The sequence below is a fragment of the Burkholderia aenigmatica genome (assembly GCF_048627025.1).
GTDB lineage: Bacteria > Pseudomonadota > Gammaproteobacteria > Burkholderiales > Burkholderiaceae > Burkholderia > Burkholderia aenigmatica.
The window spans coordinates 1,356,101-1,411,000 of record NZ_CP184468.1; the positions used below are offsets into that span (position 1 = coordinate 1,356,101).

55 protein-coding genes are annotated in these 54,900 nt (G+C 68.1%); 37 read left to right on the top strand and 18 right to left on the bottom strand.

What is annotated here, in order from left to right; genetic code table 11:
• Nucleotides 1-89: 89 nt before the first annotated feature.
• The 5 genes from ACN8ZM_RS06390 (at nucleotide 90) to ACN8ZM_RS06410 (ending at nucleotide 4,177) form a co-directional block, all read left to right on the top strand.
• Nucleotides 90-1,247 carry an iron-containing alcohol dehydrogenase gene (locus tag ACN8ZM_RS06390; RefSeq protein WP_043182170.1) on the top strand — a complete coding sequence of 386 codons (1,158 nt, stop codon included), beginning with the start codon at nucleotides 90-92 and terminating at the stop codon, nucleotides 1,245-1,247.
• A gap of 148 nt (nucleotides 1,248-1,395) precedes the next feature.
• Nucleotides 1,396-2,079 (top strand): type 1 glutamine amidotransferase domain-containing protein, encoded by a 684-nt coding sequence (locus ACN8ZM_RS06395; protein WP_089450210.1) that lies wholly within the window; start codon nucleotides 1,396-1,398, stop codon nucleotides 2,077-2,079.
• Between the two features lie 3 nt (nucleotides 2,080-2,082).
• Nucleotides 2,083-2,919, top strand: coding sequence for an NADPH-dependent oxidoreductase (locus tag ACN8ZM_RS06400; RefSeq protein WP_420210788.1), 837 nt, complete (start codon nucleotides 2,083-2,085; stop codon nucleotides 2,917-2,919).
• Between the two features lie 54 nt (nucleotides 2,920-2,973).
• A complete protein-coding gene (locus tag ACN8ZM_RS06405) occupies nucleotides 2,974-3,276 on the top strand; it encodes a putative quinol monooxygenase (RefSeq protein WP_420210789.1) in 303 nt (100 codons plus the stop codon).
• Nucleotides 3,277-3,718: 442 nt separating this feature from the next.
• Nucleotides 3,719-4,177 carry a hypothetical protein gene (locus tag ACN8ZM_RS06410; protein WP_420210790.1) on the top strand — a complete coding sequence of 153 codons (459 nt, stop codon included), beginning with the start codon at nucleotides 3,719-3,721 and terminating at the stop codon, nucleotides 4,175-4,177.
• Nucleotides 4,178-4,235: 58 nt separating this feature from the next.
• Here ACN8ZM_RS06410 and ACN8ZM_RS06415 read toward each other — a convergent pair whose 3' ends face one another.
• Entirely contained in the window at nucleotides 4,236-4,730 is a 495-nt protein-coding gene (locus tag ACN8ZM_RS06415; protein WP_420210791.1) for a DinB family protein, read from the bottom strand.
• 573 nt (nucleotides 4,731-5,303) lie between these two features.
• On the opposite strand from ACN8ZM_RS06415, the gene ACN8ZM_RS06420 reads away from it, so the two are divergent.
• Genes ACN8ZM_RS06420 through lpdA form a run of 4 tightly spaced genes read left to right on the top strand, consistent with a single transcriptional unit; the run spans nucleotide 5,304 to nucleotide 10,308 of the window.
• Complete coding sequence (locus ACN8ZM_RS06420) at nucleotides 5,304-6,536, top strand: 3-methyl-2-oxobutanoate dehydrogenase (2-methylpropanoyl-transferring) subunit alpha (RefSeq protein WP_043182179.1); 1,233 nt, start codon at nucleotides 5,304-5,306, stop codon at nucleotides 6,534-6,536.
• Between the two features lie 2 nt (nucleotides 6,537-6,538).
• On the top strand, nucleotides 6,539-7,579 hold the full coding sequence (locus tag ACN8ZM_RS06425) for an alpha-ketoacid dehydrogenase subunit beta (protein ID WP_043182180.1): 1,041 nt from the start codon (nucleotides 6,539-6,541) through the stop codon (nucleotides 7,577-7,579).
• Between the two features lies 1 nt (nucleotide 7,580).
• Nucleotides 7,581-8,909: a dihydrolipoamide acetyltransferase family protein gene (locus ACN8ZM_RS06430; RefSeq protein ID WP_420210792.1), complete on the top strand. Its 1,329-nt coding sequence runs from the start codon at nucleotides 7,581-7,583 to the stop codon at nucleotides 8,907-8,909.
• A 7-nt stretch (nucleotides 8,910-8,916) separates the two neighbouring features.
• A complete protein-coding gene (gene lpdA, locus ACN8ZM_RS06435; protein ID WP_043182183.1) occupies nucleotides 8,917-10,308 on the top strand; it encodes a dihydrolipoyl dehydrogenase in 1,392 nt (463 codons plus the stop codon).
• A 99-nt stretch (nucleotides 10,309-10,407) separates the two neighbouring features.
• Here lpdA and ACN8ZM_RS06440 read toward each other — a convergent pair whose 3' ends face one another.
• Nucleotides 10,408-11,382 (bottom strand): alpha/beta hydrolase, encoded by a 975-nt coding sequence (locus ACN8ZM_RS06440; RefSeq protein ID WP_420210793.1) that lies wholly within the window; start codon nucleotides 11,380-11,382, stop codon nucleotides 10,408-10,410.
• Nucleotides 11,383-11,628: 246 nt separating this feature from the next.
• Here ACN8ZM_RS06440 and ACN8ZM_RS06445 point away from each other — a divergent pair, with 246 nt between their 5' ends.
• On the top strand, nucleotides 11,629-12,654 hold the full coding sequence (locus ACN8ZM_RS06445) for an AraC family transcriptional regulator (protein WP_420210794.1): 1,026 nt from the start codon (nucleotides 11,629-11,631) through the stop codon (nucleotides 12,652-12,654).
• A 146-nt stretch (nucleotides 12,655-12,800) separates the two neighbouring features.
• Nucleotides 12,801-13,430 carry an NAD(P)H-binding protein gene (locus tag ACN8ZM_RS06450; RefSeq protein WP_043182189.1) on the top strand — a complete coding sequence of 210 codons (630 nt, stop codon included), beginning with the start codon at nucleotides 12,801-12,803 and terminating at the stop codon, nucleotides 13,428-13,430.
• A gap of 24 nt (nucleotides 13,431-13,454) precedes the next feature.
• On the opposite strand, the gene ACN8ZM_RS06455 is transcribed toward ACN8ZM_RS06450, so the two are convergent.
• On the bottom strand, nucleotides 13,455-14,372 hold the full coding sequence (locus ACN8ZM_RS06455; protein WP_420210795.1) for a LysR family transcriptional regulator: 918 nt from the start codon (nucleotides 14,370-14,372) through the stop codon (nucleotides 13,455-13,457).
• Nucleotides 14,373-14,499: 127 nt separating this feature from the next.
• Between ACN8ZM_RS06455 and speB the strand changes: the two genes are divergently transcribed.
• The 5 genes from speB (at nucleotide 14,500) to ACN8ZM_RS06480 (ending at nucleotide 19,697) form a co-directional block, all read left to right on the top strand.
• Nucleotides 14,500-15,468 carry an agmatinase gene (gene speB / locus ACN8ZM_RS06460; RefSeq protein WP_043182193.1) on the top strand — a complete coding sequence of 323 codons (969 nt, stop codon included), beginning with the start codon at nucleotides 14,500-14,502 and terminating at the stop codon, nucleotides 15,466-15,468.
• Nucleotides 15,461-15,925, top strand: a complete 465-nt coding sequence (locus ACN8ZM_RS06465; protein ID WP_420210796.1) for a GNAT family N-acetyltransferase — start codon at nucleotides 15,461-15,463, stop codon at nucleotides 15,923-15,925. The genes speB and ACN8ZM_RS06465 overlap by 8 nt, the downstream gene beginning before the upstream one ends.
• A gap of 129 nt (nucleotides 15,926-16,054) precedes the next feature.
• Entirely contained in the window at nucleotides 16,055-16,732 is a 678-nt protein-coding gene (locus ACN8ZM_RS06470; protein WP_420210797.1) for an SOS response-associated peptidase family protein, read from the top strand.
• Between the two features lie 303 nt (nucleotides 16,733-17,035).
• A complete protein-coding gene (locus tag ACN8ZM_RS06475) occupies nucleotides 17,036-18,466 on the top strand; it encodes a purine-cytosine permease family protein (protein ID WP_043182198.1) in 1,431 nt (476 codons plus the stop codon).
• Between the two features lie 160 nt (nucleotides 18,467-18,626).
• Complete coding sequence (locus ACN8ZM_RS06480) at nucleotides 18,627-19,697, top strand: porin (RefSeq protein ID WP_420210798.1); 1,071 nt, start codon at nucleotides 18,627-18,629, stop codon at nucleotides 19,695-19,697.
• Between the two features lie 58 nt (nucleotides 19,698-19,755).
• On the opposite strand, the gene ACN8ZM_RS06485 is transcribed toward ACN8ZM_RS06480, so the two are convergent.
• Entirely contained in the window at nucleotides 19,756-20,712 is a 957-nt protein-coding gene (locus tag ACN8ZM_RS06485) for a LysR family transcriptional regulator (protein WP_043182203.1), read from the bottom strand.
• 191 nt (nucleotides 20,713-20,903) lie between these two features.
• Here ACN8ZM_RS06485 and ACN8ZM_RS06490 point away from each other — a divergent pair, with 191 nt between their 5' ends.
• From ACN8ZM_RS06490 to ACN8ZM_RS06505, 4 genes are all read left to right on the top strand, one after another.
• On the top strand, nucleotides 20,904-22,214 hold the full coding sequence (locus ACN8ZM_RS06490) for an MFS transporter (protein ID WP_089450222.1): 1,311 nt from the start codon (nucleotides 20,904-20,906) through the stop codon (nucleotides 22,212-22,214).
• 31 nt (nucleotides 22,215-22,245) lie between these two features.
• Nucleotides 22,246-23,517, top strand: coding sequence for a Zn-dependent hydrolase (locus tag ACN8ZM_RS06495; protein ID WP_420210799.1), 1,272 nt, complete (start codon nucleotides 22,246-22,248; stop codon nucleotides 23,515-23,517).
• A gap of 49 nt (nucleotides 23,518-23,566) precedes the next feature.
• Nucleotides 23,567-24,589 carry a histone deacetylase family protein gene (locus ACN8ZM_RS06500; RefSeq protein ID WP_420210800.1) on the top strand — a complete coding sequence of 341 codons (1,023 nt, stop codon included), beginning with the start codon at nucleotides 23,567-23,569 and terminating at the stop codon, nucleotides 24,587-24,589.
• A gap of 104 nt (nucleotides 24,590-24,693) precedes the next feature.
• On the top strand, nucleotides 24,694-24,981 hold the full coding sequence (locus tag ACN8ZM_RS06505; protein ID WP_043182211.1) for a hypothetical protein: 288 nt from the start codon (nucleotides 24,694-24,696) through the stop codon (nucleotides 24,979-24,981).
• Nucleotides 24,982-25,023: 42 nt separating this feature from the next.
• Here the strand turns inward: ACN8ZM_RS06505 and ACN8ZM_RS06510 are convergent, their stop codons facing one another.
• The 6 genes from ACN8ZM_RS06510 to ACN8ZM_RS06535 all read right to left on the bottom strand — a co-directional run bounded on the left by ACN8ZM_RS06510 (nucleotide 25,024) and on the right by ACN8ZM_RS06535 (nucleotide 33,051).
• The gene (locus tag ACN8ZM_RS06510) at nucleotides 25,024-25,986 is read right to left on the bottom strand and encodes a spore coat U domain-containing protein (RefSeq protein WP_420210801.1); all 963 of its coding nucleotides are present in this window, start codon (nucleotides 25,984-25,986) and stop codon (nucleotides 25,024-25,026) included.
• Complete coding sequence (locus tag ACN8ZM_RS06515; RefSeq protein ID WP_420210802.1) at nucleotides 25,983-28,367, bottom strand: fimbria/pilus outer membrane usher protein; 2,385 nt, start codon at nucleotides 28,365-28,367, stop codon at nucleotides 25,983-25,985. The genes ACN8ZM_RS06510 and ACN8ZM_RS06515 overlap by 4 nt, the downstream gene beginning before the upstream one ends.
• Nucleotides 28,368-28,374: 7 nt before the next feature.
• On the bottom strand, nucleotides 28,375-29,094 hold the full coding sequence (locus tag ACN8ZM_RS06520) for a molecular chaperone (RefSeq protein WP_420210803.1): 720 nt from the start codon (nucleotides 29,092-29,094) through the stop codon (nucleotides 28,375-28,377).
• Nucleotides 29,095-29,109: 15 nt separating this feature from the next.
• Nucleotides 29,110-29,595: a spore coat U domain-containing protein gene (locus ACN8ZM_RS06525; protein WP_420210982.1), complete on the bottom strand. Its 486-nt coding sequence runs from the start codon at nucleotides 29,593-29,595 to the stop codon at nucleotides 29,110-29,112.
• A 604-nt stretch (nucleotides 29,596-30,199) separates the two neighbouring features.
• The gene (locus tag ACN8ZM_RS06530) at nucleotides 30,200-31,405 is read right to left on the bottom strand and encodes an MFS transporter (protein ID WP_043182218.1); all 1,206 of its coding nucleotides are present in this window, start codon (nucleotides 31,403-31,405) and stop codon (nucleotides 30,200-30,202) included.
• A gap of 734 nt (nucleotides 31,406-32,139) precedes the next feature.
• The gene (locus tag ACN8ZM_RS06535) at nucleotides 32,140-33,051 is read right to left on the bottom strand and encodes a LysR family transcriptional regulator (protein WP_043182219.1); all 912 of its coding nucleotides are present in this window, start codon (nucleotides 33,049-33,051) and stop codon (nucleotides 32,140-32,142) included.
• A gap of 156 nt (nucleotides 33,052-33,207) precedes the next feature.
• Here ACN8ZM_RS06535 and ACN8ZM_RS06540 point away from each other — a divergent pair, with 156 nt between their 5' ends.
• Nucleotides 33,208-34,128 (top strand): pyridoxal-phosphate dependent enzyme, encoded by a 921-nt coding sequence (locus ACN8ZM_RS06540; RefSeq protein ID WP_043182220.1) that lies wholly within the window; start codon nucleotides 33,208-33,210, stop codon nucleotides 34,126-34,128.
• Between the two features lie 441 nt (nucleotides 34,129-34,569).
• On the opposite strand, the gene ACN8ZM_RS06545 is transcribed toward ACN8ZM_RS06540, so the two are convergent.
• Nucleotides 34,570-35,712, bottom strand: a complete 1,143-nt coding sequence (locus ACN8ZM_RS06545) for a DUF2242 domain-containing protein (RefSeq protein WP_420210804.1) — start codon at nucleotides 35,710-35,712, stop codon at nucleotides 34,570-34,572.
• 115 nt (nucleotides 35,713-35,827) lie between these two features.
• Complete coding sequence (locus ACN8ZM_RS06550; RefSeq protein ID WP_089450230.1) at nucleotides 35,828-36,721, bottom strand: LysR family transcriptional regulator; 894 nt, start codon at nucleotides 36,719-36,721, stop codon at nucleotides 35,828-35,830.
• A gap of 108 nt (nucleotides 36,722-36,829) precedes the next feature.
• On the opposite strand from ACN8ZM_RS06550, the gene ACN8ZM_RS06555 reads away from it, so the two are divergent.
• Together ACN8ZM_RS06555 and ACN8ZM_RS06560 are read left to right on the top strand one after the other, a co-directional pair.
• Entirely contained in the window at nucleotides 36,830-37,585 is a 756-nt protein-coding gene (locus ACN8ZM_RS06555; protein ID WP_420210805.1) for a TerC family protein, read from the top strand.
• A 91-nt stretch (nucleotides 37,586-37,676) separates the two neighbouring features.
• The gene (locus ACN8ZM_RS06560) at nucleotides 37,677-38,012 is read left to right on the top strand and encodes a zf-TFIIB domain-containing protein (RefSeq protein ID WP_420210806.1); all 336 of its coding nucleotides are present in this window, start codon (nucleotides 37,677-37,679) and stop codon (nucleotides 38,010-38,012) included.
• Nucleotides 38,013-38,100: 88 nt separating this feature from the next.
• Here the strand turns inward: ACN8ZM_RS06560 and ACN8ZM_RS06565 are convergent, their stop codons facing one another.
• Both ACN8ZM_RS06565 and ACN8ZM_RS06570 read right to left on the bottom strand, forming a co-directional pair.
• On the bottom strand, nucleotides 38,101-38,511 hold the full coding sequence (locus ACN8ZM_RS06565; protein ID WP_043182225.1) for an Hsp20/alpha crystallin family protein: 411 nt from the start codon (nucleotides 38,509-38,511) through the stop codon (nucleotides 38,101-38,103).
• A gap of 16 nt (nucleotides 38,512-38,527) precedes the next feature.
• Nucleotides 38,528-38,968 carry an Hsp20/alpha crystallin family protein gene (locus ACN8ZM_RS06570; RefSeq protein WP_420210807.1) on the bottom strand — a complete coding sequence of 147 codons (441 nt, stop codon included), beginning with the start codon at nucleotides 38,966-38,968 and terminating at the stop codon, nucleotides 38,528-38,530.
• Between the two features lie 247 nt (nucleotides 38,969-39,215).
• Here ACN8ZM_RS06570 and ACN8ZM_RS06575 point away from each other — a divergent pair, with 247 nt between their 5' ends.
• On the top strand, nucleotides 39,216-40,133 hold the full coding sequence (locus ACN8ZM_RS06575; RefSeq protein WP_420210808.1) for a 3-hydroxyacyl-CoA dehydrogenase NAD-binding domain-containing protein: 918 nt from the start codon (nucleotides 39,216-39,218) through the stop codon (nucleotides 40,131-40,133).
• A gap of 34 nt (nucleotides 40,134-40,167) precedes the next feature.
• Here the strand turns inward: ACN8ZM_RS06575 and ACN8ZM_RS06580 are convergent, their stop codons facing one another.
• A complete protein-coding gene (locus tag ACN8ZM_RS06580; RefSeq protein WP_420210809.1) occupies nucleotides 40,168-40,449 on the bottom strand; it encodes a DUF4148 domain-containing protein in 282 nt (93 codons plus the stop codon).
• Between the two features lie 178 nt (nucleotides 40,450-40,627).
• On the bottom strand, nucleotides 40,628-41,476 hold the full coding sequence (locus ACN8ZM_RS06585) for a LysR substrate-binding domain-containing protein (protein ID WP_043182232.1): 849 nt from the start codon (nucleotides 41,474-41,476) through the stop codon (nucleotides 40,628-40,630).
• A gap of 327 nt (nucleotides 41,477-41,803) precedes the next feature.
• On the opposite strand from ACN8ZM_RS06585, the gene madL reads away from it, so the two are divergent.
• The 11 genes from madL (at nucleotide 41,804) to ACN8ZM_RS06640 (ending at nucleotide 50,658) form a co-directional block, all read left to right on the top strand.
• Nucleotides 41,804-42,199, top strand: a complete 396-nt coding sequence (gene madL, locus ACN8ZM_RS06590) for a malonate transporter subunit MadL (RefSeq protein ID WP_034186756.1) — start codon at nucleotides 41,804-41,806, stop codon at nucleotides 42,197-42,199.
• Between the two features lie 11 nt (nucleotides 42,200-42,210).
• Entirely contained in the window at nucleotides 42,211-42,978 is a 768-nt protein-coding gene (gene madM / locus ACN8ZM_RS06595) for a malonate transporter subunit MadM (RefSeq protein ID WP_175024344.1), read from the top strand.
• Nucleotides 42,979-43,112: 134 nt separating this feature from the next.
• A complete protein-coding gene (mdcA, locus tag ACN8ZM_RS06600; protein WP_043182239.1) occupies nucleotides 43,113-44,759 on the top strand; it encodes a malonate decarboxylase subunit alpha in 1,647 nt (548 codons plus the stop codon).
• Between the two features lie 10 nt (nucleotides 44,760-44,769).
• Nucleotides 44,770-45,084: a malonate decarboxylase acyl carrier protein gene (mdcC, locus tag ACN8ZM_RS06605; protein ID WP_027787896.1), complete on the top strand. Its 315-nt coding sequence runs from the start codon at nucleotides 44,770-44,772 to the stop codon at nucleotides 45,082-45,084.
• Nucleotides 45,081-46,013 carry a biotin-independent malonate decarboxylase subunit beta gene (locus tag ACN8ZM_RS06610; RefSeq protein WP_420210810.1) on the top strand — a complete coding sequence of 311 codons (933 nt, stop codon included), beginning with the start codon at nucleotides 45,081-45,083 and terminating at the stop codon, nucleotides 46,011-46,013. Before mdcC ends, ACN8ZM_RS06610 begins: the two co-directional genes overlap by 4 nt.
• An 81-nt stretch (nucleotides 46,014-46,094) precedes the next feature.
• A complete protein-coding gene (gene mdcE, locus ACN8ZM_RS06615; protein WP_420210811.1) occupies nucleotides 46,095-46,802 on the top strand; it encodes a biotin-independent malonate decarboxylase subunit gamma in 708 nt (235 codons plus the stop codon).
• Entirely contained in the window at nucleotides 46,789-47,457 is a 669-nt protein-coding gene (gene mdcG / locus ACN8ZM_RS06620) for a malonate decarboxylase holo-[acyl-carrier-protein] synthase (RefSeq protein ID WP_420210812.1), read from the top strand. Before mdcE ends, mdcG begins: the two co-directional genes overlap by 14 nt.
• Nucleotides 47,454-48,320: a triphosphoribosyl-dephospho-CoA synthase MdcB gene (gene mdcB / locus ACN8ZM_RS06625; protein WP_420210813.1), complete on the top strand. Its 867-nt coding sequence runs from the start codon at nucleotides 47,454-47,456 to the stop codon at nucleotides 48,318-48,320. Before mdcG ends, mdcB begins: the two co-directional genes overlap by 4 nt.
• Nucleotides 48,317-49,249, top strand: a complete 933-nt coding sequence (gene mdcH / locus ACN8ZM_RS06630; RefSeq protein ID WP_420210814.1) for a malonate decarboxylase subunit epsilon — start codon at nucleotides 48,317-48,319, stop codon at nucleotides 49,247-49,249. Before mdcB ends, mdcH begins: the two co-directional genes overlap by 4 nt.
• Nucleotides 49,250-49,366: 117 nt before the next feature.
• On the top strand, nucleotides 49,367-49,888 hold the full coding sequence (locus ACN8ZM_RS06635) for a phospholipase D-like domain-containing protein (protein WP_043182250.1): 522 nt from the start codon (nucleotides 49,367-49,369) through the stop codon (nucleotides 49,886-49,888).
• 125 nt (nucleotides 49,889-50,013) lie between these two features.
• Nucleotides 50,014-50,658: a phosphoribosyltransferase gene (locus ACN8ZM_RS06640; RefSeq protein WP_043182252.1), complete on the top strand. Its 645-nt coding sequence runs from the start codon at nucleotides 50,014-50,016 to the stop codon at nucleotides 50,656-50,658.
• A gap of 7 nt (nucleotides 50,659-50,665) precedes the next feature.
• Here ACN8ZM_RS06640 and ACN8ZM_RS06645 read toward each other — a convergent pair whose 3' ends face one another.
• Nucleotides 50,666-51,883, bottom strand: coding sequence for a polyhydroxyalkanoate depolymerase (locus tag ACN8ZM_RS06645; protein WP_205822308.1), 1,218 nt, complete (start codon nucleotides 51,881-51,883; stop codon nucleotides 50,666-50,668).
• Between the two features lie 171 nt (nucleotides 51,884-52,054).
• Here ACN8ZM_RS06645 and ACN8ZM_RS06650 point away from each other — a divergent pair, with 171 nt between their 5' ends.
• Nucleotides 52,055-52,684: a glutathione S-transferase family protein gene (locus ACN8ZM_RS06650; RefSeq protein ID WP_420210815.1), complete on the top strand. Its 630-nt coding sequence runs from the start codon at nucleotides 52,055-52,057 to the stop codon at nucleotides 52,682-52,684.
• A 172-nt stretch (nucleotides 52,685-52,856) separates the two neighbouring features.
• Entirely contained in the window at nucleotides 52,857-53,063 is a 207-nt protein-coding gene (locus ACN8ZM_RS06655) for a hypothetical protein (protein WP_174915255.1), read from the top strand.
• Between the two features lie 109 nt (nucleotides 53,064-53,172).
• Here the strand turns inward: ACN8ZM_RS06655 and proP are convergent, their stop codons facing one another.
• Nucleotides 53,173-54,660, bottom strand: coding sequence for a glycine betaine/L-proline transporter ProP (gene proP / locus ACN8ZM_RS06660; protein ID WP_043182259.1), 1,488 nt, complete (start codon nucleotides 54,658-54,660; stop codon nucleotides 53,173-53,175).
• Between the last annotated feature and the right edge of the window lie 240 nt (nucleotides 54,661-54,900).

A 54,900-nucleotide genomic window follows, 5' to 3' on the forward strand; every position in this document is an offset into this window, starting at 1 on the left:
TTCGTAGCAGAAGAGGCGACGGATCCCGACAGGGGCCGTTTTTTTTGAATATCGAACTAGACGACTGGTCTACTAATTTGGATCAAACCATGCAGAATTTCAGTTACTACAATCCGACCCGCATTGTTTTCGGCGAAGGCACCGTGTCGCGCCTGGACGACCTGATTCCGCGCGACGCCCGTGTCCTCGTGCTCTACGGCGGCGAGAGCGCGCGGAAAAACGGGACGCTCGACGAGGTCAGGGCCGCGCTCGGCGCGCGCGAGATCCAGGAGTTCGGCGGGATCGAGCCGAATCCGACGTATGAGACGCTGATGAAAGCGGTTGCGCAGGTCAGCGCGAGCCGGATCGATTTCCTGCTCGCAGTGGGTGGGGGTTCGGTGATCGATGGCACGAAGTTCGTCGCGGCCGCCGCGCTGTTCGACGGCGAGCCCTGGAGCATCATGGAAACGCATGGCGCGAACGTGCATGCCGCGCTGCCGTTCGGCAGCGTCCTGACGCTTCCCGCGACCGGCTCCGAAATGAACAACGGCGGCGTCGTGACGCGTCGCGCGACGCATGCGAAGCTCGCGTTCCGCAGCGAGCACGTATTCCCTGCATTCTCGATCCTCGATCCGACGAAGACCTACACGCTGCCGCCGCGGCAGATCGCGAACGGCGTCGTCGACGCGTTTACGCACATCGTCGAGCAATACCTGACCTATCCGGCCGACGGGCTTGCGCAGGACCGCTTTGCGGAGGGGCTGCTGCAGACACTGATCGAGATCGGCCCGAAGGCGCTTGCCGAACCGCACGACTACGCGGTGCGCGCGAATCTGATGTGGGTCGCGACGCTCGCGTTGAATGGCCTGATCGGTGCCGGCGTACCGCAGGACTGGGCAACGCACATGGTCGGCCACGAACTGACGGCCCGTTACGACATCGATCATGCGCGCACGCTTGCGGTCGTGCTGCCGTCGATGCTGCAGGTGCGGCGCGACAGCAAGCGGGCGAAGCTTCTCCAGTATGCGGAGCGTGTCTGGAACATCACGTCCGGCCCGGACGACGCGCGCATCGACGAAGCGATCGCGCGCACCCGTGCATTCTTCGAGCGCCTCGACGTGAAAACGCGCCTGGCCGATTACGGGGTGGGTGCCGATGCGATCGACCAGCTCGTCGCGCAGCTGGATGAACACGGGATGACGCAGCTCGGCGAGCAGAAGGACGTCACGCTCGATGTGAGCCGGCGCGTGCTGGAAGGGGCGCTGTAACTGACGCGGAGCGCCCCGGGCCGACGGCATGCATGCGGCGGGTCCGGGGCCGACGACCACGGGATCGCGTTCGCCGGCGGCCTGGCCGGTGCATCACCGCGTTGGAACACCGACGGACACGACTGAATCAATTCAACGGAAACCAATCATGAAAGTTCTTATCGTTTTGACTTCGCACGACACGCTGGGTAGCACGGGGGAGAAGACGGGGTTCTGGCTGGAAGAGTTTGCTGCACCGTACTACGTGCTCAAGGATGCGGGTGTCGATGTCACGCTGGCATCCGTCAAGGGCGGCCAGCCGCCGCTCGACCCGAAAAGCAACGAAGCGGCGTTCCAGACCGATGCGACTCGCCGCTTCGACGCGGACGCAGCTGCGCGCGCGGCACTGGCGACGACGCTCAAGCTGTCCGACGTCTCGATCGATTCATTCGATGCCGTGTTCTACCCGGGCGGGCATGGCCCGCTGTGGGATCTCGCCGAAGACGCGAACTCGATCGCGCTGATCGAACGCGCAATCGCGACCGGCAAGCCGGTGGCGGCGGTTTGCCATGCGCCGGGCGTGCTGCGCCATGCGAAGGCGCCGGACGGCAAGCCGCTCGTGCAGGGCAAGTCGGTCACGGGTTTTGCCAATACCGAGGAAGCGGCGGTCGGCCTGACCGACGTGGTGCCGTTCCTCGTCGAGGACATGCTCAAGGCGAACGGCGGCCTCTATACGAAGGCCGGTGACTGGCAACCCTATGCGGTCGTCGACGGTCTGCTGATCACGGGGCAGAACCCGGCGTCGTCGGAGCATGTCGCGCACGCGTTGCTCGAACAACTGAAGCGGGGCTGAACGATGGCAGTGGATGAAGAAGGCGCGCTTCGAGGGCTTTGGGCGGCGCGCTACCGGGATCGACAGATACCCGATGCACCCGTTGCCACCAACGAAGTCGTGCGCAACCTGCTCGAGCATCGCTCGGTGCGTTCGTATCTTCAACGACGGGTGCCCGACGATGTGCTCGTCGCGGCGATCGCGGCCGCGCAGTCCGCGTCGACTTCGTCGAATCTGCAGGCGTGGAGCGTCGTCGCGGTGACCGATCCGGAGCGGAAAGCACGCCTGGCTGCGTTCGCCGGCAAGCAGCGACATGTCGAGGAGGCACCGCTGTTTCTGGCATGGGTGCTGGATCTGTCGCGGCTCAGACGCGCGGGAGAGTCGACGGGCAAGCGTACCGACGGGCTCGATTATCTCGAGAGCTTCGTCGTCGGCGCCGTCGATACGACGCTCGCGGCCCAGAACGCGGCGGTCGCGTTCGAGTCGTTTGGCCTCGGGATGGTCTATATCGGCGGGATGCGTAATCGCCCCGAAGCCGTCGCGCAGGAACTCGGCCTGCCCGAATCGAGCATGGTGCTGTTCGGCATGTGCGTCGGCTATCCCGATCCCGATCGGCTGCCGGCCATCAAGCCGCGTCTCCCGCAGGCGGTCGTGCTGCACCGCGAACAATACGATGTGGCGGCCGAGCGCGATTCGATCGGCGCCTACGATCGGCGCGTTTCCGATTACCTGAACGAACGCGGCGATGCGGGCGGAACCTGGACCGGCGCAGCGGTCGAGCGGGTTCGGGGCCCTGAATCGCTGAGCGGTCGCGATCGCTTGCGCGACGCATTGTCGGCGCTGGCGTTCAAGCTGTTGTGAATGCCGGATGACGCGCTTTCACGATCCATTGACTGATTGAATCGAGGTGTATCGATGAGCATTTACGTATTCGCAAGCCTGAGGCCGAAGCCCGAGCATGCGGCGGCCGTCGAGGCGGAACTGCATCGGATGGTGGCGGCAACGCGTGCCGAACCGGGCAACCTCCGCTACGACCTGTTTCGGCAGACCGACGGCCAGTTGGCATTTCACCTGTTCGAAATCTATCGTGACGAGGCTGCCGTCGCAGCCCATCGCGCGAGCGAACACTACACGGCCTACCGCGCGCAAGCGGCCGACTGGCTGGCCGAGCCGCCGGTGGTGAAGGTGCTGGCCGCGGTCGACGTGGACGTGGCGTAGCTCGGCATAACGACCAAGTGGCACGGTGGTCCGGTCTTCGATTCGGCTCGCCGTGTCGCTTCAATGAGGAAAGGTCATGAGCGTCAAGATGCTGTTGATTGCCGGGGTGTTGTCCTGCGGGATCGCGCCGGCCATTGCGGAAACGAATGGTGGCATGACGCAGCGGCAGGTTCGGGCAGATCTGTAGTCTCGCAGACTCGCCGGATACGACGGAGTACAGTGGGAAGTATTCGAGAATCCTCACAATTTCCCGTGATGCCTTGAAGCGTTCGCGTATCGTTGCATCATGATGCACCCGGAGTATTTGATAGGCGGCGTACACGCACACGGCACTGCCGGCCGAGATGCGCGGAAGAGATGCGCGTCGCTGGCATTGAAGCAAACTTCGCAAGTATAGGTGGGGTTCTACCTGGGACTGGATTGATATCGAGTGCGAATGGTTATGGATAGAAAGGCGGCCGAAGAGGCGTTTGATGAATTTTTGATGAGAATGGACGATCAACTGGATTGGTTGTCCGATGAGGCCAGGGGGCATGGGATCCAGTTGCACGTTGAACTGGATGACTTGCCGAAGTTGGAAAAACTGTTCGATCTTTTGTCTGGTGGAAAAGGCAAGGATGAAGTGTCGGAACTCGTCGTTGCATTTGCTATCTTCCTTGGCGAGATTGTCAGGGAAGGCTGCGGTGGGAAATGGGCATTACCCTTGGATGACGAGAAGAATGTAAATTTCAATACCCCGGTAATTGTCGGACATGCGCCAATCGAGGCACTTGAGTTTGCGCCGCTATCAGTGATGCGGGCATACGCGCTTCGTAGAAAGCCAGGAACACTTCAGCGTGCCGTGGACGCGCAGGTAAATCCCAAGCCGGTAGACTTGAGTGGCTTGACGGAGGAGGAATGATGCGTACCCGCGTTGGCTGGACCAAGGGGACAATCTTGCCGACGCTTGCCACACGGGCTCATTGACTCAAATAGACGGACAGGTCGGTCTCCGGCGGCTTCACGCCAAGCTCGAACAACATCTGGGAAATCCAGCCACGGTGGTAGGTCTTGTGGTGAGACAGATGCAGCAGCATCGCACCACGCGCCATCTGCCCGGGACGGCCGGAAATGTACTCGAACGACACCGTTTCCGAGAGGCGCGCGGCATCCTGGCGGCTCACCCAATCGTTCAGCCATGTGTTGGCGTCGCATTGTGCGGCGATGAGCGCGTCGAGTGTCGGGCACAGGAGGTCTCGCCGCGAACTGAAGCCATGCTTGCGCCCAATCAGATGCGCATGCCAGATCAGATCGACCTGATAGTTGTGATTCAGCGTCGCCAGTATCGAGCCGAACACCGTGTTGCGCGGGCAAACGATCTCGGGCATGGGCACATGTTCCAGCGCACCGAGTAGCGTGCGGTCCGCCCAGTCGTTGTAGCGTGCCAGGAGGCATGCGGCGTCGAAATCAAGCATCGGGACATCTCCTTTGAAGGGGCTCAGCGTTGCATGACAGGCGTTGAATACGATGGTTGATTGCCATTATCGATGTGTGCCGACGTATTGGGTACTCGCGTTCTTTCATCCGCTGCCGGTTCCAGGTGCACCGCACCACGCGACTTCTTGCCGCGATGCCGAGCCGAAGCGCGGCGCAACGGTTCACAGTGGATTGCGTCGGCACCGCACGTGTCGATTCCGGGAGCCGCATGCGGACGTCGCCTTCCGACTTCGCCATTGGCTGGCTGCACCGGCACCCGCACCCGCACCCGCACCCGCACCCGCACCCGTAAATTCCCGTCCGTCCCCGGTTCGCTCCGCCGCGGCAACCCGTGTCCACCCGCCGCGCCCGGCAGGCCCGCCGGCCCTCCCGCACCCGACATGGCAAATTTGCTCACCGCAGTCGAGCGGGTTGGTCATCGACGGCTGGCCCCATATTGCCTAAATTAAAAAGATTGACGTGCCTATCCGCACGCCAGTCAGCGCGCAGGCCGGCAACCGGCCGCGCGTTCCTAATCAGCGTGAGACACAATCGAGCGTGGAGACGACACGATGAGCCTGTCAGAGCCATTGCGTCTGCATGTGCCGGAGCCCACCGGGCGCCCGGGCTGCAAGACGGACTTTTCCTATCTGCATCTATCGCCGGCCGGTGCGGTTCGCCGCCCGCCGATCGACGTTGCCGCGGCGGACACCGCCGATCTCGCCCGCAGCCTCGTGCGCGTGCTCGACGACAGCGGCAAGGCCGTCGGCCCGTGGGCGCCGGATCTCGACGATGCGCGGCTGATCGCCGGCCTGCGCGCGATGCTCAAGACCCGCATTTTCGACGCGCGCATGATGATCGCGCAGCGTCAGAAGAAAATCTCCTTCTACATGTTGAGCCTCGGCGAAGAGGCGATCGGCACCGCGCACGCGATGGCGCTGCGCGACGGCGACATGTGCTTCCCGACCTACCGCCAGCAGAGCATCCTGATCGCGCGCGACGTGCCGCTCGAGCGCATGATCTGCCAGCTGATGTCGAACGAAGGCGACCCGCTGAAAGGCCGCCAGCTCCCGGTGATGTATTCGGATCGCGACGCGGGCTTCTTCTCGATTTCCGGCAACCTCGCGACCCAGTTCATCCAGGCGGTCGGCTGGGCGATGGCGTCGGCGATCAAGGGCGACACGAAGATCTCGTCCGCGTGGATCGGCGACGGCGCGACGGCCGAATCCGATTTCCACACCGCGCTCACGTTCGCGCACGTGTACCGCGCGCCGGTCGTGCTGAACGTCGTCAACAACCAGTGGGCGATCTCGACGTTCCAGGCGATCGCGGGCGGCGAAGGCACGACGTTCGCGGGGCGCGGCGTCGGCTGCGGGATCGCGTCGCTGCGCGTCGACGGCAACGACTTCCTCGCGATCTACGCGGCGTCGAGCTGGGCGGCCGAACGCGCGCGCCGCAACCTCGGCCCGACGTTGATCGAGTGGGTGACCTACCGTGCGGGCGCGCATTCGACGTCGGACGATCCGACCAAGTACCGGCCGAGCGACGACTGGTCCCATTTCCCGCTCGGCGATCCGATCGAACGCTTCAAGCGCCACCTGATCGTCAAGGGCATCTGGTCGGACAGCGCGCATGAAGCGTTGACGGCCGAGCTCGAGGCCGAGGTGATCGCCGCGCAGAAGGAAGCGGAGAAATACGGCACGCTGGCCGACGACCGGATTCCGTCGCCGGCTTCGATGTTCGACGACGTGTACAAGGAGCTGCCCGCGCACCTGCGCCGTCAGCGCCAGGAACTGGGAGCGTGATCATGGCGCAACAAGAGACAGGCACGGCAACGCAGCCGATGACGATGATCCAGGCGCTGCGCTCGGCGATGGACGTGATGCTCGGGCGCGACAGCGACGTGGTCGTGTTCGGGCAGGACGTCGGCTATTTCGGCGGCGTGTTCCGCTGTACCGAAGGACTGCAGAACAAATACGGCAAGTCGCGCGTGTTCGATGCGCCGATCTCGGAAAGCGGGATCGTCGGCGCGGCGGTGGGGATGGGCGCGTACGGGCTGCGCCCGGTGTGCGAGATCCAGTTTGCCGATTATTTCTACCCGGCATCCGACCAGATCGTGTCGGAAGGCGCGCGGCTGCGCTATCGGTCGGCCGGCCAGTTCATCGCGCCGATGACGATCCGCATGCCCTGCGGCGGCGGCATCTACGGCGGCCAGACGCACAGCCAGAGCCCGGAGGCGATGTTCACGCAGGTGTGCGGGCTGCGCACGGTGATGCCGTCGAACCCGTACGACGCGAAAGGGCTCTTGATCGCATCGATCGAGAACGACGATCCGGTGATCTTCCTCGAGCCGAAGCGGCTGTACAACGGGCCGTTCGACGGCCATCACGATCGGCCCGTCACGTCGTGGCTCAAGCATCCGGCCAGCGCGGTACCCGAGGGCTACTACACGGTGCCGCTCGATACGGCCGCCGTGGTGCGGCCCGGCAACGACGTGACCGTGCTGACCTACGGCACCACGGTGCACGTGTCGCTTGCCGCAGCCGAGGAGACGGGCATCGACGCGGAGGTGATCGACCTGCGCACGCTGTGGCCGCTCGACCTCGACACGATCGTCGCGTCGGTGCGCAAGACCGGACGCTGCGTCGTGGTGCACGAGGCGACGCGTACCTGCGGTTACGGTGCGGAACTGGTGTCGCTGGTCCAGGAACATTGCTTCTACCACCTCGAGGCGCCGGTCGAGCGCACGACGGGCTGGGATACGCCGTATCCGCATGCGCAGGAGTGGGCGTACTTTCCGGGCCCGGCCCGGGTCGGTGAAGCGTTGCGACGCGTGATGGAGGCCTGAGATGGGGATTCATGTCATCAAGATGCCGGATATCGGCGAAGGGATTGCCGAGGTCGAGCTGGTGGCCTGGCACGTGGAAGTCGGGCAGACGATCAAGGAAGACCAGCCGCTCGCCGATGTGATGACCGACAAGGCGGCGGTCGAGATTCCGTCGCCGGTGACGGGCAAGGTGCTTGAACTCGGCGGCCGGATCGGCGAGATGATGGCGGTCGGCAGCGAGCTGATTCGCCTCGAGGTCGAAGGCGACGGCAACCTGAAGGCCGGCGCACCGGTGCGGGAATCAAAGGTAGAAACCGCACCGGTCGCGGCCGCGCCGTCGAAGGCCGTGGCCGACGCGCCGGCGGAGTCGCTCGCCAAGCCGTCTGCGAAGCACGCACCCGCGGAGCCGCGTCGCGCGAAACACGCCGAGCGCACGGAGCACGTTGTGCCGCCGCGCGCGGCGCTCGCGCCGGGCGAACGGCCGCTCGCGTCGCCGGCCGTGCGTCAGCGCGCATGGGACATGGGCGTCGAGCTGCGCTATGTGCGCGGCACCGGTGAAGCCGGGCGGATCCTGCACGCGGACCTCGATGCGTATGCGGGCACCGGCAGCGGTGCGGTGCGCGGATCGCACGCGCATGGCTATGGCGAACGCAACGACGAGACCGACGTACCGGTGATCGGCCTGCGGCGCGCGATCGCGCGCAAGATGCAGGAAGCGAAGCGCCGCATTCCGCACTTCAGCTACGTCGAGGAGATCGACGTCACCGAGCTCGAATCGTTGCGTACGGAACTGAATCGCCGCCACGGCGACGCGCGCGGCAAGCTGACGCCGCTGCCGCTGCTGATCCGCGCGATGGTGATCGCGTTGCGCGACTTCCCGCAGATCAACGCGCGCTTCGACGACGAAGCGGGTGTCGTCACGCGCTACGGTGCGGTGCACATGGGCGTCGCGACCCAGACGGACGGCGGCCTGACCGTGCCCGTGCTGCGTCATGCCGAAGCGCGCGACGTGTGGTCGATCTCCGCCGAAATCGCGCGGCTCACGGACGCCGTGCGCACGAACCGCGCGCAGCGCGACGAGTTGAGCGGTTCGACCATCACGATTTCGAGCCTCGGCGCGCTCGGCGGCATCGTGTCGACGCCGGTCATCAATCATCCCGAGGTCGGCATCGTCGGCGTGAACCGGATCGTCGAGCGGCCGATGATCCGCGACGGCGCAGTGGTCGCGCGCAAGATGATGAACCTGTCGTCGTCGTTCGACCATCGCGTCGTCGACGGCGCGGACGCGGCCGAATTCATCCAGGCCGTGCGCGCGGTGCTCGAGCGCCCGGCACTGCTGTTCGTGGAGTGATAACGCAATGAAGAACGAACACACCACGCTGCTCGTGATCGGCGGCGGCCCGGGCGGTTACGTCGCCGCGATTCGCGCCGGCCAGCTCGGCATTCCGACCGTGCTCGTCGAGCGCGACCGGCTCGGCGGCACCTGCCTGAACATCGGCTGCATTCCGTCGAAGGCGCTGATCCACGTGGCCGACGCATTCGAACAGGCCCGCGGCCACGCGGGCGAGGGCGCGCTCGGGATCCGCGTGCGCACGCCCGAGATCGACATCGCGAAAAGCGTTGCATGGAAGGACGGCATCGTCGACCGGCTGACGCGCGGCGTCGGCGCACTGCTCAAGAAGAACGGCGTGCGCGTGCTGCACGGCGATGCGCAGGTGGTCGACGGCAAGACCGTCGACGTCGTCGCCGGTGGCCACACGACGCGAATCAGCTGCGAGCACCTGTTGCTCGCGACCGGTTCCGAACCGGTCGCGCTGCCGTCGATGCCGTTCGGCGGACATGTCGTGTCGTCCACCGAAGCGCTGTCGCCAGAGACGTTGCCGAAGCGGCTGGTCGTCGTCGGAGCCGGGTATATCGGGCTCGAACTCGGGATCGTCTATCGCAAGCTCGGCGTCGACGTGAGCGTCGTCGAAGCGGCGGAGCGCGTGTTGCCCGCATACGATGCCGAACTCGCGCGGCCGGTTGCCGATTCGCTCGCGCGGCTGGGCGTGCGGCTGTTGCTCGGTCACAAGGTGCTCGGGCTCGCGGAACACGGCGCGGTGCGCGTGCAGGCCGCCGACGGCGCGGAGCAGACGCTGCAGGCCGATCGCGTGCTGGTCGCGGTGGGCCGCCGGCCGCGCGTCGACGGCTTCGGGCTCGAGTCGCTGCCGCTCGATCGCAATGGTCGCGCGCTGTGGATCGACGACGAATGCCGGACGTCGATGCGCAACGTCTGGGCGATCGGCGATGTCGCCGGCGAGCCGATGCTCGCGCATCGCGCGATGGCGCAGGGCGAAATGGTGGCCGAGCTGATCGCCGGCAAGCGGCGCAAGTTCATGCCCGCGTCGATCCCGGCCGTGTGCTTCACCGATCCGGAGATCGTCACGGCCGGCTGGTCGCCGGACGACGCGCGTGCGGCCGATGTCGATTGCGTGAGCGCGTCGTTCCCGTTCGCGGCGAACGGGCGCGCGATGACGCTGCAGGCGACCGACGGTTTCGTGCGCGTCGTCGCACGGCGCGACAACCACCTGATCGTCGGCTGGCAGGCGGTCGGGCGCGGCGTGTCGGAGCTGGCCGCGGCGTTCTCGCAGTCGCTGGAGATGGGCGCGCGGCTGGAGGACATCGGCGGCACGATCCATGCGCACCCGACGCTCGGCGAAGCGCTGCAGGAAGCCGCGCTGCGCGCGCTGGGGCACGCGTTGCACGTCTGACGCGTACCACGCGTGACACGAAGCCGCCGATGCGCAACGTGCGCATCGGCGGCTTTCCTTTTGCGGTGCCGGCTTTCGCACCGGCGCGTGCACTATTCGTCAGGACGGGGCGCGGAGGTCGACGCGTTGCGCCGTTACCTCGCGATAGAACGCATCGATCGCCTCGACCATCTGCGACAGCCCCGGTTGCTCGAGCGGATAGTGGCCCGCGTTGTCCAGCATGACGACCTTCACCGGCACCTTCCGCACGCGTTGCAGGAACGGTTCGCTCAGGTGCAGCGGCGTCCAGCGGTCCGCGGCCGGTTGCGTGAGCAGGATCGGGCACACGGCAAAATCCTCCGGCTCGACCACCGGCCGGTACGACATGTAGGAATCGAGAAACGCGATCGTCATCGCGTTGCCGGCGGAGGTGCGATCGGACAGCCACACCTTCAGCGCATCCGGGTCGTTGACGAGCGCGGACATCTTGCTCGCGAGCGTCATCGGCACGCGCATCGATTTCAGCGGCGTCATCGCGGTGAGATGCATCATCGTGCCGCCGACGCGGCTCATGAACACGTTGCGCGCGGTTTCGTCGCGCACTTGCTGCAGGCGCTGGTCGAGGAAGGTCATGCCGACGATGCCCGCGACCTTGCCGTTCAGCGCGGCCACGTGATACGTGAGCATGCCGCCCGCGCTCAGCCCGTAGAGCACGATCGGCCGGTCGTCCTTCGCGCGCTCCGCGTCGATCAGATCGCTGCCGGCACGCACCCAGTCGTCGTAGCGAACCAGCGCGCCCCTGGCGACCTCGGTCATCCCGTATTCGGGCATGTCGACCGCGATCGTTTCGTAGCCGCGGCGCGCCAGCTGCTCGCCGAGGATCATCGACATCTGCCGGCCGTTGGTGCCCACGCCGTGGAACAGGATCACCTTCACGCGCGCTTGCGGGTTGCGGTACGTGTCGAGATGCATGCGATGGCCGTGCCAGGACCACCATTCTTCCGTCGGTTGCTGGCCGTCTTTCCACTGGAAGTCGGTCGGAAGGAATTTCTGCATGTCGCGCCAGACGGGCTGGTCTGCGTAGGTCTTGGGCATGGTGGCGGACTCCGGTGGAATGGGCGAAACGGCATCGTCGGCCCGCGCCGGTGCGAGCAGTGCGCCCGTCAGGCCGGCGGCCAGCAATAAAGTGCAGGCCGGGCGAAAGAGTGAAGAGCGCTTCATGGTGATCGACGCCGTGCGGGTTGCGATGTCGTCCATCATCGGCGCACGGGCTCGCGCGATCCATGCTGGGGCAGGCCAACCGCTTTAGAATCTAGGCCAACCCACGTCGCGAGGCGTCTGATGAATGTCTGGAACTTTGCCCGCAGTCCGGCTTCCGTCCTGCTGATGATCGAATTCGGGCGCGACCGCAAGATCGCACCGCCGGCGTTGCTCAAGGGGTCGCAGCTCACCCTGAAGCAGCTCGCCGACCCGGATTTCACGGTGCTGGCCGCGCAGGAGCTGGCCGTTGCGTCGAACCTGCTCGATTTGACCGCCGGCGAGGCCGGCGTCGGCCTCAAGGTCGGCCTGTCGTACCAGCTTTCGGCGTACGGGCTGCTCGGGTACGGGCTCCTGAGCAGCGCGACCGGCATGGACGCGGTCGCGCTCGCGGGCCGCTACCTGGCGTTGACCTATACGTTCGTCGGGATGACGTTCCGCCGGGTCGGGCCGCACGACGCGATTCGGTTCGACGCGTCGCCGGAGCTCGCCGCGGACGTGCAGCGCTTTTTCGTCGAGCGTGCGATGGGCGCGACGTGCCGCGTGCTGCGCGACGTGATCGGCAGCGCGTTCGAACTCGCGACGTTCGACCTCGCGTATGGCGCCGCCCCCGGCCCTGACCCGACGCAGCCGGTGCTGGGCGCGAAGATCCGGCACGGCCAGCCCGCCAGCACGCTCACGTTCGAGCATGCGCATCTCGAACGGCCGTTGCCGCAGGCGAATGCCGCGACCGCGGCGATGTGCGAGCGCATGTGTGCCGAGCTGGTCACGCGCCGGCGGACGCGCGTCGACCTCGTATCGTTCCTCAATGAATACCTGGCCACGCGCCCGTTCGACCGGCCGCCGCAGTTGAAGGACATCGCGACGCTGCTCAACACGAGCGAGCGCACGTTGAAGCGCCGGCTGCAGGAAGAGGGCGCGTGCTTTCGGGATATTTCGAGCACGGTGCGCAAGACCCGCGCGCAGGCGTTGATTGCCGAAGGGCGGCTGTCGATCAAGGAAATCGCGCAGGAACTGGGATTCAGCGACATGTCGTCGTTCTCGCAGGCGTACAAGCGCTGGACGGGTGTTGCGCCGAGCCTGTCGCGCCAGGAGACGGCACGGTCGTAGCGGGCTGCGCACCGAAACAAGCGTGTCCTGTAACTTTTAGAGATGTTGAAAGGTTGCCGGCGCCGAGGCGGCCGACGATCATGTAGGAAGCCGGAAGGCGGGCCGTTCGCGCCTGCCGGCCCAGGCTCCACACGGAAGAACCGGATATGAAATTGCTGCTCGTCGGCGCGACCGGACTCGTCGGGCGCCACGTCCTCGAAGTCGCGCTCGCCGATGCGCGGGTCGATCAGGTGATCGTCCTCGCGCGCCGGCCGTTGTCGCCGCACCCGAAGATGCGCGCGCTCGAGGTCGATTTCGATCGTCTGCCCGATGTGGCCGACTGGTGGCACGCCGACGCCGTGATCTGCACGCTCGGCACCACGATGCGGGCGGCCGGCTCGAAGGCGGCATTCCAGCGCGTCGACCACGACTATCCGCTCGCGGTCGCGCGCATCGCGCATCGCTACGGTACGCCGGCTTACGTGCTGAACTCCGCACTCGGCGCGGATCCGGCGTCGCGCATCTTCTACAACCGCGTAAAAGGCGAGGTCGAGCAGGCGCTTGCCGGCGTCGGGTTCGCGTCGCTCACGTATGTGCGGCCCGGCCTGATCGGCGGCAGCCGCGACGAATTCAGGTTCGGCGAGCGGCTGCTGGTGTTCGCGTTGAACCTGGCCCGACCCGTGTTGCCGGCGAAGTGGCGCGTGAATCCCGCGTCGCGGATCGCCCGCGCGATGCTCGACGCGGCAATCGACGCGCGGCCGGGCGTGCAGGTCATCGCGTCGGACCAGCTTGCCTGACGTAAAACGGATGGCCCGCGCCGGTCACTGACCCGCGAAACCGTCGAGCCCGCCGAACTGTTCGGCGAGCGCTGCCGCGAACGCCTCCAGCGCTTCGCTGCCATCGCAGTTCCTCGGTGTCGCGAGCTGGAATTCGACCGTGTGGCTCAGCTTGCTCGCGAGCAGCCGGCGCATCTTTCCCGCGGCAACCCACGGCGCCGCGACGTGGTCAGGCAGGAAGCCGACATGCGCGCCGGACAGGATGAAGATCACGTCGGCATCGACGTTTTCGGAGAACGCGGTCGGCTGCGCGTTGCGCGGCGCCGCACCCGACGCGTTCGTCTTGTAGAGCCGCGCGACGTTGCTTGCGCGGGCGATGTCGTTGGCCGACACGGTTTTCTTCGCAAACAGCGGATGCCGGGCGCCGCAGTGCAGCGACTGGTGCTCGACGAACAGCGGCGTGTAGTGCAGGCCGGCCTGGTGGCCGGAAAAGTAGCCGATCGCGAGTTGCAGTTCGCCTTTCAGCAGCCTGCGCTCCAGTTCGTCGGGCGGGTTCGCGACCATTTCGATCAGCACGTCCGGCGCCCGTTCGCGGAAGCCGCCGACGGCCGCCGCGATCGATTCGACGATGTCCGGTGCGAGCCGCTCGGACAGCCCGATGCGCAGTTCGCCGAGCAACGTGCCCGACACGTGCTGCGTATCGCGCGTGAACACGTCCATCGCGTGCAGGAGCCGCCGCGTCGACTGCAGCACGCGTTCGCCCTTCGGCGTCAGCCGGAAGCCGCTCTTGCCGCGATCGCACAGCCGGAACCCGAGACGCGTCTCGAGCTTGGCCATCTGCGTGCTGATCGTCGACGGCGCCATCCCGAGCGTGCCCTGCGCGGCGCTGAAGCCGCCGCTTTCGACGATCGTCAGAAAGAGCCGCAGCAGTTGCAAATCCATGTCTCTCAATCGGGTCAGCATGGCGATACATCGCATTTCGTGAAGTCGGCTTATGTTAGTTCATATTTTTCGTCGGATGCCGTCGCGGCAGAATCGGGCACGAGGTCGCCAGCCGTGCGGCCGTTCCCCTTCAGACAGGAATCCGACGATGAGCCAGAACGATTTCGCCTTCACGCGCGACAGCCTCTACGGCACGCAGGCCGAACCGACCTTCGCGGGCGCGACGAGCTTCATGCGCCGGCGTTTCAGCCGCGACCTCGCCGGGGTCGACCTCGCGATCACCGGCGTGCCGTTCGATTCCGCCGCGTCGCACCGGCCCGGCACGCGCTTCGGTCCGCGCGGGCTGCGGATCGCATCGACGGGCATCGCGTGGGAGCGCCCGTGGCCGTGGTCGTTCGATCCGTTCGACGTGCTGGCCGCGGTCGACTACGGCGATTGCGCGTTCGATCTCGGGCAGCCCGAATCGGTGCCGGGCGCGATCGAGCGGCATGCCGATGCGATCCTCGCGCGCGGCTGCGCGATGCTGACGCTCGGCGGCGATCACTTCATCACGTATCCGCTGCTGAAGGCGCATGCGAAAGTGCACGGGCCGCTGTCGCTCGTGCATTTCGATGCGCATACCGACACGTGGCCCGACCGCGACGTCAAGCGCATCGATCACGGCACGATGTTCTATCACGCGGCGCGGGAAGGGTGGGTCGTGCCCGAACGGTCGGCGCAGATCGGCATCCGGACGACCAACGACGAGCCGATGGGCTTCGACATCCAGGATGCGCGCCAGGTGCATGCGTCGACGCCCGCGGCGGTGGCCGCGCGCATTCGCGAGCGGGTCGGCGACCATCCCGTGTACCTGACGTTCGACATCGACTGCCTCGATCCGGCATTCGCGCCGGGCACGGGTACGCCGGTCTCGGGCGGGCTGTCGAGCCATCAGGCGTTTGAGATCCTGCGTCACCTGGAAGGCATCAACCTGGTCGGCATGGATGTGGTCGAAGTGTCGCCGCCGTATGATCATGCGGAAATCACGTCGCTGGCCGGCGCGACGATCGCGCTGGAGCTGATCTGCCTGTATGCATCGCGCCGGCGGCGGACTCTGGAAAAATCGAACGATGACTGAACTCACCTGGCGCGAGGCCGTTCCCGACGATGCGGCCGCGTGCATCGCACTGCGCGGCAAGACGCGCGAGAACGCGTTCACCGAAGCGCAGTTGCGCGGCCTCGGCATCACCGTCGAAAGCTGGGGCGACGGGATTCGGGATGGCCTGTTCTCGGGCCATGTCTGCTGCGCGAACGGGCGCATGGTCGGCTACTGCTTCGGCGACACCGATTCGGGCGAGATCGTCGTGCTCGCGATCCTGCCCGAGTACGAGGGGGCAGGGATCGGCAAGCGGCTGCTGCGGCAGGTGATCGACGCGTTCGCGGCGACCGGTTTCACGTCATTGTTCCTGGGGTGTTCGACCGATCCGGCATCGCGCTCGCACGGGTTCTACCGGCATCTCGGCTGGACGCCGACCGGGACGCTCGACGACGCGGGCGACGAAATCCTGACGCTGCGGATCGGGCCGCACGCGTAACGGTTGGCGCCGGATCGCTCCCGGCGCGTCATCGAGTCGTAACACTGTTTCGTCATACCAAACAATGACCCGACCGGGGAACCGGCGCTGACCTACGATGGAACCATTGCTTCCATCGTCCGCCGAGCCGTGTGCACCCATTACCGCGCCCCCGATGAAGACCCGGGCATCAGCGAACTGAAGATCGGCATCGGCGATCTGTTCCGCCGCGACCCGTGGGCACCCGACGTGTATCCCGACTACGCGGCGCCGGTCGCGCGCGCCGATGGCGACGGCCTCGAGGTCGTCGCGGCCGTGTTCGGCTTCTGGCCGAAATTCATGCAGCCCGAGCGGGTCGACGAGCACGGCCGCAAGAAAAAGAAACTCGATACGGTGAACGCGCGGGCGGAGACGGTCGGCTCGTCGCGGCTCTACGGCAACGCGTGGCGCACCGGCCAGCGCTGCCTGATTCCGGTGCGCTGGATCTTCGAGCCGTGCTACGAAACCGGTCGCAACGTGTGGCACCGGATCGGTGTCGACGGCTGGCAACCGTGCTGCGTCGCCGGCATCTGGCGGCGCTACGAAGGCGCCGACGGCCGCGAACGCGTGGGCATGGCGATGCTCACGGTCAACGCCGACGCACACCCGCTATTCGCGCGGATGCATCGGCCCGGCGAAGAGAAGCGGGGCGTCGTGATCCTGCGCCGCGACGACTACGACGAATGGCTGCACGTGCGCGACATCGAGGCCGCGCGGCGCATGCTGAACCTGCTTCCCGCCGCCGACATGACGGCCGAGCCCGAGCAGGTCCCGCCCGCGAGCGTCTGACCTTTCATTTTCAAGACGCCTTACTTTCAGCTGAATACATCGAGCGCATCCCGATTGTTCGGACAATTATGAATATCGGCCGATACCGGGTAATCACCGATATCTGGCAAGTTGTATATACAAGATCATCCGCTGGCAACGTCGGCACACGTCGTGCCGCTTGCGCGCCAGTGCGCAGACCGTGCGTGCGTGGCGCATGCCGGCGATCCACGGCGCCCCGCATCCGCCGAGCCGAAAGGGCGGCTCGCAGATTCCCGTCTCGTTCAAGCAATTTGTGATCCTGAGTATTTTGGAGATTTCCCCGTGTCAACGAATCCCAGTGGAAAAGCCGGCGGCCTGATCGAGGTACGCTCGATCGACTTCATTCCCGACACCGAGCGCCACGGCGGCTTGCTGAGCCAGTTCACCCTGTGGCTGTCGGCCAACATGCAGATCACGGCCATCGTCACCGGCGCGCTCGCGGTCGTGCTCGGCGGCGACGTGTTCTGGTCGCTGGTCGCGCTGCTGCTCGGCCAGTTCATCGGCGGCGCGGTGATGGCGCTGCATGGCGCGCAGGGGCCGCAGCTCGGGCTGCCGCAGATGATCTCGAGCCGCGTGCAGTTCGGCGTCTATGGCGCGATGATCCCGATCGTGCTCGTGTGCCTGATGTACATCGGCTTTTCCGCAAGCGGCTCGGTGCTGGCCGGGCAGGCCGTCGCGCAGCTGCTGCACGTCGACGATGCGGTCGGCATCCTGCTGTTCGCGGCCGTGATCGTCGTGCTGACCGTGTTCGGCTATCGCGCGATCCATGCCGTCGGCCGGATCGCAAGCGTGGTCGGCATCATCGCGTTCGTCTACATGTTCACGCAGCTGTTCGCGAACCACGATATCGGCGCGCTGCTCGCGAACAAGCATTTCTCGCTCGCGAACTTTCTGCTGGCGATGTCGCTGTCCGCGTCGTGGCAGATCGCGTTCGGCCCGTACGTTGCCGACTATTCGCGCTACCTGCCGCGCTCGACGTCGTCGGTCGCGACCTTCGTCGCGGTCGGCCTCGGCTCGGTGATCGGCGCGCAGGCGGCGATGGTGTTCGGCGTGTTCGCGGCCGCGCTGGCGGGCAGCCAGTTCGCGCACCATGAAGTGTCGTATATCGTCGGCCTCGGCTCGGCGGGCGCCGTGGCCGCGTTGCTGTACTTCAGCATCGCGTTCGGCAAGGTGACGGTGACGGCGCTCAACGCCTACGGCAGCTTCATGTCGATGGCGACGATCATCAGCGGCTTTCGCGGCAAGGGCGCCGTGTCGTCGAAGAGCCGTCTCGTCTACATCTTCGGGATGATCTGCATATCGACGCTCATCGCGCTCGCGGGCCGCCATTCGTTCCTGAAGGAATTCACCGCGTTCATCCTGTTCCTGCTCGCGTTCTTCACGCCGTGGAGCGCGATCAACCTGGTCGATTACTACTGCTTCACGCGCTCGCGCTACGACGTGCCGGCGCTGTCCGATCCGGACGGCCGCTACGGCCGCTGGAACGTGATGGCGATCACGATCTACGTGGTCGGCATCCTCGTGCAGTTGCCGTTCATGTCGACGCACATCTACACGGGCCCGCTCGTCGACGCGCTCGGCGGCACCGATATCTCGTGGATCCTCGGTCTGGTCGTGCCGGCCGTGCTGTATTACATCGGCGCGCGTGCATCGCGCCGCAGCATTCCCGAACGCCTGATCCTGCCGCTCGAACGCGGCGAAGTTCACCACTGACGACACGTCACGCGCATCGGGCCGGCCAGCTGCCGGCCTGAATGCCGCGCGAGCCGGGCGCTGTCTGCGCCGGGCGCCTCCCCACGTTTCCTTTCCCGCGATGCCGGTGCGGCGCGACTGCCGTGCACGGTGTCGTTTCATTCTCGGACAATTTAATAGTATGACTAAACAAATGGCAGCCCGCGGGAGCGATTCCCGGGCGCGGATGGTGCATGCCGGTATTCGGATGACGGTGGCGGCGGCGTGCGTTGCCGGATCGGGGGCCGCGCTCGCGCAGGACGGCGTCACGCTGTATGGCGTGATCGACGAATTCGCGCAGTACGTGAATACGGGCAACGGCTACACGGCGGCGATCGGTTCCGGTGGCCAGTGGGGCAGCCGGTTCGGGCTGAAGGGCGGCGAGGATATCGGCGGCGGGCAGAAGATCGAGTTTGCGCTGGAGAACGGCTTCAACCCGAACGACGGTTCGCTCGCGAGTTCGGGCAGCCTGTTCAACCGGCAGGCGTGGGTCGGCATCGCGGGGCAGTGGGGCAAGGTGCGCGCGGGCCGCCAGAATTCGCCGCTGTTCAACGATCAGGGCGGACAGGATGCGTTCGGCGGCGTCACGCAGGCGTCCGGCATGGACAACCTGACCGTGTTCGCGTTCCGCACCAGCAATACGCTGTCGTACCAGAGCCCGGAGATCGCGGGCTTCCAGGGCGGCGTGTACTTCGGGTTCGGCGATGCGGGTGGCGTGCGCTCGGCAGGCGCCAGCCAGCAGGTCGACCTGACCTACGAACACGGGCCGTTCGGGGCATTCGTCGCGGGCCAGTGGCTGAAGAACGCGACGGCGACCACCACCGATCGCACGATCATGGCCGGTGCGTCGTACGAGATCGGCAAGGCAACCGTGTACGGCGGCTTCTCCGCGGTGAAGTGGGCCGATCTCGGCATCGATTCGCGCGTGTACGGGCTGTCGGTCAAGTACCAGTTCAATCCGGCGAACTACGTGGCGCTCGGCTACGCGTATCTGCATGACCAGTCGTCGCAGGGCAACAATGCGGACCAGCTCGGGCTGATGTACGAGTACGACCTGTCGAAGCGCACGAGCTTCTATGGCGCGCTGTCGTACCTGCGCAACCGCAACCAGGCCGGCTATACGCTCGCCGGCGCGGCGAACCCCGGCTTGCCGCTCGCGTATCCGGGGGCGAATGCGCGCGGCGTGCAGCTCGGCATCGTGCATCGGTTCTGACGAGGCCGACGCGCCGGGCCGTGTGCGCCCGGCGCTTTCCGCAGGCGCGTTCGCGCCGTTACTTGCCGAGCCGCTCCGCGAGCGAAAAGCGCTGCATGCAGCGCTCCATCGCGTCGAGGAACGCGTGCTCGGCCGCGTTCATCTTGCGATCGCGATGCCACAGCAGGAACACGTCGACATCGACGAGCCCGTCGTCGGGCGGCAGCCGCCACAGCCGCTGTTGCGCGATGTCGTCGCGCACGATGTGCTCGGGCAGGCAGCCGATCCCGTAGCCGGCGAAGATCAGCCGCCGTACTTCATCGAGGCTCGGCGACGACGCGACGATGCGTCCCGTGAAGCCCCGCTGGTCGCGAAACACGGTGAGCGGCGACAGGCTGTCGCCGATCTGGTCGCTCGTGAACGACACGAAATTCTCGGCGAGCAGATCGTCCATCCGCAGTTGCGTCTGCCCGAACAGCCGGTGATGGCGGCCGCAGTAGATCGCATAGCGCTGGCGCAGAAAGCAGCGCATCTCCAGCTTGTCGTGCGGCGTGCGGCACAGGCCGAGCCCGGCCGTGGCCGTCTTCTGCAGCAGCGAAGACAGGATGTCCGACGAGCGCATCACCTCGATCTGCAGGTCGATGCGTGGATACGCACGATGAAATTCCGCGAGGAATTCATCGTAGACGGGCGACTCGATGCGGCTCACCGTCAGCAGCCGGATCGAACCGGTCAGGTCGGCCGTGCTGTCGTCGATTTCGGTTTCGAGGCGCGAGATGCCGCCGTAGATGTCGCTGGCGATCCGATAGACGGCTTCGCCGGCCGGTGTCGGCGCGAAGTGCGTGCCGCGCCGCTCGATCAGTTTGCGTTCGAGCGTGTCCTCGAGCCGCCGCAATGCCTGGCTCACGGCCGGCTGCGTCACGTGCAGGCGCGCGGCTGCGCGGCTCACGCTGCGCTCCTGGATGATCACCAGATAGGTGCGCAACAGGTTCCAGTCGAGACGGTCGTTCAGGAACGGGGCGAGGTCGGGGCGCATCGGGTCTCCGGGCGAGGCGTCGAGGTGGACATTAGTTGAATTTATACGGCGAATAATAACTTGAAATTTGACTAATGATTTGCGGTCGCCGATAAAGGAGGGGCTGCCGCAACGTGCGGCGCAAGGCCGCGACAGACGGCCGTCACACGATATTGCGCGTCGCCCCGCAGTGGCGCGCGTCAGGAGCCCGCATGACCCAGTCCCTTCCTTCCGCCCGCCAGCCGGGACGCGCCGCGACGGCCGCGTTCATCGGCACGATGATCGAGTGGTACGACTTCTACATCTACGCGACGGCCGCCGCGCTCGTGTTCGGCGACCTCTATTTCCCGTCGCATGATCGCTTCGTCAGCACGATGGCATCGTTCGCGACGTTCGCGGTCGGCTTCTTCGCGCGGCCGCTCGGCGGCATCATCTTCGGCCATCTCGGCGATCGCATCGGCCGCAAGAAGGCGCTGATGACGACGCTGATGATGATGGGCGTCGCGACCGTGTGCGTCGGGCTGCTGCCCGACTATTCGAAGGTCGGCATGCTCGCGCCGGTGCTGCTCGTCGCGCTGCGCGTGGTGCAGGGGATCGCGGTCGGCGGCGAGTGGGGCGGCGCGGTGCTGATGGCGGGCGAGCATGCGCCACAGGGGCGCCGCACGTTCTTCGCGTCGTTCGCGCAGCTCGGCAGCCCGGCCGGGCTGATCCTGTCGCTGATCGCGTTTCGCGCGGTCACGTCGATGGACAAGGCCGACTTCCTCGCATGGGGCTGGCGCCTGCCGTTTCTCGCGAGTTCGGTGCTGCTCGTGGTCGGTATCCTGATCCGGCTCGGCGTGAACGAGTCGCCGGAATTCGCGCGCGTGAAGGAAACCAACCGCACCGTGAAGCTGCCGGTCGCGGAAGTGTTCCGCTCCGCATCGGGGCTCGTGGCGCTCTGCATCGGTGCGAACACGATCGGCATCGCGGGCGTCTATTTCACCAATACGTTCATGATCGCGTACACGACGCAGTACGTCGGCGTCTCGCGTTCGCTGATTCTCGACAGCCTGTTCGCGGTCGCGATCATCCAGTTCTTCGCGCAGCCGATCGCCGCGTGGATCGCCGAGCGCATCGGCGGCGCGCGCTTCCTGAAACTCGCGGCGCTGCTCGCGATGCTGTCGCCGTATCCGATGTTCATGCTCGTGCAGGGCGGCACGTCCGCATCGCTGATCGCCGGCATCGCGCTCGCGGTGGTCTGCATGGCCGGCTTCTATTCGGTGATCGCGGGTTTCGTGAGCGAGGTGTTCCCCGCGCACGTGCGCTATTCGGCGATCTCGCTCGCCTACCAGATCTGCGGCGCACTCGCGGGCGGGCTGACGCCGCTCGTCGGCACGTGGCTCGCGCATCGCTTCGCGGGCCAGTGGTGGCCGCTCGCGGTGTTCTACACGTGTCTCGCCGGCATCTCGCTGCTCTGCATCGTCGCGCTCGATGCGCGACGCGCGGCGCGGCCGGCCACTGCCGAAGCGTTCGGCTCGCAGTGACCTTCAACGAACGAATTCATCCGGAGTGCACATGAAAGACCTGCTGGAAATAGACGGCGCCCGTTTGTGGCAGAGCCTGGCGGACATGGCGCGCATCGGTGCGACGCCGCGCGGCGGGGTGCGGCGCCTCGCGCTCACCGACGACGATCGTCGCGGGCGCGACCTGTTCGCGCAGTGGTGCCGCGACGCGGGGATGACGGTGAGCGTCGACGCAGTCGGCAACCTGTTTGCGCGGCGCGACGGCGTCGATGCGCAGGCCGCGCCGGTGCTGATCGGCAGCCATCTCGATACGCAGCCCGAAGGCGGCCGCTTCGACGGCGTCTACGGCGTGCTCGCCGCGCTCGAACTCGTGCGCACGCTGAACGACGCGGGCATCTCGACCGACAAGCCGCTGGAAATCGTGTCGTGGACCAACGAGGAGGGCGCGCGCTTCGCACCGGCGATGCTCGGTTCGGCCGTCTTCACCGGCGCGTTGCCGCTCGACGATGCGCTGGCCAAGCAGGACGCCGACGGCGTTACGCTCGGCGCGGCCCTCGACGCATGCGGCTATCGCGGCACGCGCGCGACGGGCGGCGCGGTCGATGCGTACTTCGAAGCACATATCGAACAGGGCCCCGTACTCGAGGCGAACGGCAGGACGATCGGCATCGTCACGGGTGGGCAGGCGATCCGCTGGCTCGACGTGACCGTGACGGGCGTGGCGGCGCATGCGGGCACGACGCCGATGCCGTATCGCAAGGACGCGTATTTCGCGAGCGCGCAGATGGCGCTCGAACTCGAACGGATCGTCGCCGGTCATGCGCCGCGCGGGCTCGCGACGATCGGGCAGGTCGGCATCCGCAACGCATCGCGCAACACCATTGCCGGCGATGTGACGTTCACGGTCGACCTGCGCCATCACGACGATGCGCAAGTCGATGCGATGGAGCGCGAATTGCGCGATGCGTGCGCACGCGTCGCCGCGGCGCGTGGCGTACAGGTCGCGATCGACACCTGCTGGCGCAGCCCGGCGACGCCGTTCGATCGCGACTGCGTCGAGCGGGTCGCGCAGGCGGCCGCCGCGTTCGGCTACACGAACGAGCGGATCGTCAGCGGCGCCGGGCACGACGCGATCCTGCTCGCGCGTTGCGTTCCGACCGCGATGGTGTTCATCCCGTGTGTCGACGGCCTGTCGCACAACGAAGCCGAGGATGCACTGCCCGCCGACGTGACGCGCGGCACGAACGTGCTGCTTCATGCGGTGCTCGCGCGCGCCGGCGTTGCGGCGCGCGTTGCCGTGGCGGCCGCGATGCAGGATGCGTGACGCGGCAAACCGATCAACCGACAAATCGAAAAACCGACGAGGGCGAACGATGAAAACCTATTTCCATCCCGAGCAGTTGCTGCACCATCCGCGCAGCTACCTGTCGCGCGGCCAGATGCGCGAACCGCAGGAAGTGCCCGAGCGCGCGGCGCGGCTCGTCGCGGCCGTCCGGTCGCTCGACTTCGACGTGCGCGAGCCGGCCGACCGCGGCACTGCGCCGATCGCGGCCGTGCACGACATGAACTACCTGCGCTTTCTGGAAGAGGCGCATCGCGACTGGAAGCAGATGCCCGACGACTGGGGCGACGAAGTGATGTCGAACGTGTTCGTGCGCGATCCGAACCCGCTGCGCGGCGTGCTCGCGAAAGCCGCGCGCTACCTCGCCGACGGCAGTTGCCCGGTCGGTGCGAACACGTGGCGCGCGGCGTACTGGTCCGCGCAGGACGCGCTGGCGGCCGCGGCCGACGTCAACGATGGCGCGCGCGAGGCGTACGCATTGTGCCGGCCGCCCGGTCACCACGCACGCCGCGACGCGGCCGGCGGTTTCTGCTACCTGAACAATGCGGCGATCGCCGCGCAGTCGCTGCTCGGCCGCCATCGCCGGGTCGCGATCCTCGACACCGACATGCATCACGGGCAGGGCGTGCAGGAGATCTTCTACGGCCGCGACGACGTGCTGTACGTGTCGATCCACGGCGACCCGACCAACTTCTATCCGGTCGTCGCGGGCTACGAGGAAGAGACGGGCACGGGGGCCGGCGACGGTTTCAACCTGAACCTGCCGATGCCGCACGGCGCGCCGGAGTCGGCGTTCTTCGAGCGGCTCGACGACGCGCTGCGCGCGCTCGCCCGGTTCCAGCCCGATGCGCTCGTGCTCGCGCTCGGCTTCGATATCTACAAGGACGATCCGCAATCGCAGGTGGCCGTCACGACCGACGGTTTCGGACGGCTCGGCAGTGCGATCGGCGCACTCGGGTTGCCGACGGTGATCGTGCAGGAAGGCGGCTATCACCTCGACAGCCTCGACGCGAACGCGCGTGCGTTTTTCGGCGGGTTCGGCGCCGCGCGCTGACCGGCACGGCGGGGCCCGATCGCGTGCGTGCGGATTCAAGATTTCCGCACGCATGCCGATAATTCGCGCATATGCTGGATGGATGCACGAAGGAGGGCCGCACGATGACAGCCGGCCAAATCAGACGCGGTGCGATCGCGCTCGCGGCGCTGGGCGTAGGGTCGCTCGCCAGCGCGGCCGAGCCGTCGATTCCGCTGCGCGTCAGTCTCACCATTCCGGAAATCTGCACGATCGGCCCCGGCATGCCGCAGGCCGCCGATGCCGACATGCCGAGCGTCCGTTGCGCGCACGGCACGCCGTTCGTGCTCAGTCACGCGCCGCTGCCCGATGTGCGGTCGGCGCCGCGCAGTATCGGCGCGGGCGCGCTGCCCACCTGGACCGTCACGTTCTGAACGCGGCGCGCGGCGCATGCGCTCCGCGCACGCCATTGAACGCTAGAAACTGATCGTCGCGGTGATCGTGTCGCTGTAGTTGCCGGGCGCGGGTGTCGATTGCGCCGGCACCGCGCCATACACGGTCACGACCTGCGATGTCCCCGTACCGACGCCCGTGACCGTCGAGCTGCCGCCCGTGCCGTCGCCCCACGCGATCGAGCGCGCGGCATCCGTGTAAAGCCCGTAGCCGATCGTGCCGCCCCCGCCGCTGCGCTGCATCTGGCGTGCCGTCACGTTGCCGCTGTTGCCGCCGTTCAGCGCGATCTTCCACGCGTCGCCGTTGGTGCACTGCGCGGTGATCGAACCGGTCGCCGCGAGTGCGCCCGACAGCACGCTCGCGGTGCCGAAGCTGACGGGGGTCGCGCTGATGTTGCAGTTGTTGACGACGCTCGCCGTCGCGCCGAACGGGAAGGTGCCGCTCGGTGACGTCAGCGACGCGCAGGTCGGCGCGCCGAGCAGGTAGAACCCCGTGTTGACCGACGTCGTGTTGCCGCCGAACTGCTGCGAGTAGGTCGTGGTGCTGTTGCCGGTCGTCGGCACGGTCGGCTGGTTCGCGGCGATCTGTCCGTACACCGTGACCGTCGCGGTCGCGCTCGTGCCGAGCGCGGGTTTGACGAGCGTCACCGATGCCGGCGTCGTGCCGGAATAGACGGAGCCCCACGCGACCGAATGCGCGGCATCGAGATAGAGGTCGTACTGCATCGCGTTGCTGCCGTTGACGAGGCTGCGCGGGCTCGTGCCGCCGAGATTCAGGCACACGAGCACGTTCGGCGTCAGCGTGATGGCCGACCAGGTGCAGGTCACGCTGACGGTGCCGGTCGCGGCAACCGACGCGCGCGAGATCGGGCTGACCGAGCCGAAGCTCACCGTCGACGCGGTGGCCGTGCACGACTCGGCGTGCGCGTGGCGCGGCACGCCGCACCACACGGCGAATGCGACGAAGAGGAGTAGCGCGAGCCTCATGGCGCGGCCTGGCAGGTGAGCGGGCCGATGGTCGGCAACGTGCCGTTGCCGGGCGCCGTGAACGCGAATTCCGCGACGCAGCGCTGCGTGCCGTAATCGATCACGAGATGGTTGTCCTCCTTCAGTCCGTCGATGAACGTGAGCCCGTCGAAGCCGACGATCGTGTCCGCGCCGCTTTCGGCGTGATGCACGTGCGCGCCGGCCGGCAGCGGCCGGCCGGCGGTGTCGCGCAGGATCACCGACGCCGCGCGATAGCGCGACACGCCGAAATGCGCGACGACGCCCGATTGCGCCTGCGGCACGACCGTCATCGACGTGCGGGCGATCCGTGCATCGGCAGGCAGCTTCATCGAGTCGATCGCGATCTGGTTGTTCTGGTACGCGTTCAGGTCGGGCACGAGCAGGTGCCCCGCACGATCGGTCGTGCCGATCACGCGGTTCTCGTGCAGCACCGGAATGCCTGCGACGCCGTCGGTCGACACGAGCGCGAAGCCGTCGTCGATGCGGCGCGACAACTGCACGCTGCGGTCCATGAAGACGAGCGCGCCGCTGACGTCGAGCGATGCGCCGGTCTGCCGGTCGATGTTCTGCGCGGCCGCGATGACTTCGCCCGCATGGCCGAGATAGCGCAGTTGCGCCTGTCGGTAGGGCACCGCGCCCGTGCCGCCCGTCTGCACGCCCCAGCCCCAGCCGCCGTCGTAGTCGGGCGGGCGGCTCGCATCGACCGTGTAGTTCGACTGGCCGCGCTGGCGGCCCACGGTCGCATTGATCGACGTGTTGCGGCCGAGCCCGATGTTCAGCGACACGAACGCGCCGTTCGCACCCTGCTGCGCGAAGTCGCGGTACGCGCTCACGCTCAGCGACGCGAGATCGCCGAAGCTCAGCGTGTACGACACCGTGCCGATCCGCGCGCTCGGGCCTTGCGGCAGCCGGAAGCCGATATAGCTGAGCGACAGCGTCTGGCGGTGCATGAACGGCAGCGCGAGCGTCGCCTGGTCGGTCGCGGACGGCACCGGCGCGCCGTCGCGCGACGCGAGGTCGCCGTAGCGGCCGAACGCGCGGATCGTCTGCGCGTTGATCGAGAAGCGCGGTTCGATCAGCTGATAGCCGACGCTCACCTGCGTGCCCGGATAGCGGCCGGCGCTGCCCGCGACTGCGCCGCTCACGACGCCCGCGTAGCCGACACGCATCAGCGCGCCGACGCCGGCGTTGAGCACGCCACCGGTCGCTTCCGCATGTCCCTCGACGGTCAGCGCATCGGTGACGCCGCGCCGCATCGAGCCGCTGACGGCCGGCCGCGCGTCGTAGTCGAACGATTGCAGCCCGTAGTTGCGGCGCAGGAAGCCGGCTTCGAACGAATAGCTCGACAGCCCCGCGGACAGCATGCGCGTATCGACGTAGAGCGGCACGGACGTCGCGACGGTGCGCCCGAGCGCGTCGCGCGTGACGACGGTCGCCTGGCCGGCGCCGGTGATGCCCGGCACGTCGTGGATGATGAACGGGCCGCTCGGCACGTTGCCGGTGTACTGGCGCACGTTGTTGATGTACAGGTCGACCGCCGACGGCACGGCCGCGGAGCCCGCGAGCGACGGGATCGGGAACGTCACGAGATCGGGCCGCAGCGCGAAGTTGCTGCGCCACTGGAAGCCGCCGACGCGCACCGAGCGCGTCCACGCGAGCGATCCCGAGATCGTGTCGCCGATCTGCGTCGTGCTCGGCCGCGCCGGGTCCGAGCGGCTCCACGACGTATCGAAGCGCGTATAGCGCCGCTGGCCGTTGTAGAAGGCCGCGGTACCGGTGGTGTTGAACACGCCGTTCGGGTCGAAGTAGCGCACGTCGGTGTAGAGCGAGAACTGCCGGTCGCCGATCGTCTGTGCGTACGCCTCGTAGTTGATCGCGACGCCGCGCGACGCGCTGGCCACCTGCGTGGCCGGCAATGCGCGGCTGTCGACCGCGTACGGGCGGCGCAGCGTATCGGGCATCTGCAGGTCGACGCTCTGGTGTGCCGCGTCGTAGCGGTAACGCAGGCCGGGAATCGTGTCGAGGTCGACGGTCGCCGCGTCGGCGATGCCGAGCCGGTCGGTCGCGAAGCCGATCGTGCGCAAATCGGCGCCGCTCGCGGACAGATGGCCGTCGCGCTCGCGGAAATGCGCGAGCAGCGCGGTGCTTTCGCCGTTGACGCTGACTTCGAGGATCACGTCGTGCACGCTGTCGGTCATCACGAGCGACGACGGTTCGTCCGCGTGGGCCGGGCCGAGCGCGAGCAGGCTGCCGGCCACGACGGCCGCGAGCGCGACCCGCGGCGAGCGGCGCGGTGTCCCGCGTCGGTTGGCCGGGAACGTGCCGGTGCGTGGCGAAGGGGGCGAGGCCGGGCGGCGCACCGGCGGTCTAGCCCGGCGGCTCCACCGCGACGACCGCGCTGGCCGGCTGCGAATTGACGGCCGCCCGCACCGTGACCTTGCCGCCGAGCGTAACGCCGGCCGGCAGTGGCACGCTCCATTGGCCCGTGCGGCCCGCGAGCGCGTAGCCGAGCAGCCCGTGCGTGAGCGGGTACGCGTGGCCGTCGCCGGTCACGAGCTCGACCGATGCCAGCTGCGCGCGGCGCGGGCCGCCGTTGCGCACCCGCAGCACCCAGCCGCCGTTGCTGCGCAGCAGCGCCCAGTCGAGCTGCGGCGCGCCGTTGGTCGCGGGCTCGACGAACACCGGAATCGAATAGCGCAGCCGGATCGACACGCCGTTGGTCGGCGCCTCGCCCGGCTGCGGCAGCTCGTCGATCAGCAGCCGGTAGCTCTGCTCGATGCCGGAGGGGGCGGGCGACGCGCGCACGACCCGGATCAACTGCTCGGATTGCGTACCGACCTCGATCAGCGGCGGGCTCGCGACCAGGTCCTGCGTGGGCGTCAGCGTGTCCTGGCCGTCGGCCTGGTCCCAGCGGAAGACGCGCACCTGCCCGTACACGGGGCGCTCGCCCGGATTGCGCAGCGTGATGCCGGTGGCCGTGTCGTCGGTGCCGAATTCGATCGTGACGGGGGAAATCTGCAGCGACGCGGCGTGCGCGGTGCCGGCCGCGCACAGCAGCGCGGCGAGCGTTCGACGTAATGCGGTCATGCGTGGCGGTGCCGGTCAGAAGTAGACGGTTGCGGTGACGGTCGTCTGATAGGTGTCCGGCTTCGGCGTCGCCTGCGCGGGCACCTGGCCGTAGACGGTCATCGCCTGCGCGGCGCCGGTGCCGGTGCCGGCCACGGTGTTCGTGCCTTGCGTGTTGCCCCAGATCGTCGTGCGCCCGGCGTCCTGGTAGAGCTGGAAGCCGACGGTCGTCGTCGTGTTGCCGGTCGACGTGCCGGCCATCAGGCGGCTCGCGACGCTCGACCCCGTGACCGAGCCCGCGTCGAGGCCGACGTTGTACGGCGTCGTGTTGGTACAGGTGACGTTCACCGTCGTCTGCTGGTTGATCGCGGTAGCCAGCACCCCGTTGGTGCCGAAGGCCAGCGGGTTCGCGGCGATCGTGCAGTTCGGCTGCAGCGTCAGCGTGACGTTGAAGGTGGCGGTCGCCGTGCCGTTCGAATAGGTGGCGGCGTCGGCGGCAGGTGTCGACAGGCCGATTGACAGCGCGAGCGACAATGTCGTGGAAGCGATGGCGACTTTCACTCTGATTCCTCATCGAGCGGTTTTTCATTGGATTTATGCCGCGCTTCGCATGCCGCGGCATTGCGAATGCTGATACGAATTGCCGAGTCTTTCAATCTTGATCGCGCGGCTGTTTCATTTTGTTACAGTCAAATCGGGAATTGATTGGATAAGGCCGGAAAACATTACGGTATTGGATTTTTTCGCTTATGCGGTGAGTGAAAGATTTTCCTGCGATGCGGCAATTAATTCGCGGTTTTGGCGGGGTGCGATACGATTTTTCCGATTGACGTCGTGAGTTGAATTGGCGCTTGTGCAATTGAATGATTGGGGTATCCGGTGAAATGTAATGCGGCGGAGATGAATCATTCTGTCGGATTGAATCGTTTTCACTCATCCATTAATGAATTGAATTTTTATCGCGGCGGAATGCGCCGATATTCAGGTTTCTTCCGGTCGAGGTTGAAGAATCGGCGAAACGGAATTGACGGTTGAAAACGAAGACGGCCGCATTGTGCGGCCGTCAGCGTGTTTGCCGCGAGGGGCGGCAGGTCGTCGCGCCTCGCCTGCGCGCGACGACCCGAGATTATGAATTCGCGGCGGCCGGTGCGCGGCGCTGCTGGGCGATCTGCAGCACGACGAGCGCGAGTCCGGCCGCGGCGATCAGCCCGCCGACGAGCGGCACGGCCGCGTATCCGAAGCCGGCCGAGATCGCCGCGCCGCCGGCGGCCGCGCCGAGCGCGTTGCCGAGGTTGAACGCGCCGATGTTGACGGCCGACGCGAGGCCCGGCGCTTCGTGGGCCGCCCGCATCACGCGCATCTGCAGCGGCGGCACGACCGCAAACGTCGCGATACCCCACACGAGCAGCGTGACGGCGGCGCCGGCATGCGTGCTGGCGAGCAGCGGGAACGCGGCCATCGTGGCGATCAGCAGCAGCAGGAAACCGATCAGCGTGCCGTCGAGCGCGCGGTCGGCGAGGCGCCCGCCCGCGATGTTGCCGATCGAGAAGCCGACGCCGATCAGCACCAGCATCGCGGTCACGAAGCCGGGCGTCGCGCCGGTCAGGTGTTCGAGCGTCGGCGTGACATACGTGTAGAGCGTGAACATCGCGCCGGCGCCGAGCACGGTCGTCCCGAGCGCGCCGAGCACGACCGGGCGCGTCAGCACCGAGAGTTCGGCACGCAGGTCGGGCATCTTGCCGGCTTCGCCTTTCGGCAGCGCGGCGAGCAGCCCGGCGATCGCAACCAGGCCGAGGCCCGCGGTCGCCGCGAACGACATGCGCCAGCCGATGATCTGGCCGAGCCAGGTCGCGGCCGGCACGCCGCCGACGTTCGCGATCGTCAGGCCCATGAACATCGTCGCGACTGCGCTGGCCTGCTTGTCGCGCGGCACGAGGCTGGCCGCGACCACCGAGCCGAGCCCGAAGAATGCGCCGTGGTTGAGGCTCGTCACGAGGCGGGCGAGCAGCAGCGTCGTGTAGCCTGGCGCGAGCGCCGACAGCAGGTTGCCGATCGTGAAGATCGACATCAGCGCGATCAGCGCCGAGCGGCGCGACCAGCGCGCGAGCAGCAGCGTCATCAGCGGTGCGCCGACCATCACGCCAATCGCATAGGCACTGATCAGCATGCCGGCTTGCGGAATCGACACGTGCACGCCGTCGGCGATCACGGGCAGCAGGCCCATCGGCGAGAACTCGGTCGTGCCGATGCCGAACGCACCGGCGGCGAGTGCCAGCAGCGGTAGCGCGGCGCTGCCGGCCGGGCGGGAAGGAGAGGAAGAAGTGGGGTTCACGCGATGAGCTCCTGTAGTCGAGGAACAACGGCACGGGGCCGGTGAGGACAGGGCGAAGTGTGCCTGGATGACTTTTGCGGAAAAAGCCGCGTACGGACGAAATTATCTTGATTTCATCTCAACAATGCAGCGTGCGTATGAAGCGTGCTGGCGGAGCCGATGAACGAGGGTGCGGGGTGAAAGCAACGTGTAATGAAAAGGGGTGGCTTTTGGCCGCGAGATCGCGATTCATCGGCGGTTTCACGCGGACTGACGGTCGCTCTGCCCGGTGCTCCGGCGGTCGTCCGCCGGCTGTCCGGCGACGCATGGCCGTGCGGATCGGGCGGGCCGGCCCGGGGACGGCCATCCCCTCGCGAGAGCGTCGCATCATCGCCGATCACCCTTTTCAGACAAGGCACGCGGGCAAAAAAAGCCCCGGCCACAGGGGGACCGTGACCGGGGCAGAAAGGCATCCTCTCTTTGGCACGAGGGTTGGATGCGCGCGAAGTATATTTCGACGCATGACAATTCGAACCGGCGTTAAACGGCCGTTTTTGGTGTCAATTTAAAAATGCCGGCGCTGCGGCGCCGTCCGTCAGTTTTCTGAAAGATTTTTCTCGCGCGCGATGCCGGTGTTTAGCGCGCCGCGGCAGCTAAACCGACGGTTTGACGGAGGGTGATGTCCGGCCGTCGAGCGATGGAGCAAATCGTGCCGCTCGATCGTGTGCCGGACGCGTCGGACGAGCCGCGTCCGGTCAGCCCGCTTCGCCGGCCGCGTCGCGCACGGCCTCGAGAAACCGCGCGACGACGGGCGAAGGGGGCACTGCCGCGCCGTCGAACACGAACTCGATGTCGAAGCGGCTCGCGAGCTCGTCGAGCGCGACCAGCCTGACCGTGTGCGGGCAGGTCGGCGATGCGCTTTCCGGCACGAACGCACAGCCCATCCCGGCCGCGACGAGGCCGATCAACGTCGGAATGTCGCTGCCGACCTGCGCGATACGCGGCGTGAAGCCGGCCTGCTGGCACTGCGCCATCAGGAACCGGTGGTGCGCGGCCGAGCGCTGCGCGTCGAACCAGACGAACGGCTCGTTCGCGACGTCGGCCAGCGTGCGCGGCGCGGTGAAGCGTCTGCCGGGCGGCGCGGGCATCGCGAGCACGAAGCGGTCGCTCAGCAGCCGCACGCCCGACAGGTGCGGCGCCTCGTCGCGACGCCACGCCATGATCCCGCCGTCGAGCTGGCCGCGCACCAGCGCGCTCGCCTGTTCGGCCGACAGCATCGGCGCGATCGACAGCTTCACGTCCGGGCACGTGTCGCGAAACGCCTTGAGGACGTTCGCGACGACGGGCAACGGCAGGCAGTTCGGCAACGCACCGAGCCGCAGTTCGCCCAGTTGGCCGGCCGCGCAGCGCAACGCGCGCTCACGGCTGTCCTGCAGCGTCGCGAGCAGGCCGGTCGCGTCCTGCAGGAAGCTTGCGCCGGCCGCCGTGAGCGTGACGCCCGTTGCGCGGCGCACCAGCAGCGGCGTGCCGATCGCGTCCTCGAGTTCGCGGATCTGTCGCGACAGCGCGGGCTGGACGATGCCGGCCGCGCGGGCGCCGGCCATCACGCTGCCGGCTTGTGCGACGGCCACGAAGTAGCGCAGGTGACGCAATTCGATCTGGCGCATGTGGTATCAGCTCTCGTTGGTCGATATACCTGTGAAGCATAGCAAACGCCATTCGATGGTATTGGAAAGCATGGGTGGCCTGCCGTACGATGACCGTCATTGCCGCTCGCGCTCGCGAGTCGCGTGCGTTTCCTCCGTTCTCATTGGTCCCGTCCCATGCCGCTTCATATCCCGACCCCTTATATCCGCTCGCAAATCGCGTCCCGCCGGCTCGGCAGGACCATCCGGCTGAAGCTCGATGCGCTGCAGCCGTCGGGCTCGTTCAAGCTGCGCGGCATCGGTGCCGTCTGCGAAGCACGCCATGCGGCCGGCGCGCGGCGCTTCGTGTCGTCGTCGGGCGGCAACGCGGGCATCGCGGTCGCGTATTGCGGCCGCGAACTCGGCGTGCCGGTGCTCGTCGTCGTGCCGGAAAGCGCGTCGGCGCGTGCGCGTGAGCTGATCCGCGTGGAGGGCGCGGAGCTCGTCGTGCACGGTGCGAGCTGGGCCGAGGCGAACGCGTTCGCGCAGTCGGCGCTCGGCGAGCATGACGCGTTCGTGCATCCGTTCGACGACCGCGTGCTGTGGCAGGGCCACGCGACGATGATCGACGAGATGGCGGCGGCCGGCCCGAAGCCCGACGCGGTCGTGCTCGCGGTCGGTGGCGGCGGTTTGCTGTGTGGTGTGCTCGAAGGGCTGGCGCGCAACGGCTGGCACGACGTACCGGTGGTCGCGGCCGAAACGGAGGGCGCCGACTGCTATGCGCGCTCGCTCGCGCAGGGGCACCCGATCGAATTGCCGGCGATCGCGAGCATCGCGACGTCGCTCGGCGCGAAGCGGCCGTGTGATGCGGCGGTCGAATGGGCGGCGCGGCACGAGATCCATCCGGTCGTCGTGTCCGATGCGGACGCGGTGGCCGCGTCGCTGCGCTTCCTCGACGAACACCGGATCGTCGTCGAGCCCGCGTGCGGTGCCGCGCTGGCCGCGCTCGAGCGGCCGGTGCCCGTGCTCGCGTCGGCGACGGAGATCGCGGTGATCGTCTGCGGCGGCGTGACGGCGACCGTCGAGCAGTTGCAGACGTTGCACGCGACGTTGCGGTAGGCGGAGCGGCAGGTGCAAGCCTGCCTGTCGGGCGACGGCCGGAAATCACGGTGATCGTTCGCGGCGACGTGACGGCCACCGTTGGGTAGATGCAGACGCAGCGCGCGACGTTGCGGTAGGTGGAGCGGTCGGCGTAAGCCGGCCTGTCGGGTGACGGCCGGATATCACGGTGATCGTCCGCGGCGACGTGACGGCGACCGTTGGGTAGATGCAGACGCAGCGCGCGACGTTGCGGCAGGTGGAGCGGTCGGCGTAAGCCGGCCTGTCGGGTAATCGCCGAATAGCTGCCGATCCCGGCGAACATGGACGTCGGCAGCGCATGCCCGCCGCGAAGCGCTGACACTGCCCGCGGCGCGGAAATTCCTGTGAGGAAAGCCGAGGAAGGGTGCATATCGTCGCGCTGCGCCGGGTGCGGCCGCGCGCGACGATACGGGCAGCCGGTCAGTTTGCGGCTGGTGCGCTCGCGCCGGACGGTGCGGACGAGGCGACGGGGTTGGCGGCGGCAGGGGCGGGCGATGTGCTCGACGGTGCCGATGCCGATACGGAGGCCGATGCGGCGGACGCGGGCGCTGGTGCTGGTGCGGCCGGGGCCTGCGTCGCAGCGGCGTGCGCCGATGCCGCTGCGGCAGGTTGCGACGCCGAACCGGAAGCAGGCGCAGGCGCGGAAACTGGCACGGGAGCCGGCGCCGAGGCGGATGCCGATCCGGAGGCCGGTGCAGGCGCGATCGCCGGTGCGGGCGTCGACGAGGCGGCCGGAGCAGATGCCGCACCCGTAGCCGGTACCGACCCCGAACCCGACGCTGCCACCGGCGCAGCGGCGCGCATCGCCGCCGGCGCGACCACGGCCGACGCTGCCGCCGGCACGGCGTTCGCGCCCGACTCGGGCGCGACGACCGGCAGCGAAAGCGGCACCGGCGCCGCGGGCGGCGTCGGCACGACCGGCGTCGTCATCTTCATCGGCTCGCCCTGCGGCGTCGGCGCGGGTTCCGGCAGCGGCGTGACGGGCTCCTTCTCGGCGGCCTTGACGGTCGCGCGGTCGCGGCGGGCCGGGTCGATCTTCAGGAAATGCTCGACGAGATTGAAGAAGCGCTCATAGAACACGCCGGCGGGAATCGTCTCGCTGGCGGTCTTGACGAGCGCGTCGTCGCTCGACCCGATCGGCAGCGACAGCGAGCCGAACACGCTGAGGCCGACGCTGGCCGACGTATTCGACTTCTTCAGCGTGTAGCGATCCTGCACCGCGTTCACGTACGCGATGCTCGACGAGCCGTCCGCGTTCGCGTCCGCGCACACGACGTGAAATTCGATCACGACGTGCATGTCGTTGTTCGGCTGGAAATTCTTGCTGCCGTCGACCGCATCGTTGCGCGACGACGACACCACATAGCCCTGGCTCAGCAGCGCACGCCGCGCGGCCTCGCAGGCCGCATCGGACTTCGAGTGGAACGTATGCGCATACGGGCTGCTGGTCGCGTCGAACTGTTCCTGCTGGTAGATCGGCTTGGGCGGCGACGAGCACGCCGCCAGCACGGTCGCGGCCGCGAGCGCGCACGAAACGGAAAACAGGCGAAATCGGTTGTGCATGGCGTCTTTCAGAAGGCTTGGCGAGAGGTCGCGCAACGGCAGTGCCTGGATGAAGCGCGCGGCAATCTCGTAAGGCCGGGGCGCCATTATAGTTTCGTTTGATGTCGCGCTCGCTTCAGTCGGCCGGCGCGCCGCGTGCCGCGGCCAGCAATTGCGACGTCAGCGGATGGTGTTCGCCGCGCCGCGAGCGGATCGCGTGGATCTCCTCGGTCACGTCGCCCGCGCGCCCGAGCCGCCGCAATCCGCGCAGCAGCGACGCGTCGTTCGCGCCGAGTTCGCTCAGCGGAAACACGCCGAGGCCGCGCGCCGCGAACACGGCCATCAGCGCGCTGTCCTCGAATTCCCCGGCCACGCGCGGCACGATCCGTTCGCCTTCCAGCCACCGATCGAGGCGCGCGCGCAGCGCCGAATGCGCGGTCGGCAACAGCACGGGCAGGTCGGCGAGGCACTGCGGAAAGTGCTGCCGCGCGGCCGGCGTGACGAGCGCCGCGGGGCCATACCAGTCGACCGGTGAAGCGACCAGCCGCTCGCTCGTCACGCGCAGGTTCGACCCCGACGGCGCGCCCTGGCCGGCCAGCACCAGATCGAGATGATGCAGCGCCAGTTCCGCGAGCAGCGCGTCGTGCTCGCCTTCGTGGCACAGCAGCCGCAGCGTGGGGGTGTCCAGCACGGGCGCAAGGATCGCGTGCGCGGCGAGCTTGGAGATGCCGTCCGCGAGGCCGACCGCGAGGCGTACGGTCGGCTGGCTGGCCGCGGCGCGCACTTCGTCGGGAATCAGCCGCCCCATTTCGAAGATCGCCTCCGCGCGCGCAAACGCGGCCTGGCCGGCGTCGGTCATCGCGACGCCGCGCCCGGCCGGGCGCAGCAACTGGTGCCCGAGCGCTTTCTCGAGCTCGCGCACCTGCGCGCTGATCGTCTGCACGGCCATGTCGAGGCGCGCGGCGGCGCGGGCGAAGCCGCCTTCCTTCACGACGACCCAGAAATAGTACAGATGTCGGAAATTGAGCATCAGATCGAAATTTCGGAAAAACCGAACTAAAAGTCAGATTTTCTCTGATTTTTCCGAAGTCCGGGGTGACCTATCATCGGGCTTTCCACTTTCATATCGGCCCATTTCATGGACTACCTGCTGACGCTTGCCGTTGACCCCGCTGTCTGGGCGGCGCTTCTGACGCTCGTCGTGATGGAAGTCGTGCTCGGCATCGACAACCTGATCTTCATCTCGATCCTCAGCAACAAGCTGCCCGAAGCGCAGCGTGCCCGCACGCAGCGCCTCGGCATCGCGCTCGCGCTGGTGATGCGCCTCGCGCTGCTCGGCAGCGTCGCGTGGATCGCGAGCCTCACCGAACCGGTGTTCACGCTGTTCGACCATGCGTTCTCGTGGCGCGACATGATCCTGCTGTCGGGCGGCCTGTTCCTCGTCTGGAAGGCAACCACCGAGATCCATCACCACGTGTCGCATGACGGTGAAGGCGCGGGCGGTACCAGTGGCGCGGTCGGCCTGACGATGTGGGCCGCGATCGGCCAGATCGTGATGCTCGACATCGTGTTCTCGATCGACAGCATCGTGACCGCGATCGGCATGACCGAACACGTGCCGATCATGTTCGTCGCGGTGATCGTCGCCGTCGCCGTGATGCTGTTCGCAGCACAGCCGCTCGCACGCTTCATCGACCGCAACCCGACCATCGTGATGCTCGCGCTGTCGTTCCTGGTCGTGATCGGCATGACGCTGATCGCCGAAGGTTTCGGTTCGCATGTGCCGAAGGGTTACATCTACGCGGCGATGGCGTTCTCGGCTTTCGTCGAGGGCATGAACATGCTGGCGCGGCGCGCGAAGGCGAAGCGCGCGGCACGGACGGAAGGCCACTGAGCCGCCGCGCGTGACGTCGGCCGCCGCGACGGCCGGCCTCACGTGCCTCATACGGAATCCAGACGAAATTCGCACGGAAAGGAGAAGCGCGATGAAATGCCCAGTCTGCAAGACGCCCGACCTGCTGATGGCCGAGCGCCAGTCGATTGAAATCGACTACTGTCCGACCTGCCGCGGTGTGTGGCTCGATCGCGGCGAACTCGACAAGATGATCGCACGCGAGACCGGCGACGTGCCGGTGCGTCGCGACGAGACCCCCGCGCGGCACGATGCGCAAGCGCCGCGCGGCCACGACGGCGCATGGGGACGTGACGCTCGCGCTTACGACGACCGTGACCGGCACGATGGCCGCTCGCATGACGATCGCTACAGGCACGACGGCCAGCGCCGCAAGAAATCGGTGTTCGACCTGTTCGACTTCGACTGATTGCGCGGCACGTCGTAAAAAAAGCCCCGCCGGGTGCATATCCGGCGGGGCTTTTTCATGCGTGCGGGATGAAGGCACGCACCGATGCTTACGCGTTGCCGGCCGTCACGTCGATGCGACGTGGACGCGTTTCCTCGCGGCGCGGAATCGTCAGCGTCAGCACGCCGTCGCGCAGGTTCGCGTCGATTCTCGACGTGTCGAGGTCGGGGCTCAGCACGAAGCTGCGCGCGTAGCGCGTCGCGCGGATCTCGGCATGCCGCACGCGCAGATCGGCCGGCGTGTCGAGGTGCGTATCGGCTTCGATCGTCAGCGTGTTGTCGTGTACCTTCACGTCGAGATTCTCGCGCGGCACGCCGGGCAGGTCGGCCCGCAGCGTGACGCCGAGATGATTCTCGACGATGTCGACGGCCGGCGTGATCGCGGGCCGGCGGGCTGCTTCGGCGGCAGCGGGGTGAACGGTGTTGGTCTGACGCTCGGCCAGGGTCGGGTTCGCATTCATGTCGGTATCCTGAATATTATTGAACAGTGATCGCACGCGGCTTCGATGCCTCGCGCCGGCCGACGCGAATCAGCAGGCAGCCGTTTTCATAGCGGGCGCTGACCTGGTCGGGATCCGCATCCCGCGGCAGCTCGACGACACGGCGGAACGCGCCGTGAAAGCGCTCCTGCGCATAGGTGCGCAAATCGTCGCCTTCGCTGCGCGGCGCCGGCTTGCGTTCGCCGCTGATCGTCAGCAGGTCCTTGTCGATCGATACGTCGAAGTCGGTCGCGGCCATGCCGGGCGCGAACGCGACGATTTCGATGGCGCCGTCGGTCGCGCCGACGTTGAGCGCGGGAAACGCACCGGGACGCACCGCGCGAATGCCGGACGGACGTTCGCCGAGCAGGTTCGCTACTTGCCGCTGCACGCGGGCGAATTCGTCGAACAGGTCGCTGCCGAAATGGATACCGCTCATGTTGGTCCTCCTGAACAGGGAACGCGGGAGACGTGACGGCGCGACGCCTGCGGCGGGCGCGACGCGGGAACTCCACTGGGTCGAAACGGGGGCGGTGCGTTGCATGATGCACTGCCCGACGACGTGTAATTAGTGACTGCCGCAGCGCATTTCAAGAGGGAATCTGCAATCTGCATCAATGCAGGCCCGTGCGATTCGATGCGACAATCGCCGCGATCTATCTGTAGACCAACGACACGGGACAAACATGGACATTCGACGCATCGCGATCGTCGGCGCCGGCGTGATCGGCGCAAGCTGGGCCGCCTTCTATCTGACGCAGGGTTTCGACGTCGTCGCGACCGATCCGGCGCCGCAAGCCGACACGCGGCTGCGCGACGCGCTGGCCGCGTTTCTCGGCGACCGGGCCGCCGAGCTTTCCGCGCGGCTGTCGTTCGACGCCGATCTCGTACGTGCGCTCGACGGCGTCGATTTCGTGCAGGAGAACGGCCCGGAACGGCTCGACCTGAAGCGCGAGTTGTACCGGCAGATGGACGACGTGCTGCCCGCGCACGTGCCGATCGCGTCGAGTTCGTCCGGCCTGAAAATGTCGGACATCCAGACCGCATGCGACAAGCATCCGGAGCGTTGCCTGATCGCGCATCCGTTCAATCCGCCGCACCTGATTCCGCTCGTCGAGCTGGTCGGCGGCGATGCGACCAGCCAGGACGTGATCGCGCGCGTGAAGGAGTTCTACGATGCGCTCGGCAAGCAGACGATCGTCCTCAACAAGGAGATGACCGGCCACGTCGCGAACCGGCTCGCGGCCGCGCTGTTCCGCGAGGTGTATCACCTCGTCGGCGAAGGCGTCGTGAGCGTTGCCGACGCGGACAAGGCCGTTGCCTGGGGCCCCGGCCTGCGCTGGGGGCTGATGGGGCAGTGCCTGACCTATCACCTCGGCGGCGGCGCGGGCGGGATCGCGCATTTTCTCGAACACCTGTCGGGGCCGATCACCAGCTGGTGGGACGACCTCGGCACGCCTTCGTTCGATCCGGACGTCGATCGCAAGCTGAACGACGAATTGCGCGCGATCCAGGGCGAGCGCTCGATGCAGGAACTCGCGGCCGAACGCGACCGCCTGCTCGTCGAACTGATCGACGCGCGGCGTCGCAGTTTCCTGCCGTGATCGCGCCGAGGCGCCGCGTACGGGCCGCAGCCGGCTACTGCTGCGCGGCGGTTTGCGGTGCCTGCGGCGTCTGCGCGAGCCAGGCCGGGCTCGTGGCCTGCACCAGTTCGCGGTTGCGCGCGCGGGTCGCGGCGTTCGGCGGGTAGTTGCCGTCGTTCGTCGGCAGTTCGCCGTCGAGATAGGCCTGCTTGAGCTGCGCGATCACGTCCGCGCGGGTCAGCCCCTGCGCGGGCGCCGCAGCGTCGGTCGTCTGGGCGAAGGCGGGGGACAGCAGGGTGGCGGTGGCGGTCGCGACGGCGAATCGCAAGACATTCATGGCGTGCTCCGATCAAGGGGACGGGACACCGGATGCGCGGCGGCTGGCCGTGCGTTCCGATGGGTCCCATTGTCGCGAGCGGGTGCTGCGCGGACGATGACGTGTTCCGGGCAAAGCTGTCAGTTGCCGGCGCGGGCACCCGGTGCGATCGCCTCTGCGCGGGTCGGGCCCGGTGCGGTTACAACTCCGACGCCGCCGCGATCAGCGTGGCTTCGAGTGCGAGCGTCGAACGCGACGCGGCCGCCGGCCGGTCGATCACGTATTCGAGTTCGCCGAGTTCGGGCAGCCCCGCGTCGAGCCGCGCGAGCCCGGCCGGAATTACATAGCCGGCGAACGCGCTGACGCCGAGCCCCGCACTCGCCGCGGCACGCAACACCGCGACGCTGCTGCTCACGACCGCGATCCGGTACGGCCGCCCGACGGCCTCGAGCGATTCGAGCACGCGGCGGCGCGACACGCTTGGCTCCGGATGCATCGCGAGCGGCAGGACGGTCTCGTGGCCGGTGATCCGTGAATCGGGGCCCGTGCACCAGTACAGCGGCTCGCTGCGGATCACGCGGCCGCGCCGGCTGCCCGCGATGCGCTTCGCGAACACGAGATCGTGCCGTCCTTCGTCGAGCGCATCGAACAGGTCGCCCGACAGCCCGGTCGAGATCGCGAGCTCGACGTCCGGATTGCGCTGCACGAAGCTCGCGAGCGCGGCCGTCAGGTGCGCCGACGCGAAATCCTCCGACATCGCGAGCCGCACCTTGCCCGACAGCGGTGGCCCGCACACCGACGTGACGGCCTCGTCCATCAGTTCGAGGATCCGCACCGCGTAGCGGAACAGCGCGTCGCCGTGCTGCGACAGGTGCACGTTGCGCGTGTCGCGTTCGAACAGCGGCCGGTCGAGCAGCTCCTCGAGGCGGCGGATGTGCTGGCTGACGGTCGACTGCGACAGGTTCACGCGCTCGGACGCGGCGGTGAAGCTGCCGGACTGGGCGACGGCGACGAAGCTGCGCAGCAGCTCGGGCGGTAACGGGCGCATTGCTAAATCCACTGAATCGGTTTCGACAACTTCATAAATGGCCGGATTGTGCGGCGCTAGTATCGGATCACGCGCCGGTGCGGCCCCCAACGGGGTACACCGGGCGCGTAGCCCGCGTCGCGCCGGCGGCTGCTTCATTCAGTCTACGGCATCCGGCGTCCGGCCCGAAACCGCATCATCCCATCGACCGCCCGAGAACGCGCCCGCAAGACGGGCCGCCGGGCCGCGGCGCACCGCCGCAGGAGACGAGTCCGCGCACGGGATCGGCGTGCGGGGCCGGTTCCTGCATGCGTCCGGCGCCCGTCACGAAGAGACTGGAGACGACTCATGATCATCTACGGAACCGCGCTGCTGGCGTTCTGCCACCTGGCCGGACTGTTCCTCGGCGACCTGCTTGGCAGCGCGATCGGCGTGAAGACCAACGTCGGCGGCGTCGGCATCGCGATGCTGCTGCTGATCTGCCTGCGCCTGTGGCTGCACCGCCGCGGCTGGCTGCCGAAGGAGACCGAAGCCGGCGTCGGGTTCTGGGGGGCGATGTATATCCCCGTGGTCGTCGCGATGGCCGCGAACCAGAACGTCGTCGCCGCGCTGAAGGGTGGCCCGGTCGCGTTGCTGGCCGCCGTCGGCGCGGTCGCGATCTGCGCATGCTGCATCGCGGTACTCGTGCGCACCGGGCGCGACGACACGGCCTTCGCGGGCGTGCCGCAATTCGAAGAACAGTGACGGAGGCCGCCATGCTGCAGATGCTCGAAAAAACCGTCGCCCACAACGGGCTCGTCGCGTCGTTCGCGCTGGTCGGCCTGATCATGTGGCTGTCGTCGATCGCGTCGCGCAAGCTCACGTTCGGCCGCGTGCACGGCTCCGCGATCGCGATCGTGATCGGTCTGGCGCTGGCTTACGTCGGCGGCGCCTTCACCGGCGGCGAGAAGGGGCTCGCCGACGTGCGGCTGTTCGCGGGCGTCGGCCTGATGGGCGGCGCGATGCTGCGCGATTTCGCGATCGTCGCGACCGCGTTCGAAGTGCAGCCGACCGAGGCGCGCAAGGCCGGGCTCGTCGGCGTCGTGTCGCTGCTGCTCGGCACCGTGCTGCCGTTCATCGTCGGCGCGTGCATCGCGCGCGCGTTCGGCTATACCGACGCGGTCAGCATGACGACCATCGGCGCGGGCGCCGTCACCTACATCGTCGGACCCGTCACGGGCGCGGCAATCGGCGCCAGCTCCGACGTGATCGCGCTCAGCATCGCGACGGGGCTCGTGAAGGCGATCATCGTGATGGTCGGCACGCCGGTCGCGGCCAACTTCATGGGCCTGAAGACGCCGCGTTCCGCGATGATCTTCGGCGGCCTGGCCGGCACCGTCAGCGGCGTGAGCGCGGGGCTCGCGGCGACCGACCGCCGGCTCGTCCCGTACGGCGCGCTGGTCGCGACGTTCCATACGGGCGTCGGCTGCCTGCTCGGCCCGTCGCTGCTGTTCTTCACGACGCGCGCGCTGGTCGGCGGGTAGGCCCGGACGATGGGCGGCCCGTGCGCGGGCCGCATCCATCGCGGCGTCCTCTGAGTCGCATTCGTCAACATCATCAATCGGCGGCGGCGCCAGGCTTAGAATGCCGCTGAACCATCGAAGCGGGAGAACTGTTCATGACGGGATGGAATCACGCGCGGCAGGCGCGCGATGCACGCCTCGCGGCCGGTGCGCGTTTCGCGCAGGGCAAGCGGGTCGATGCGCGCGACACCGTGGCGTTGCTCGAAGCGGTGCTGCGGCCAGGCGACCGCGTCTGCCTCGAAGGCGACAACCAGAAGCAGGCCGACCTGCTCGCGACGGCGCTTGCCGACGTCGACAGTGCAAAGGTGCACGACCTGCACATGGTGCAGTCGGGCGTGGTGTTGCCCGAGCACCTCGACGTGTTCGAGCGCGGCATCGCGAAGCGCCTCGACTTCGCGTATTCGGGCCCGCAGTCGCAGCGCATCGCGAAGCTGCTGTTCGGCGGCAAGATCGCGCTCGGCGCGGTACACACCTATCTCGAGCTGTTTGCACGCTACTTCATCGACCTCACGCCGCACGTTGCGCTGATCGCCGCGGTCAGCGCCGATCGCGACGGCAACCTGTACACCGGCCCGAACACCGAAGATACGCCGACCGTCGTCGAGGCCACCGCCTTCAAGGACGGTATCGTGATCGCGCAGGTCGACCGCATCGTCGACAAGGTGCCGCGCGTCGACATTCCGGGCGACCGCGTGCATTTCGTCGTCGAGGCCGGCCGGCCGTTCTACGTCGAGCCGCTGTTCACGCGCGATCCGGCCGCGATCACCGAAACGCAGATCCTCACCGCGATGCTCGCGATCAAGGGCATCTACGAGCCGTACGGCATCAAGCGCCTGAACCACGGGATCGGCTTCAACACGGCCGCGATCGAGCTGCTGCTGCCGACCTACGGCGAGAAGCTCGGGCTGAAGGGCAAGATCTGCTCGCACTGGGCGCTTAATCCGCATCCGACGCTGATTCCCGCGATCGAGTCGGGCTGGGTCGAGCAGATCCACTGCTTCGGCTCGGAAGTCGGGATGGACGACTACATCCGCGCGCGCTCCGACATCTGGTTCACGGGCCCCGACGGGTCGCTGCGCTCGAACCGCGCGTTCTGCCAGACGGCCGGTCTCTACGCATGCGACATGTTCATCGGCTCGACGCTGCAGATCGACCTGTCCGGCCATTCGTCGACGGTCACGGCCGAGCGCATCGCAGGTTTCGGCGGCGCGCCGAACATGGGCAGCGACGCGCGCGGCCGGCGCCATCCGAGCGAGCCGTGGCTGAAGGCCGGCGCGGAAGCCGACCCCGACACGCCGGCGGCGCTCAGGCGCGGCCGCAAGCTCGTCGTGCAGATCGGCGAGACGTTCGGCGACAAGAACGTGCCGATGTTCGTCGAGAAGCTCGACGCGCTGAAGCTCGCCGACAAGCTGCAGCTCGACCTCGCGCCGATCATGGTCTATGGCGACGACGTCACGCACATCGTCACCGAGGAAGGGATCGCGAACCTGCTGATGTGCCGCGACAAGGACGAACGCGAGCATGCGATCCGCGGCGTCGCCGGCTATACGGAGATCGGCCGCGGCCGCGACCGGAAGATGGTCGAGCGGCTGCGCGAACGCGGCGTGATCCGTCGTCCGGAGGATCTCGGCATCGATCCGCTCGACGCCGATCGCCGCTGGCTCGCCGCGCGTTCGATCAAGGATCTCGTGCACTGGTCGGGCGGGCTCTATGCGCCGCCGGCCCGGTTCCGCAACTGGTGAGGAAGACGGCATGGAACAGTTGAACTACCGCTTCACCGCGCGCGAGCGCGCGAAGGGCGAGCAGGCCGCGGCGCTCGTCGGCGTGGTGGCATCCGGCAATCTCGAAGTGCTCGTCGAGCGCGTGCTGCCGGGCAACGAATGCGAGATCGACATCCGCACCGCGGCGGTCGGTTTCGGCGCGGTGTGGCAGGCCGTCGTCACGGATTTCGTCGAGCGGCGCACGCCGGGCGGCCTGAAGCTGTCGATCAACGACGGCGGCGCGCGGCCCGACATGGTGTCGCTGCGGCTCGCGCAGGCGGTGCGGGCAATCGAGGGGGACGCATGATGAACGACGCGATCCACGATACGCGCGATACGCCCGCGTTCGTCGCGAATGGCGCGAGCTGGTACGAGGCATCGGCCCGGCAACGTATCGACGGGCTGCTCGACACGGGCAGCTTCAGCGAATTCCTCGGCCCGGCCGAGCGCGTGACGAGCCCGCACCTGCCGCTGTTCGACCTGCCGCAGCAGTTCGACGACGGGATGGTGGTCGGCCACGGCCGGCTCGACGGCCGGCCGGTGTTCGTCGCCGCGCAGGAAGGCCGCTTCATGGGCGGTGCGTTCGGCGAAGTGCATGGTGCGAAGCTCACGGGGCTGTTGCGCGCGGCGCGCGACACCGGCAAGCCGGTGCTGATCCTGTTCGATACGGGCGGCGTGCGGCTGCAGGAAGCGAACGCGGGCGAACTCGCGATCGCGGAGATCATGCGCGCGCTCGTCGAAGCGCGTGCGGCCGGCGTGCCGGTGATCGGGCTGATCGGCGGGCGCGCGGGCTGCTATGGCGGTGGCGGGTTGCTCGCCGCGTGCTGCTCGGCGCTCGCGGTGTCGGAGCAGGGCCGCATCAGCGTGTCGGGCCCCGAAGTGATCGAGACCAATCGCGGCGTCGAGGAATTCGATGCGAAGGATCGCGCGCTGATCTGGCGCACGATGGGCGGCAAGCACCGGCGGCTGATCGGCGGCGCGGATCGCTACGTGGCCGACACGCCCGATGCTTTCCGTGCGGCGGCGCTGGCGCTGATCGGCCGCGCGCCGACATTCGATGCGGCGATGCTGCGCGCGGAACAGGCGCGCCTCGAAGCGCGCGTCGAGCGGTTCGGTGCGTGCAAGGATGCGCTCGACGTGTGGCGTGCGCTGGGCGCATCGACGCCTGAAGCGATTCCGGGGATGCCGGACGATGCCTTCGCCGCGCTCGCGGACCAACTGCAGGAGCAGAAATGAAACGACCCCCACGCTCACTTCGTTCGCTGCCCCCCGAGGGGGCGGATGCCTCCCTTGGGGCGGCCCGGCGGGAGGCATCGCATGACGCTCGATGAAGTACTGAATTCACTGTTCCCGCAAGGGCATTCGATCGTCCGTCACGGTGGCCTGCTGACCGGCCACGCGGAACTGGCCGGCACGCGCGTCGACGTGATCGGCGTCGCCGAGCGTTTGCCGTTCGGCATCGACGAGGCGCTGACGCTCGCGGCGCGCGTGCTCGACACGATCGCGCGCGGCGGCGACACGCCGATCGTCGTGCTGGTCGACAGCGACAGCCAGCGGATGAGCAAGCGCGACGAACTGCTCGGCCTGAACGAAGGGCTGTCGCATCTCGCGAAGTGCCTGATGCATGCGGATCTCGCCGGGCACCGGACCATCGGCGTGCTGTACGGCCACACGGCCGCGGGCGCGTTCATCGCGACCGCGCTCGCCACGCGCACGCTGCTTGCGGTGCCGGGCGCCGAGCCGGAGGTGATGGACCTGCCGTCGATGTCGCGCGTGACCAAGCTGCCGATCGACGTGCTGAAGGAGATGTCGCGTTCGACGCCGGTGTTCGCGCCGGGGCTCGACAACCTCGTGAAGATGGGCGCCGTCGACGCCGTGCTCGATCCGTCCCGCGCACTCGATGCGCAGGTCGGTGAATGGCTCGGCAAACCGGCCGACCGCGTCGACCGGCGCGCCACGCGCGGCCGGCCGGTTGCCGCCGATGTCGCCCAGCGCGTCGAGGCACTTGCGCGTGCCGCACGCTGAGCCGCCGCTGCGCCGCCACACGCTCGTCACGCTGACGGCGGCGGGGTGGGGCGCGGCATTCGCGCGCGATCCGGTGCTCGCGGCCGATCCGCTCGTGAAGGCATGGGCCGCGCACGATTGGCCGCTGATCGTGCGCCGTGCGTCGCCCGACGAGGCCGATGCCGGCCGCGTGCCGCTCGGCCTGCCGCTGCCGCCCTCCGCGGGCAAGCGGCGCGTCGCGCTGAACGCGGCCGCTGACGCGCTCGCAACGGTCGGCCCGCTCCCCGCGTTGTCCGACGTGCTCGCTGCCGCGCCCGATGCATGGCGCGCAGCGTTGCGCGAGCTCGATGCGCTCGGCGCGCGTTGCGGCGTGCAGGGCCGCGTGTTCGGCAGCCTCGCGTGGCAGGCGCTGACGGGCGAGCGCTACCTGGCCGAATCGTCCGATCTCGATATCGTGTTCCCGCTGCCGGAGGCCGCATCGATCGCGCCGCTGCTCGATGGCCTCGCGGCGATCGACGCGCGCGCGCCGATGCGCATCGACGGCGAACTGCTGCGCGACGACGGCGCGGGCGTCAACTGGCGCGAACTGCACGCGCGGCAGCCTGACGTCGCGGTCAAGACGGCGATCGCCGTCGAATTGATGCCGGCCGACGCATTCACCGGAGGCGCACGATGAGCGCATGGGCTGCCTGCCGCGTAGCGGCGCCGTCCGAAGCCGAGCGCATCGCCGGACTGGCCGAGCGCAGCCTCGTGCTCGAGATCGAGACCTATCCGAAGCCGGGGCTCGTCAGTCATGTCGACACTGGCAGTCATTCGGACATGGATGCCGCGACGTTCGCCCGCAGCGCCGCGGTGCTGCGGCCGTATTTCGCCGAGTTGGCCGACACGGGCGCGCGCGATGCGGACATGGCCGTGCTGCGCAAGATCGGCCTGCGTGCCGAGCACGCGATGCTCGCGGCGACCGGCGGCGTCAATACGCATCGCGGCGCGATCTTCGGGCTTGGGCTGCTGTGTGCGGCCGCGGGCCGGCGTGCGATGCCGGGGGCCGTGCCGGATGGAATGACGCTCGGCGCGTTCGTCTCCCGCCGCTGGGGCACCGATATCCTCGGCGGCCCGCGTTTGCCCGACAGCCACGGCGAACGCGCGAGCCGCCGGTACGGCGTCGGCGGCGCGCGCCGCGAGGCGGCCGACGGGTTCACGTCCGTCTATGCGGTCGGGCTGCCCGCGCTGCGTCGGGCGCAGCGCGACCTGCCTGACGACCCGGAAGCCGCGCGCGTCGATGCGTGCTTCGCGCTGATCGCCGCGCTCGACGATACGAACCTGCTGCACCGGGGCGGGCCGGCGGGCCTCGAGTTCGCGCGGGCGACCGCACGCGCGTTCGTGGCACGCGGCGGCGTGCGTGCGCGCGACTGGCGGCTGCGCGCGGCCGCCGCGCATCGTGCATTCGTCGCGCGGCAGTTGAGCCCCGGCGGCGCGGCCGATCTGCTCGCAATGAGCGTTTTCGTCGATGCGCTCGAGGCCGACGGGGAGGCACGATGACGCTGGCCATCCTCTGTTCGGGGCAGGGCGCGCAGCGCGCGGACATGTTCGACCTCACCGGCACCGCGCCGCAGGCCGACGCACTGTTCGCGCACGCCGGCCGGCTCCTCGGCGACGATCCGCGAACGTGGGTCCGCCAGGCCGAGCCGGACGCACTGCGTGAAAACCGTGCCGCGCAGATCCTCTGCACCGTCCAGGCGCTCGCGGCCGCCGCGCTGCTCGACGCGGTGTGGCCGCGCCGGCGCTGCGTCGCTGGCTACAGCGTCGGCGAAGTCGCGTCGTGGAGCGTCGCGGGGATGATCGAACCGGAAGCCGCGCTCGACCTGGCCGATGCGCGTGCGCGTGCGATGGATGATGCGAGCGGCGGCGACGAGCGGATGGTGTTCGTGCGCGGCCTGACGCGCGCGCAGCTCGCGCGGTTGTGCGACGGCCGCGACGCGGCGATCGCGATCGCGAACCCCGGCGACGCGTTCGTGGTCGCAGGGCGGCAGGCCGATGTCGATGCGGTGGCCGACGACGCGGCGCGCGACGGCGCGCTGCGCGTCGCGCCCGTCTGCGTGCGGATTGCGTCGCACACGCGCCGGCTCGCCGCGGCCGTGCCGGTGTTTCGCGCGTCGCTCGCCGCGACACAGGTGCGGCGGCCGCTGCCGGGCACGCGGCTGTTTTCGGGGATCGACGGTGCATCGGTGCTCGACGTCGACGCGGGCCTCGACAAGCTTGCGCGGCAGATCGCGGAGCCGGTCGAGTGGGCAGCCTGTCTTGCCGCCTGCGTGGAGGCCGGTGCGACCGCGTTCCTCGAGCTCGGCCCCGGCCGCGCGCTGGCCGAGATGGCCGGTGGCGCGTATCCGGCGCTGCCGGCGCGCAGCCTCGCGGATTTCCGTTCCGTCGACGGCGTGGCGAGCTGGCTCGCACGCGTCGCGGCGGCCTGATCGGCGGCGTGAAAAAGGGCCTGTAATCCGTTCGCCGGGCACCGGTTTTGCGCTGTGTGTTGCGCCGGCGCAGCAGCATCGCAGCCGGTGCTTGCCACCCGAATTGGCGTCGCTACAATGGCGCCCGCCATGAGACCCGCCGCCTTCCTTCTCGCCGCGCTTTGCTGCGCGCCGAGCGCCCACGCCGCCCAGATTCCGTCCGATGCCGCAGCGGTCGGCACATACTTTTCGTATGACAATGCCGCGGCCGACGCGACCGTCGACCTGATCGGGCAGGCGCAGCGCCGCGTGCTGCTGGCCGGCTATACGCATGTGCCGCCGGCGGTCGCGAGCGCGCTGCGCGCGGCCCGCTCGCGCGGGATCGAGGTGCGCGTCGTGCTCGTGCGCTCGCCGCGCGCGGGCAGGTACAGCGGCGCGGGCTATCTGAAATCGTCTGGTATCGACGTGGCGATCGATTCGCGGCACGGCGACCCTGCGCCGCGCTTCGTGATCGTCGACGACAGCGTCGCGCTGACGACGCTGTCCGAGGGCGCGACCGCGCATGCGGAGACGGTGAACGTGTTCCAGCGTGCGCCCGAGCTTGCGCAATCCTATGCGCAGTCGTTCTGGCGGCTGTACCGGCAGGCCGGCGGCCTCTGACCCTTTCCCTCGGCGCCGGGCGCGCCGGTGTGACCCTGCTTGCATCGGCGCGGCCGATGAACCATGCTCGTTGACAGGCGCCGACGCGGGTTTCGCGCATCCGGCGCAACGGCAGGGAGCCGATCGTGTTCGAGTGTTTTGCCGATCGCGCCGACGCGGGCTGCCAGCTGGCCGGCGCATTGCGCGATTACGCGGGCCGTGGCGATGTCGTCGTGCTTGCATTGCCGCGCGGCGGCGTGCCCGTCGCGTATCCGGTCGCGTGCGCGCTGCATGCGCCGCTCGACGTGCTGGTCGTGCGCAAGCTCGGCGTGCCGTACGATCCCGAGCTCGCGATGGGCGCGATCGCGACGGGCGGTGCGATTCATCTGCAGCGTTCGGTGCTCCGCTCGATGAACGTGTCCGGCGAGCAGCTCGCCGATGTGATCGCGCGCGAGACGGCCGAACTGCATCGGCGCGAAGCGCTGTATCGCGGTGCCGCGGCGCCGCTGCCGGTCGAAGGGCGCATCGCGATCGTCATCGACGATGGCGTCGCGACCGGCGCGTCGATGCGGGTCGCGCTGCAGGCGTTGCGCGAGCGTCATCCGGCGCGGATCATCGCGGCTGCCCCGGTCGCGCCGGCGGGTACGCGGCATGCGTTCGACGATCTGGCCGACGCGTTCGTCACGGTGACGCTGCCGCTGCCGTTCTTCGGGATCAGCCAGTTCTACGCGCGCTTCGAGCAGACGAGCGACGACGAGGTACGCGCATTGCTCGACGCGGCCCGGCTCTGACGCGGTATCACGTCCGCCTGAGGCGGCGTGGGCGAGGGCGGCGGGTTTCGGCCCACGCGAACACGCGCTGCAGCATCGGATGGACGTCCCCGTGCCAGCGCGCTCCCGTAAACAACCCGTAGTGATCGCAGTCGTCGATGTCGATGCGGTAGCGCTCGTCGTCGGCGAGGCCGCTGCACAGGTCGAGCGCCGCATGCGTCTGGCCGGCGCCCGTGACCTTGTCGCATGCGCCTTCGACGGTCAGCAGCGCGATGCCGCGCAGCGCGGCCGGCTCGACGCGCTGGCCGCCCACGTCCCACGTGCCGAGCGCGAGGCTCATGCGCTGGAACACGATGTCGACCGTATCGAGGAAATACTCGGCCGGCATGTCGAGCAGCGCCGTGTATTCGAGCAGCGCCCGCCGGGCACCGGCGAGCCCGGTCATGTCGAAGCGCGACGCGGCCAGCGCGTAGGCCTCGATCAGCGTCAGGAAGCGCTGCGGGTACACGAGCGCGATCTCGCCCTGCTGCAGATAGGTCGGAAATACGCGGCGGCCGTGCCCTGCGAAGCCGGGCGGCACGATGTCGATCAGGTGGCGGTGGCACCAGTCGAGCGAGTGGGCGGCGGCGGCGGTGCCGAGCGCACTCGGATTCCGGCGTGCGTCGAGCGGGCCGCCGATCAGCGTGACGCTCGCGGGCGGTGCGAGGCCGCGAGCGGCGCGCAGGGCGAGCGCGCCGAGCACCGGCACGGTCGCCTGGCACACGGCGACGACATGCAGCGGCCGGTCGTCGTGCGCGAGCCCGTCGACGAAGCCGTCGAGCATCGCGACGTACTCGTCGAGCCCGAAGCGGCCCGATGCGAGCGGCACGTCGCGTGCATTGCGCCAGTCGGTCACGCAGACGTCGCCGTCCGCGAGCAGCGTCTCGACGGTTTCCCGCATCATCACGGCCGCGTGCCCGGCGAGCGGCGCGCACAGCAGCACCGTGCGTCGCGGATCGGCGCGCGTGAAGCGCCGCAGGTCGCAGAACGGCGTGCGCGCGACGACGTGCTCACCGACGGACGGCCAGTCGATGTCGAAGCGCGGGGGGCCGTCCGGCGGCCCGAGCAGCGGCTCGAACAGGTCGTCGTAGCACGACGACGCGGCATGCGGCAGCGTGGCCGCGGGCCACGCGTCGAACGCGTGCCGCGTCGCCGCGCGCCAGGCGCGCATCCATTCCCGCTGCTGCTCGACGAGGGCATACCACATGGCGAACCTTGGGGTGGAGGGGCATGAACTTGCATTATGGTCACTGTGGCCGGACAGCGTGAGCCCGGCGCGCGGCTGGCTGATGCGCATCAAGTGCAGGGGCGCGCTAGGCGAAGCCACACGACGCTGCTACAGTCGTCGATCCCATTCCCCTCAAGCGGAGCGTTTGCGATGAAGCTGATCGGCATGCTGGATTCCCCGTTCGTGCGTCGTGTCGCCATTTCGGCGAAGTTGCTCGACCTCCCGTTCGAACACGAGTCGATCTCGGTGTTCCGTCATTTCGAGCAGTTCCGGGCGATCAACCCGGTCGTCAAGGCGCCGACGCTCGTGACCGGCGACGGTGCGACGCTGATCGACTCGTCGCTGATCGTCGACTATCTCGATCACCTGGTCGCGCCGGAGCGGCGCCTGCTGCCCGACGCCGCCGATGCACGGCTGCGCGCGCTCGTGCCGGTCGGTTTCGCGCTGGCGGCGGCCGAGAAGACCGTGCAGGTGGTCTACGAGCAGGCGCTGCGTCCGGCCGACAAGCAGCACGCGCCGTGGCTCGAGCGCGTGCTGAGCCAGATCGAGGGCGCGTACAGCGCACTGGAACCGCTCGCCGCGGCCGCGAACGGCTGGTTCGGTGGCGCGCGCCTGCTGCAGTCCGACGTGACGGTCGCGGTGGCATGGCGCTTCACGCAGTTCATGGCGGCCGACTACCCGGTGCTTACGCGGATCGATCCGGCCCGTTATCCGGCACTGGCCGCGCATTCGGCGCGGGCGGAAGCGCTGCCGGCGTTCGTCGAAACACCGCTCGTCTAGGCGTCAGGCGGGGCGGCAGACCGCCGCGCGCCGCGCCCGGTCGTCCGCCCGGCCTTGTCCGGCAAGCGTTTGCCGATTGTTCGCGGCGGCCGACAAGTGCCTTCGCATTCGTGCTGTTTATCCGGAAGCGGCCGATCCCTAGAATCCACTCCATCGAATCACGCCTTGCCTGATGGAGCCGATGATGAAAGCCCTGATCGAATCGAGCCTGTACCACCCGTCCCTCGTGTTGCCGCTTGCCGCGCTGACGCAGTTGATGGTCGAGCGCGATTTCAATCTCAGTCAGGTCGGGCTGATCGTCGCGGCGCGCGGCGCGCAGGCAGCCGTGTCGCGTTCACGCGCACTGATTTTCTGCCGCCACTGCGAAGCGCAGGCATGATGGCGCGCGCAGCGCACAGATGAAAAAAAGCCCGGCCGGCGCAAGCCGGTCGGGCGGATCGGGTTCGATCGGGCCCCGGCTTCGGCCGGGGCTTTTTCATGGGCGACGTTCAGGCGCGTGCCGGCGACACGACACCGTACATGTCCGATTCGTCGTCCTCGCGCATCTGGCGCACGAGCTGGTGGGCTTCGCGGCGCGTCGCGACGGCCGGCGGCGAGCCCTTCAGCGGCTGGCGTGCGGTTTCGGCGAGCGCGACGACCGATACGATGCCGATCACGGCGGCGCCCATCATGTAGTACGCGGGCATCATCAGGTTGTGCGTGACCTCGACGAGCCACGCGGTGACGAGCGGGGTCGTGCCGCCGAACAGCGACACCGACACGTTGAAGCCGATCGCGAGCGCGCCGTAGCGGATCTCGGTCGGGAACAGCGCCGGCAGCGCCGACGGCATCACGCCAGTAAAGCACGACAGCAGCACGCCGAGGATCAGCAGGCCGCCGAACACCGACGCGGTGGTGCCCGCATGGATCAGCATCATCGACGGGATCGACAGCGCGAGCAGCCCGACACAGCCGGCGAGCATCACGGGCTTGCGGCCGATCCGGTCGGACAGGCGGCCGGCGGCGAGCGTCAGCGGCATCATCAGCACCATCACGATCAGCACGAGCACGAGGCTGTGCGATTCGTCGAAGTGCAGCGTCGACGACATGAAGCTCGGCAGGTACGACAGCACCATGTAGTCGGTCACGTTGAAGATCAGCACGAGGCCGACGCACAGCAGCAGGGCACGCCAGTTGCGCATCAGCGTGTCGCGGAAGCGCGCCTTCGGCACGGCCTTGTCCTGCGCTTCGCGCTCTTCGGCCTGGCGCTTGAACGCGGGCGTTTCCTCGAGCTTCATCCGGATGTAGAGACCGATCAGGCCGAGCGGGCCGGCGATCAGGAACGGCACGCGCCAGCCCCACGACAGCAGCGCTTCCTGCGACAGCGACGCGGTGAGCAGCGCGACGACGCCGGCCCCCATCACGTAACCGATCAGCGTACCGAACTCGAGGAAGCTGCCCATGAAGCCGCGGCGCTTGTCGGTCGAGAATTCGGCGATGAAGGTGGCCGCGCCGCCGTATTCGCCGCCGGTCGAGAAGCCCTGCACGAGACGCGCGACGAGCAACAGCACGGGCGCCATGATGCCGATCGACGCGTAGCTGGGGATCAGGCCGATCGCAAAGGTGCCGACGGCCATCATGATCATCGTGGCGGCGAGCACGCGCTGGCGGCCGATGCGGTCGCCGAGCGGGCCGAACACCATGCCGCCGAGCGGGCGCACGAGGAACGCGGCCGCGAACGTGCCGAAGGTCGCGAGCAGCTGCGCGGACGGGCTGCTGGACGGGAAGAACACCTTGCCGAGCGTGACGGCGATGTAGCTGTAGACGCCGAAGTCGAACCATTCCATCGCATTGCCGATGGCCATCGCGCTGACGGCGCGCTTGAGGAGGCTCTGGTCGACGACGGTTATGTCGTCCGCGACGAGCGGCGCTTCGCCGGACGACGAAGCGGAGGAAGAAGCAGCGGTCGGGCTGACGTGTGTTGCGGTCAAGGTCATGCACTCCTTTGACTGCGCCGAACGGGCGGGCCGTCCGACACGGTTTGCCGGCGAGCGCGGTGTCGTGTGCTGCGCGTCGGGGCAAACCTTTAAGCACTTACTGCACAACAGGCGGTAAAGGGCTGTAAGGGGCTGCTTCGACGCGGGCCCGATGGGCCGTCGCGACAGTGCGCTCATGAAGAATGGGCCGCGTGATGCTGGCGGCAGATGCCGGTGCGGACGATGTCCGGCGTTCCGGCA

Bases quoted from the DNA above. Each gene is read 5' to 3' on its own strand.
- madM (WP_175024344.1), top strand. From the start codon at position 42,211: ATGCTGCAGATGCTCGAAAAAACCGTCGCCCACAACGGGCTCGTCGCG.
- ACN8ZM_RS06465 (WP_420210796.1), top strand. From the start codon at position 15,461: ATGACTGAACTCACCTGGCGCGAGGCCGTTCCCGACGATGCGGCCGCG.
- ACN8ZM_RS06445 (WP_420210794.1), top strand. From the start codon at position 11,629: ATGAATGTCTGGAACTTTGCCCGCAGTCCGGCTTCCGTCCTGCTGATG.
- ACN8ZM_RS06535 (WP_043182219.1), bottom strand. From the start codon at position 33,051: ATGCGCCAGATCGAATTGCGTCACCTGCGCTACTTCGTGGCCGTCGCA.
- ACN8ZM_RS06555 (WP_420210805.1), top strand. From the start codon at position 36,830: ATGGACTACCTGCTGACGCTTGCCGTTGACCCCGCTGTCTGGGCGGCG.
- ACN8ZM_RS06455 (WP_420210795.1), bottom strand. From the start codon at position 14,372: ATGCTGACCCGATTGAGAGACATGGATTTGCAACTGCTGCGGCTCTTT.
- ACN8ZM_RS06655 (WP_174915255.1), top strand. From the start codon at position 52,857: ATGGAGCCGATGATGAAAGCCCTGATCGAATCGAGCCTGTACCACCCG.
- ACN8ZM_RS06505 (WP_043182211.1), top strand. From the start codon at position 24,694: ATGACAGCCGGCCAAATCAGACGCGGTGCGATCGCGCTCGCGGCGCTG.
- ACN8ZM_RS06560 (WP_420210806.1), top strand. From the start codon at position 37,677: ATGAAATGCCCAGTCTGCAAGACGCCCGACCTGCTGATGGCCGAGCGC.
- ACN8ZM_RS06580 (WP_420210809.1), bottom strand. From the start codon at position 40,449: ATGAATGTCTTGCGATTCGCCGTCGCGACCGCCACCGCCACCCTGCTG.
- proP (WP_043182259.1), bottom strand. From the start codon at position 54,660: ATGACCTTGACCGCAACACACGTCAGCCCGACCGCTGCTTCTTCCTCC.
- ACN8ZM_RS06610 (WP_420210810.1), top strand. From the start codon at position 45,081: ATGATGAACGACGCGATCCACGATACGCGCGATACGCCCGCGTTCGTC.
- ACN8ZM_RS06565 (WP_043182225.1), bottom strand. From the start codon at position 38,511: ATGAATGCGAACCCGACCCTGGCCGAGCGTCAGACCAACACCGTTCAC.
- madL (WP_034186756.1), top strand. From the start codon at position 41,804: ATGATCATCTACGGAACCGCGCTGCTGGCGTTCTGCCACCTGGCCGGA.
- ACN8ZM_RS06550 (WP_089450230.1), bottom strand. From the start codon at position 36,721: ATGCTCAATTTCCGACATCTGTACTATTTCTGGGTCGTCGTGAAGGAA.
- ACN8ZM_RS06440 (WP_420210793.1), bottom strand. From the start codon at position 11,382: ATGCCCAAGACCTACGCAGACCAGCCCGTCTGGCGCGACATGCAGAAA.
- ACN8ZM_RS06495 (WP_420210799.1), top strand. From the start codon at position 22,246: ATGAAAGACCTGCTGGAAATAGACGGCGCCCGTTTGTGGCAGAGCCTG.
- ACN8ZM_RS06585 (WP_043182232.1), bottom strand. From the start codon at position 41,476: ATGCGCCCGTTACCGCCCGAGCTGCTGCGCAGCTTCGTCGCCGTCGCC.
- ACN8ZM_RS06510 (WP_420210801.1), bottom strand. From the start codon at position 25,986: ATGAGGCTCGCGCTACTCCTCTTCGTCGCATTCGCCGTGTGGTGCGGC.
- ACN8ZM_RS06490 (WP_089450222.1), top strand. From the start codon at position 20,904: ATGACCCAGTCCCTTCCTTCCGCCCGCCAGCCGGGACGCGCCGCGACG.
- ACN8ZM_RS06570 (WP_420210807.1), bottom strand. From the start codon at position 38,968: ATGAGCGGTATCCATTTCGGCAGCGACCTGTTCGACGAATTCGCCCGC.
- ACN8ZM_RS06520 (WP_420210803.1), bottom strand. From the start codon at position 29,094: ATGACCGCATTACGTCGAACGCTCGCCGCGCTGCTGTGCGCGGCCGGC.
- ACN8ZM_RS06485 (WP_043182203.1), bottom strand. From the start codon at position 20,712: ATGCGCCCCGACCTCGCCCCGTTCCTGAACGACCGTCTCGACTGGAAC.
- ACN8ZM_RS06500 (WP_420210800.1), top strand. From the start codon at position 23,567: ATGAAAACCTATTTCCATCCCGAGCAGTTGCTGCACCATCCGCGCAGC.
- ACN8ZM_RS06400 (WP_420210788.1), top strand. From the start codon at position 2,083: ATGGCAGTGGATGAAGAAGGCGCGCTTCGAGGGCTTTGGGCGGCGCGC.
- ACN8ZM_RS06415 (WP_420210791.1), bottom strand. From the start codon at position 4,730: ATGCTTGATTTCGACGCCGCATGCCTCCTGGCACGCTACAACGACTGG.
- speB (WP_043182193.1), top strand. From the start codon at position 14,500: ATGAGCCAGAACGATTTCGCCTTCACGCGCGACAGCCTCTACGGCACG.
- ACN8ZM_RS06430 (WP_420210792.1), top strand. From the start codon at position 7,581: ATGGGGATTCATGTCATCAAGATGCCGGATATCGGCGAAGGGATTGCC.
- lpdA (WP_043182183.1), top strand. From the start codon at position 8,917: ATGAAGAACGAACACACCACGCTGCTCGTGATCGGCGGCGGCCCGGGC.
- ACN8ZM_RS06425 (WP_043182180.1), top strand. From the start codon at position 6,539: ATGGCGCAACAAGAGACAGGCACGGCAACGCAGCCGATGACGATGATC.
- ACN8ZM_RS06395 (WP_089450210.1), top strand. From the start codon at position 1,396: ATGAAAGTTCTTATCGTTTTGACTTCGCACGACACGCTGGGTAGCACG.
- ACN8ZM_RS06645 (WP_205822308.1), bottom strand. From the start codon at position 51,883: ATGTGGTATGCCCTCGTCGAGCAGCAGCGGGAATGGATGCGCGCCTGG.
- ACN8ZM_RS06405 (WP_420210789.1), top strand. From the start codon at position 2,974: ATGAGCATTTACGTATTCGCAAGCCTGAGGCCGAAGCCCGAGCATGCG.
- ACN8ZM_RS06540 (WP_043182220.1), top strand. From the start codon at position 33,208: ATGCCGCTTCATATCCCGACCCCTTATATCCGCTCGCAAATCGCGTCC.
- ACN8ZM_RS06545 (WP_420210804.1), bottom strand. From the start codon at position 35,712: ATGCACAACCGATTTCGCCTGTTTTCCGTTTCGTGCGCGCTCGCGGCC.
- ACN8ZM_RS06450 (WP_043182189.1), top strand. From the start codon at position 12,801: ATGAAATTGCTGCTCGTCGGCGCGACCGGACTCGTCGGGCGCCACGTC.
- mdcC (WP_027787896.1), top strand. From the start codon at position 44,770: ATGGAACAGTTGAACTACCGCTTCACCGCGCGCGAGCGCGCGAAGGGC.
- mdcH (WP_420210814.1), top strand. From the start codon at position 48,317: ATGACGCTGGCCATCCTCTGTTCGGGGCAGGGCGCGCAGCGCGCGGAC.
- mdcE (WP_420210811.1), top strand. From the start codon at position 46,095: ATGACGCTCGATGAAGTACTGAATTCACTGTTCCCGCAAGGGCATTCG.
- ACN8ZM_RS06575 (WP_420210808.1), top strand. From the start codon at position 39,216: ATGGACATTCGACGCATCGCGATCGTCGGCGCCGGCGTGATCGGCGCA.
- ACN8ZM_RS06650 (WP_420210815.1), top strand. From the start codon at position 52,055: ATGAAGCTGATCGGCATGCTGGATTCCCCGTTCGTGCGTCGTGTCGCC.
- ACN8ZM_RS06390 (WP_043182170.1), top strand. From the start codon at position 90: ATGCAGAATTTCAGTTACTACAATCCGACCCGCATTGTTTTCGGCGAA.
- ACN8ZM_RS06480 (WP_420210798.1), top strand. From the start codon at position 18,627: ATGACTAAACAAATGGCAGCCCGCGGGAGCGATTCCCGGGCGCGGATG.
- ACN8ZM_RS06410 (WP_420210790.1), top strand. From the start codon at position 3,719: ATGGATAGAAAGGCGGCCGAAGAGGCGTTTGATGAATTTTTGATGAGA.
- ACN8ZM_RS06635 (WP_043182250.1), top strand. From the start codon at position 49,367: ATGGCGCCCGCCATGAGACCCGCCGCCTTCCTTCTCGCCGCGCTTTGC.
- mdcB (WP_420210813.1), top strand. From the start codon at position 47,454: ATGAGCGCATGGGCTGCCTGCCGCGTAGCGGCGCCGTCCGAAGCCGAG.
- ACN8ZM_RS06420 (WP_043182179.1), top strand. From the start codon at position 5,304: ATGAGCCTGTCAGAGCCATTGCGTCTGCATGTGCCGGAGCCCACCGGG.
- mdcA (WP_043182239.1), top strand. From the start codon at position 43,113: ATGACGGGATGGAATCACGCGCGGCAGGCGCGCGATGCACGCCTCGCG.